This is a genomic window from Nostoc sp. C057 (assembly GCF_013393925.1).
Lineage (GTDB): Bacteria > Cyanobacteriota > Cyanobacteriia > Cyanobacteriales > Nostocaceae > Nostoc > Nostoc muscorum_A.
On sequence record NZ_CP040281.1, the window covers coordinates 5,752,501 to 5,810,171 of the forward strand.

The following is a 57,671-nucleotide window of genomic DNA, read 5'->3' on the forward strand; positions in this document are numbered from 1 at the left end:
TATTTAGCCTTACGAGGTGGTCCTCGCTGATTCACATGGGATTCCTCGTGCCCCATGCTACTCGGGATTCAGCTACTATCCTTGAGTTTTCAACTACAGGACTTTCACCTTCTTTGGTGCAGTATTTAGCTGCTTCGTTTAACCGCTAGATTCGATATTGCTGTCCCACTACCCCAATCGGTAAACCAATTGGTTTAGGCTCTTCCCCTTTCGCTCACCACTACTTAGGGAATCTCTGTTTTGATTTCTCTTCCTCCAGCTACTAAGATGTTTCAATTCGCTGGGTTGGCTCTCTCCTGCCTATATATTCAGCAGGTAGTATATAGGGTTGCCCCATTCGGAAATCTCCGGCTCAATGTTTGCTTCCAACTCCCCGGAGCATATCGTCGGTAACCACGTCCTTCATCGCCTCTGTGTGCCTAGGTATCCACCGTTAGCCCTTATTAGCTTGACCACTCAATTCATTTGGTGTTTCACAATTTGCATTCACAAAAACAAATAGTTAGTTCTGCTTACCTCGTCACTTCGCACTGATTTTACTCAGCACTCACAACTCAGCAATCAGTACTAAGAATGTCTGTGTCTGCCTGCTATTTTCGCGTTTCTATGCAGTTTTCAAGGTTCTGGCTGAGATACAACTCAGCAGTCTGACACGTGTGTCATGTTGCTGAACTCTCACTCTTTTTTTTCAATGGCAATCGCCACAGGTGGAGGTTAGCGGACTCGAACCGCTGACATCCTGCTTGCAAAGCAGGCGCTCTACCAACTGAGCTAAACCCCCAGATACAATTAAAAATTGATAATTAAAAATTAAAAATTGAATCTTCTTCATTTTTAATTTTGCATTTTACATTTTTAATTGATTCAGGTGGGCCATCCTGGACTCGAACCAGGGACCTCACCCTTATCAGGGGTGCGCTCTAACCACCTGAGCTAATAGCCCATTTCGAACCAAATCATAGTTTGAAAGCTTTTTACATTCTGCTCATGTCTGCGACCGACCTAGGTTAGACCAACTTACTATCTATTTAACTGTGTGTTTTTCGATATGTAAGGGGTGTAGGTCTCCCTAAAAAGGAGGTGATCCAGCCACACCTTCCGGTACGGCTACCTTGTTACGACTTCACCCCAGTCACCAGTCCTGCTCTTAGGCATCCTCCTCCACGAATGGTTGGAGTAATGACTTCGGGCACTACCAGCTTCCATGGTGTGACGGGCGGTGTGTACAAGCCGGGAACGAATTCACTGCAGTATGCTGACCTGCAATTACTAGCGATTCCTCCTTCACGCAGGCGAGTTGCAGCCTGCGATCTGAACTGAGCTCCGGTTTACGGGATTTGCTTGCATTCGCATGCTTGCTGCCCTCTGTCCGGAGCATTGTAGTACGTGTGTAGCCCAAGGCGTAAGGGGCATGCTGACTTGACGTCATCCCCACCTTCCTCCGGTTTGTCACTCTAGCAGTCTCTCTAGAGTGCCCAACTTAATGCTGGCAACTAAAAACGAGGGTTGCGCTCGTTGCGGGACTTAACCCAACATCTCACGACACGAGCTGACGACAGCCATGCACCACCTGTGTTCGCGCTCCCGAAGGCACTCTTCCCTTTCAAGAAGATTCGCGACATGTCAAGCCTTGGTAAGGTTCTTCGCGTTGCATCGAATTAAACCACATACTCCACCGCTTGTGCGGGCCCCCGTCAATTCCTTTGAGTTTCACCGTTGCCGGCGTACTCCCCAGGCGGGATACTTAACGCGTTAGCTACGGCACGGCTCGGGTCGATACAAGCCACGCCTAGTATCCATCGTTTACGGCTAGGACTACTGGGGTATCTAATCCCATTCGCTCCCCTAGCTTTCGTCCCTCAGTGTCAGTTACGCCTAGCAGAGCGCCTTCGCCACCTAGGTGTTCTTCCTGATCTCTACGCATTTCACCGCTACACCAGGAATTCCCTCTGCCCCGAACGTACTCTAGCTATGTAGTTTCCACTGCTTTTATCTAGTTGAGCTAGACTCTTTAACAGCAGACTTACATTGCCACCTGCGGACGCTTTACGCCCAATCATTCCGGATAACGCTTGCATCCTCCGTATTACCGCGGCTGCTGGCACGGAGTTAGCCGATGCTTATTCCTCAGGTACCGTCATTGTGTTCTTCCCTGAGAAAAGAGGTTTACGACCCAAGAGCCTTCCTCCCTCACGCGGTATTGCTCCGTCAGGCTTTCGCCCATTGCGGAAAATTCCCCACTGCTGCCTCCCGTAGGAGTCTGGGCCGTGTCTCAGTCCCAGTGTGGCTGATCGTCCTCTCAGACCAGCTACTGATCGTCGCCTTGGGAGTCCATTACACTTCCAACTAGCTAATCAGACGCGAGCTCATCTCTAGGCAGTTAACCTTTCACCTCTCGGCACATCCGGTATTAGCCACCGTTTCCAGTGGTTGTCCCAGACCTAGAGCCAGATTCTCACGCGTTACTCACCCGTCCGCCACTGTGTCCGAAGACACCGTTCGACTTGCATGTGTTAAGCATACCGCCAGCGTTCATCCTGAGCCAGGATCAAACTCTCCGTTTTAATTGGAAAGCTCTATAGCTCTTTTAGCTGCTCTTTTTTAACTTCAGCTTAGTTATCTTTTTATTTTCTTGACGCAATACACTTGCTGTATAATTGCTTTCAAACTATAATATTTTCAAGGTTCGGTATCCCTTTTCGCGAGTCGCTTTAAGCTCTCCGCTTCAGGCACTTATTCAATATAGCGAACACACTCCCTTGTGTCAACTATTTTCTCCAAAATAATTTTGGACTGCTTCTTTGTCCCCTGAAACTCCCCACAGTGACGGGTTCTAGGCAACAATGGTTTATGCATTGTCTTCAGTCACAAAGGGGGAAGCTTGAATTTTCAGTCGGTAATAACTTTATTGCATCATTTCTGGGGCGATCGCGGTTGTCTCATTGCCCAGCCCTACGATATAGATATACCTAATGTTGTAGTAATGTCGGTGGTGCATCTGGTAGGTGGTGCATCTAATTTATATATAGATAGTTGCTGGGGTATTAGGATTACTGTTTGATTTTTGAAAAAACTCTTTACACAGCGATCGCATCCATCTGTACTTACCTTGCTGCACGAGTTTTAGGGAAAATATTTATACACTTACTACATACTTTGCTTGGGTATTGATAACTCATATCTCTTGCCAAGAGCCGATCGCTCAATTTCACTCATTTCAGAATTTGGGCAGCTTGCAGCTATGATCTGATAAAAAACTAATATTGACTTAATACTAAAAATACTGTCTGCAATAAGCCGATAACAAAACCTAAAACACCACCTAAAGTCACAATGGCTTGCAATTCATTTTTGACAATTCCCTCGATAGCAGCTTCTAGATCAGCCGGTGAAGTTGATTTCACCCGGTCAACTATCACCTGATCTATGGATAAAATCGGAATCGCCTGTGCCACAATTACTTCTAAATCTTTTTCCAAATACTTGTCTAAAATTAGAGCCAACTCTTGACTCATCACCTCTAAAGAAGTACTGACAACTGGTGAAGTGCTAAGACGATTCAGTAGCACTACAGCAATATTTTCCCAATCAACAGAATCAGTTAATCCTTGTAGAAAATCGCTGCCACTGTTTTGCAGGTAATGGCGGACACTTTCACGGGTGGTCTTTCGCAGTTGACGCACTGTACCCATCGGCAAGTTTTGTAATGATAAATTTTGCAGGAATTTCCTGATGCGATCGCGTATTTGCAAATCTTGAGTCAATTCCTGCAAACGATTATTGGTAGCTTCTTTCTCATCTAAGCAAAAAGTTCGTAGCCGTGTAAGAGTATTACGTAAGCCAAACAAATTTGCTACCACCCAATAAGTACCACTGGTTTTTTCGCGGAACCCTTCATCAATAATTTGAATCGTGCGATCGGTCAAAAAATCAACTATCGCTTGGCGCAGCATATCCGGTGGTAAAACTACTTCTAACAACCAATCAGCAAGCCTTGTCGCTTGTTCTTCACTCAGTTGAAATTCCAGCAATATCTGGTCAAAAATCTGATTGATTTGCGCTTCCAAAAAGTCTTCACGTCGCGCTAAAACCTTGAGTAACCGAGGTAAAGATTCCCCTAGCAAATCCCGCAAAATTCCCGCGACAATTTTGGCACTTTTCTCGTTTTTTTCTGTGTTGATTTGTTCAATCGCCAACCGCAACAACCAGAGAATTGCTGCTTGCACGCGTTCTGTTTGCAACAAACGCCGCGCCAAATTTTGCAATTCTTGTGGTGTCAACAGTGACCCCATAATGGTCTTGGAAATGTTCAGAGCTAGACGTTCCTGGTTGCGGGGAATCAAGCCAGGCGTGAAGGGTACTCTTCGTCCAGCAATGTAAATTGCTTTGTAAGGACGGAACAACATTTTGATGGCTATATCATTTGTGAAATAGCCAATAATTCCACCCAGTACCGGGGGAGACACATAAAGCCAAAGATGAGACCAGTCCACAGGATTTTGGATTTTGGATTTTGGATTTTGAATTCTAGATTAGAAATTAGGGATTGGGGATTGGTAATTGGCGGTTATTAGTTATGAGTTGTTTTTCCACTAACTACTAACGATTTTCCATTAGCCATTACCTATTCCGCAGTCCCCAATCTAAAAGACGTTCGCAGAGTCGCTCTAAGCGAAGCTATGCCATTGGCTTTACGCCACGCTATCCCAAATCTAAAATCTAAAATTTGCTGATTACCAGCACTCCCATCATACCGTTCGCAATGGGGTAGTGTGTGGCAACAGCAAAACCAACTTGACGCGCTAACTCTATTTGCTCTTTGCCTATGGGAAAGCGGTCTAAGCTGGGACTGATGTAAGCATATTCTTCTTTTAACCCTAAATAATTGGCAACTGGCACCACGAAACTATCCAGATACAACTGCTGAAAGGCACGTAACTGAGGATTACTCGGTCGATGAAAGTCCAAAATTGCAGCTTTAGCACCCGGTTTCAAAACACGGTATAACTCTTGAAGACTGCGAGGAATATCTTTAACATTCCTTAAACCATAGCCCATTGTTGCGGCATCAAATTGGTTGTCGTCAAAGGGTAAATTTAGTACATCTGCTTCTACCCAGGCGATGCCTACGGCGGGCAAAGCCAACGCAGGTTGAGGGTATTGCTTTTGGGAACGTTCTTTAGCAGTTTCTAGCAGGTTGTAGGAAAAGTCCACTCCATATACATATCCTGTAGCTCCCACGCGCCTTGCCAAACGTAAAGCTAGATCGCCACTACCGCAGCACAAATCTAATGCAGTATCACCCGATTTAGCCGCACTCCATTTAACTGCCATTTCCTTCCAAATTCGATGCTGTCCCAAACTCAGCCAATCGTTCAATTGGTCATAAACTGGAGCAATACGGTTAAAAATGGATTGAACTTCGTTAGTCATTGGTCAATAATTCATTGGTCATTGGTCATTAGTCATTCGTCATTTGCCAAGGGTAAAAGACAAATGACATAGACGCACTAGCGGCTTCCCGCAGGGTAGGACAAATGACAACTACACAATGGGTTGATGGTATCCACTGCTAGTCAGAGCGATCGCTACCAGTTGTGCTGATAAATTAATTAGCATTAATTCATCTTCCCGCAAAGTGCAAGGTTGTTTCCACTGTAGCGATAATACGCCCAAAAGTTCATTATGGTAGCTAATTGGGATAACTAAATGTGCTTGCACACCAGTATTTTGGTAGTGAGTAGCATCAATTAGTTTAGTGTCTTTAGGTATATTTAAAGAAACTTGCATTTGCCCAGTGGCGATCGCTTGCGTTGTTAGTGGGTCAAGAGATAGCCAATTCTCTATTTCACCTGTATCGCTGTAAGTTCCTTGAGTTGCAATCAGAGTATTTCCATGTGTAAGTTGTAAAATACAGCCTTCTGTCCCAAAAGTCTCACTCACAGCCTTGGCGATTGGAGCGAGAGTTTCCTCTAAACTAGAAGCTGCTTGAGTTACCTGTACTAAAACACTCAGTAATGCCATTTGAGCATGAGCGCGGCGTAATTCTTCTGTACGTTGCTTGAGCAAGTCATAGGTTTCTGCTGCTCTTTGCACTACTGCCTTGAGTTCTCCTGGGTCCCAAGGCTTGGTGATATATTTGTAGACTTGTCCAGCATTAATCGCCTCTACCAAGTCTTCAATATCAGTAAATCCGGTGAGAATTATCCTCACCGTATCGGGAAACTGAGGTACAGTTTTGCTCAGAAATTCAGTTCCTTTCATTTCTGGCATCCGTTGATCGGAGATAATCACAGCTACCTCCCCTTCTGCGGCCAAAACTTGTAGAGCGTTCACTCCACTATCAGCTTTCAGAACATTAAAGTCGCGTCGAAAGGTGCGATAAAGGAGATCGAGATTATCTGGCTCATCGTCAACTACCAAGATTTTCAGCTTTTTTGGTCGTTCGAGAGTCATTACTTGATATTGGACTTTATCAATTTCGACACTGGGATTATCCATAAGATATTTCCTTTAAATATTCACTATCTTGTTATATTCCATACCAAGCTTAGTTGAGAATAGCTAAAAATTGTCAAGGGTTTATACGGAGCTATTTTGCATATTTTAAAACTACAAGAGTGAGCTATACAGAGGAAATTTACCTGCCCAAATATCTGAATTAGGAAATATTGCACCAAAAAAACCTACTAAATCAGCATAGCGATGGCGATTTTAATCATAGTAGGGTTTATGTAAAAGTACACGCGGTAGGGGCAATAGCCTGTAGGAAGCACTACAGATGAAGCTTTACTTCTCTACCAGACCCTGCACGTAGCTTTCTTTGCCGCAGGGGTATGCTACTGCTTGCTACACTACCGCTAGTTCCTTGATGCCGGGAAACCCTTCCACCGTAATGGCTTACGCTTTCCGTCTAGATGAATTGCCCTAAGAAGAAAATTAGGGTTCAGCTAAAGTTTTGCAGTTAAGATAGCACAGTAAAGGCACATAAATGTGCGTAGTGTTACTAGTAGAATGGCTTGGAATTAGAGTGGTTGAAATTCCAATCTCCTGCCTCTTTCTGAACTCAAGACAGTAGGTCTGGGTAATTCTATAGATTAGAATAAGACTTGCTCATGAGGTGTTAATCATCCTCTCAAGTTGAAGCTCGCATCCCGATTATGACTGATCTACCACCCAACGCTCAGAATCCCGAAGAAAATGCTACCAACGATGTAGCACAAGAGTTACTACGAAGACTGAGGCAAAAACAAGGCAACTGGGTGGAATGGGGAACGGCGATCGCCTCGTTGCTAAAAACCGGTTACAACCCCCAAGAAATTTTTGAGGCGACTGGATTTGAGCCAATTCAACAAAATCAGGTAGTTGTTGGTTCTCAAGTTTACAATTCTTTGGAAAACTCTGGAGTATCGGAAGAAACGCGATCGCACTATGCCATACGCGGCAGTGATGTTTTATATGAACTCCGTTTGCTCACCCAAGAAGAACGCGCCGCCGCTGCCGAACTGATCTTCTTCCACAATGTTGATGCTGATGAGGCACGGGATATAGCAAAAGCAATTAAAGAATTCTCCTATTACCGCACTTTACCAGAAGGGTTTTCTGCTCATCCTGGAGATGCTGTTGCTCATCAAGTTTGGAAACTGGCACGCCAAAATGCAGATTTACAACAGCGATCGCGCCTAATCGCCAAAGGTTTACGTTTTGCTCACACGCCAGCAGCAAGGCAAAAAATTGAACAACTACTGACTGATTTTACTACCGTTCCCCAGCGTCCAGCGCCAATTCTACCCTTTTACCGCCTGGAATTTGAAGAACAATTACCCCGAATTTTACCTGTAGTGGGTGAGTTGCCATTATCACGGCAAGATTTGCAAGCTGTGCCGATATTGACAGAAATTGAACCATTTCGTCTGGTTAAGTTTTCTGGAGAGCAAGCTTGGGTTCCATTACCAGGATGGCAAGTGCTATTGGCGGCAGAAGATCCAGTAGTGATTTTAGCGAATAGCGATCGCTTTCCCATCCAAACCCAAAGCCAAGTTGGGCCCGTTGTAGTTGTGATAGATCGTGCCAAACGAGAATGGGATGCCTCTAGCTATTTTGTTGTTGAAAAGGGTGGTGAATTAGATTTTCAGTGGTTTGAAACTGAGCCAGAAATTCCTTTACTAGGACAAATTATTATCATTGTGCGTCCTAAGAAAATTCTGGATGAAGAATTAACTAAGGATTCCTGGCAGATTGATGAATAATTGAAGAAGAATTCAGAATTCAGGAGTCAGAATTCTGAATTCTGTTTCGATAAAATTTCGTGTTAATTTTCTAAATCTTTGTTGCTAACAGTTGTGCTGATCATTTGTTCTCGCAAAATTGCAACTTGAGAAATCATGATCTTCTCTAATCCCCCAGTTTCCATCGCTCCTATCCAACGAATCATTGATGAGAGAAATAATTCTTTGAGGTAGGCAAAAGAAAAGCCTTCTGTCAATGCAGCCATCTGATTTACAGCCTGCTCAGATAATCCCATTTCACTGTTTAATTTATCATTCCACAATGTGATGTAGGTTTCTCGTTCTGGAAACGCTGGCAGATCAAAATGATATTTCCGATCAAAGCGGCTGGGGCGATCGCTAATTGCTGAATCTAAACGTTCTGGATGATTAGTGGTTGCAATAGTCACAATTCCTTGATTAGAAGCAAAGCCATCAAGTTCATTTAAAAAGAAAGAGCGGTTTTCATCATTTAAGAGAGAGTCAATATCTTCTAATACCAAAACACAAGGGGCAGATTGCCGTGCTTGGTTGAATACTTTACGGATATTGTCGCTATCAGTAGCATACTCAGCCTTAAAGCTTTTAACATATAAGCAAGGCTGTTGCATTTGATTAATTAATGCTTTAACTGTATGCGTTTTACCATTCCCTGGTGAGCCAATAAACAAAATTCCGCGTTTCCAAGGAACGCTATAATTTGCGTAAGTTTCGCGGGAGGCAAAGAAGTTTATTAGGTCATCTTGAATATCTTGTTTAAGAGTTTTATGCAAAACTAGATTTTCAAAAGTTGAGCTTTGAATAGATTGAAAGAGTTCGGGATTTTTATCCCAGCAACCATCTTCAAAAACTAACAGTTCATCACGAATTTCTGAGTTCCACTCACAAACTGCGGCAAAAAACTTTTCAGCTACTTCTGAAGTATCTGCCAAAATCCAAGAATAACGAGTTTTACAATAACCTTCATTCCAACTCATTAAGACAACATCAAGTTTATTTCCTTGCCATGAAACTTGAAATCTGGCATTTTCATTATATTTATAAATCTCGTTATCCATGCCATTCCAACCAGTAAGTATCTGGTTATGGATATGATTATCATGTTTAATTTTGCAGAAATTTGCCTCAGCGTACTTTTCTAAATTGAAAGAACTATCATTACTTTCTAGCAATGCTTTTTTAGGATAAATAGCTGCTAGCTCCTGACTAACATGATAGGAAATAGCATTATTAGATAAGCTAAGACCTTGTGTAATTATTTTTTGAATTTTCATGTTTATTTATTTTTCTGGTTAGTTAGAGCTTAGAAATATATCAAATTAAGCTAATCTAACATTAAGATGGCTGAATTGTGAATTCTTGCTTAAAGAATTATTCTTCTAAATATAAAATTTGATATGTCAGACTCTAAATTTACTACTCCTGTGGCTCAAGAATCCCTCCACTCAGAATTGTCTGAGCGATCGCCTGTTCCTAACCTGAGGGAGAAGATTCTCGCAATTCGCAACAGTCTACGCCCTGGACAACAACAAATGGCTGACTGGGGATCTGGCCCTTTGGCTATTTCTGCCGTTCCTGGCGCAGGCAAATCTACTGGGATGGCGGCGGCGGCAGCGATCGCGATCGCGCGTCAATATGAACGTTATGCCCAATCGCGCCCATCCTCGCGTCGTCATTTGGTAGTCGTCACCTTTACTCGCTCTGCTGCTGCCAATATTAAAGCGAAGATCCGCAAATTCTTACGAGATGATTTATCTTTACCCCAGACGGGATTTTTTGTCTATACCCTACATGGTTTAGCGTTAAATATTGCTAGCCGCCATTCGGATTTATCCGGTTTGCAGTTAGAAAATGTCACATTAATTACACCAACTCAAAGTCATCGCTTTATCCGAAGCGCTGTAGAACAATGGATTGTAAATAATCCCGGAATATATTTGCGGTTATTAGAAGGTCATCAATTTGACGGAGAAGAGACAGAAAGGTTGCGTCGTCAATCGGTGCTGCGAACAGAAGTATTACCGGAATTGGCAAATACGGTAATTCATGAAGCAAAAAGTTCGGGGATATCGCCAGAAAAACTGCGGGAGTGGAGTAAACAAACCACAGATGAATATACAATTTTGAGCGTAGCGGCGGGATTGTATGAGCAATATCAAAACTTAATGCGATCGCGTGACTTTATCGATTACGACGATATGATTTTAGCCGCACTGCGCGTTTTAGAAAATGATAGCGCCCGTCGCATTGAGCAAAACCAAGTTTTCGCCGTCTTTGAAGACGAAGCTCAAGATTCTAGTCCCCTACAGACAAAACTGTTAGAAATTTTGGCGAGTGATGGGTACAAAGGTGATAAATCCTCAATCCTGACTCCTCACACCTCACTAAATTTAGTCCGAGTTGGCGATCCCAACCAGGCGATTAATTCTACCTTCACCCCAGCCGATCCGATTTATTTTCGGCAATTTTGCGAAGAGTGCGATCGCATTGAACGATTGGCAACGATGGATCAAGCAGGTCGCAGTACGAGAATTATCATTGAAGCTGCTAACTTTGCCCTCAAATGGATCAATAATCAGTCCTTAGCAAAAACGAATAACGGACAACAGACTCCTGACAACCGACAAGTACCATTTCGCTTGCAGACAATTCGCCCTGTTGAAACAGGCGATCCACAAAAGAACGCCAACCCAGCACCCATAGGACAGGGATTAGAACTTTATACCCCGCGTGACATTCATCACACCGTTGAATTGTTATCTCAAAGAGTAATCGAATTATTTGGCGAAGACCCAACACAAAATAGTGCAGCGATTTTAGTACGGGAAAATCGCCAAGGAAGATGGTTATCAGAGGCTCTAGCATCTGTATGCAAAGAGCATAATATTACACTTTACGATGTGGGAGAACGCGATCGCCGTTCCCATGTTCCCCAAGAGATTTTAGCATTGCTGCAATTTTGCGATCGCCCCCACTCCCCGGATTACCTGAAAGCCGCTTTAGAAGCATTAGTACAGCGCCAGTTAATTCCTACTCAAGACCTCAACGCCCTTGCTAGTCTACCAGAAGAATTTTTGTATCCAGGCCCTCTAGCAGCACCCCAGACAGAAACAGTCCAAAAGGCTGCACGCTTATGCCGCAATTTACTTCGCGCCCGCTTGGAATTGCCCCTGTACCAGCTAATTTCCTTTCTCGCCTTAACCTTAAATTACGACCAGGCAGAATTAGCAACTGCTGACAAACTTGCAGAACGGGTAAACCAGCAGATAGCTGGCAATAGTTCAATGGGGGGAATGCTGTCAGCTTTAAGTGAAATCGTCAGTTCCGAACGGTTTGAACCAGTAGAAACCGAAGATTCGGAAGAACGTTACACTCGGCGCGGTCAACTGACCATTATTACCATGCACAAAGCTAAAGGGCTAGATTGGGACTATGTATTTCTTCCTTTTCTCCACGAAAACTTGATTCCTGGTAGATTTTGGGTTCCTCCGCAAAGCCAGTTTTTAGGTGATTTTACCTTATCAGAAGTAGCCCGCGCCCAAATTCGTGCTGCTCTCCACGGTGAATCTACCATACCAGATGTTACGCAAGCATGGGAACAAGCAAAGCATTTGAAAATATCTGAGGAGTACCGTTTACTCTACGTTGCGATGACACGAGCCAAGCGTCTGGTATGGATGTCAGCAGCGCAGAAAGCCCCCTTTACTTGGAGTAAACCAGAGAATTTACAAGAACAAGCGCCTTGCCCAGTATTCCCAGCATTAAAGCGCCAATTTCCTGAATGTGTCGCGAATTTAGCGGTAATGGCTAAATAAGGGCGATCAAAAGTTTTCAGAAATTGCAGGAATTTAAAGGGATTTGCGATCGCAGCATCCCAGAATATCTGTATAAAATAAATTATCTCTTGTGGAATTTGCCATTTGGAAATTGGTGTTATACATTGGTGTTCAGCTTTTAATCGGAAATTTATTTATCAATGAAAACCCAACAAATCAGTTCCACCACAATAGAAAATAAACCCACCAAAACGAAAAAACAGTCTTTTCCTGGCATGAATATTGGTAGCCCTAAAGTACCATTCCGCCAATGCAAGAAAACAGCACAACAGCATGAATTACTCAGTGATTGGGAACACGCGAGTTAATTTATTGACATATTATAGAAAATTACGGCTATTATATTGGCTTCTGTGCAACTCTCGGTATCCGATCGGGCATTAACTGAGAAACCATTGTAAATTAGGGGTGCAACGGATTTTTTCGGTCTATTGCCATAAGCCAACAATCTGAGTATTTACCTTCATGTAGTTCATGAGCTGGCAATAACTTTAATTTCACAAAACCGCATTTTTCATAGCAGCGAACGGCGCGAGGATTGTCAACGTGCGGGTCTATGACAATTTTATGAGCTTGCAGATGTTCAAAAAGATAGGTGATAATTGCTGACAGTATTTTTGTACCAATTCCCTTGTTCCAATAGTCTGTTTCGCCTACGAACAAATCAATTCCGTAGACATAATCAGTTTGTTTGAGATGATACAATTGCCTGTCAGTTTGGGATAAGTCATTGAGCGCACAATACTGCAAATAACCAATTGGAATATTTTGATAGTAGAACACACACGGAACAACCGGATCATCTCTCTCGATCATAGGTTTGTACGTTTCTATAATTCTTTCTAAAGGAAAAGGATTATCTCTTCCTTCATAAAATTTCAAAACTTGTGCATCAGTTAACCATTTTGCGAGCAACTCATAATCATAAATTTCATCTTGCATTAGACGAATAGCTATTTCGTCTTGTTGAATTAGCATATCTATATATATTTTCTAACGAGTATTTAAATAATTATAGTTTGTTCAAAATATCTATTATCTTGCAAAAAAATATGAAAAAAAAGGGGAATTCCATGTCCACTTTGTAAGAATGAAATTCTCCTTAAATTTTTGTCTTAGCTCTAACAAAAGATAAAGATGCCAAACTTAAATTTGCTTAATTGCCACCAGACGTAACAGCTTTATTATGTATAGCAGTGTCTTCAGGTTTTCTCTGCCATTTACCATCGTTGCCCGGTTCGTATTCATTCTTTACACTATTCCAAGCAACATCACGCGCACCTTCTTCACTAAAACCATTACTTTGAGCAGCATTTAATGCTGCTACAAAAATCTGTTGTGCGTGTTCAGGTAACTGTTCTCTAATTTCATTGGGCAATTCATTTATTGTTTTATCAGCCATAAACTTATCTCCAATTATTTCAACTTAAGTTCATACTAAAAAACTGGCAGTATAATTTCCTCTTTCTAGAAGAATAGAAGTAAATAATCATACTTTTGGCTGAGTCAGGCAATTTTAAATCAGCGATGCAATGATATTGATACTCATGGCTAAAATTGTGGTATTGAAAAAGAACGATAATATGCTATGCAACAAAGTCAAGCGTCTCATCTCGCGCGATCTCGTCTCCACATCTGAAACTTGGCTTGTCATGCCAATTACAAATGAATAATATAAAAATTCCCAATAGTCTGGAGAGTTGTTATTAGGAAAATCTAAACCTGCGGTAATTTCTTCACTATGATTACGATTAATATATTTGTAATAGCTGTGTGCATATTGCACTGCAAACATTGTATGTACTAATAGCCATGAACCGACAATGGTCATAATTGCAAGTATGACATGTAGAATAAGCAGAATTGTTGACAACTCTTTTTTATCAGTTAGTAAAAACCCAATGGCTAAAACACTAGCACAAGCCGCAGCTATCACCAGCATGAATATAGCTAAATGTCCTTCATATTGATTCTCAGCATAACGGCGAATTTTTTCTGGTGTAGCCTCAATCATTTTCCACCAGGTTACAGCTAAGAAAAAGTCAGCACCAAAGTTCCAAGCGCAGAGAATGCGAGTCGGTAAGTGCAGCCAACGTGGAAGTATTACTGAAATTAATACAGCGAGTGCGACAGCAATTATAAGTCTGGGTCGAGGGTCAAAGTTTTTAAATAAGTTAAGTTTCACAAATATTGCGATCGCAGATGTTATCCAATTAGATTTAATTACTTTGTAATCTCTCTTAAAAGGCTACGGTGTAAACACAAGTAAGATCCAGAAAGCCCTCATGTAGAGACGCGATTTATCGCTTCTGAAAGACTGACATGTTAGAAAGACGCGATAAATCGCCGTCTCTACAAAGAATATACTCCTCAATTATTCCTTGACAAACTACTATTTCCAACTTGTGTATACACCGTATAATACTCAACTAATTACGAATTACGAATTATTTCAACTTGGCTCTAATCGTTTCTATTCGTTGACGATTAACACCCAAATCGCTTTGACCTAAGCGTGAAGCGGAACGAACTTGGATCGTATTGGCATTTCGGTCTAGATAAAACTCTACATCATCTACAAATCCGAGTAAAGCACTTTTAAATTCTGCATATAAATAATCTTGGCTTTCGGTAATGATTTTGGTTCTTGGTAAGGACTGAATAATCTCTTTAAGATTAGCGATTGCTTCTTGTGGGCTAGACGTAAAAGTCAATGGTGCAATTTTGTGGGCTGCATCTGCACTCTGACTGGAAACACAGTTAGGAGAGTTAGGACAGGATGCTAATTTACCGTTGCTAACACCTAAATTATTCGGTCGTTTGCCAGCAAAAACCATAATTACGTCTCCAGGTAAGTAAATAACTATACTCTCACACATTTACTTGAACCACTGTAATGCTTTGCGGCGATCGCATCTTCTGGCAAATGACAGATTCCTTAAAACATCAGTGATGCGTTCGCTCTATGATCCGGTAAGTATCGTCTAGGCGAAGACAGATTATGACGCAAACAATTTCAATCAACGACTCCGGGCGTTTGCAACTCACACCGCTAGAAATCCCATCCCGCCTACTGTTAGGTCCTGGGCCATCCAATGCCCATCCCACAGTTCTCCAAGCGATGAATACCTCACCAGTTGGGCATCTTGACCCAGCTTTTCTCGCCCTCATGGATGAAATTCAGTCGTTGCTACGCTACGTATGGCAAACAGAAAACCCACTCACCATTGCAGTCAGTGGTACGGGAACAGCCGCAATGGAAGCAACGATCGCTAATGCTGTTGAACCTGGTGATATAGTTTTGATTGGTGTGGCTGGTTACTTTGGTAATCGCCTCGTAGATATGGCTGGACGTTATGGTGCTGATGTCCGAAGCATTACCAAGCCTTGGGGACAAGTCTTCAATCTAGATGAACTCAAAACAGCCCTAGAAACTCATCGTCCGGCTATTTTGGCTCTAGTTCATGCCGAAACTTCCACCGGTGCAAGGCAACCATTAGAAGGAGTTGCTGATTTATGCAATGAATTTGGCACTTTGCTGCTGGTGGATACTGTGACAAGTTTGGGTGGCGTTCCGTTATTTTTGGATGCCTGGGGAGTTGACTTAGCTTATAGTTGTAGCCAAAAAGGGTTGGGTTGTCCGCCTGGTGCTTCGCCTTTTACCATGAGTGCGCGTGCAGTTGAGAAATTGCAACAGCGCCAAACTAAGGTTGCAAACTGGTATTTGGATATGTTGTTACTGGGTAAGTATTGGGGCGCTGAACGCACCTATCACCATACAGCACCCATTAATTTATATTATGCCTTGCGGGAAGCACTACGTTTGCTTGCAGAAGAGGGATTAGCAAACTCTTGGCAGAGGCATCAAAAAAACGTAGAGTATCTCTGGGAAGGGTTAGAGAATTTAGGACTGAGTATGCACGTTGAGCAGGAGTATAGACTACCAACGCTTACCACCGTCCGCATTCCAGCAGGAGTAGATGGGAAAGCGATCGCACGGCAGTTACTCAATGAACATAATATTGAAATTGGCGGTGGTCTTGGCGAACTAGCAGGTCTTGTCTGGCGCGTGGGATTGATGGGCTTTAATAGTCGAAAGGAAAGTGTTGACCAACTTTTAGCAGCACTGCGGCAGGTTTTACCTAAGTAGTTTTTGCTTGAAAATAGTGCGTTAACAGTAGCTTAACGCACTTGATCGGGCACTACAATGATTACCAATTACAAGAAGCAACCAAGTTAGCTACTATCTCAACTAGTTCGTCTGGATCAATTGGTTTAGATACATGAGTGTCAAAGCCACCTTCCAAGGCACGGATACGAGCTTCAGCATCAGCATAAGCTGTTAAAGCAATAGCTGGGACTCGTCCACAATTGTTTGATTTGAGCGCACGAAATTTGCGGATGAAAGTGTAGCCATCCTCCCCAGGCAACCCAATATCAGAAATTAAAACATCGGGCTGTAATTCGGACAATACCTTGTGCGCCGCATCCGCTGATATTACTGGTATAACTCTTGCTCCATCCATTTCCAACACAGTAGTGATGAAAAAGCGAGTATCATTATCATCCTCAATTACCAGAATATCTAAACCAGCAAGAGTTCCAGAAGGTTCCATAAATGAAATTTTATCGTAAATTAAGGGTTTAAATCCCCATTTTGAAAATGTCTTTATGGTCTTTCCTACATGCTTGAAAAGTCAGATACCTATCCCTAAAATAATTAATCATTCGTAATTACAAATTACGAATTGTTAACTAACTCCTCACTTGTCTAAAGTCCTTACACTCAGTACTTGGGGTGGTGTCGAATCTGGTGGATAAATCACATCTACCAGTACTATCCGCTTGGTGGAAGGTGGAAGTACAAGCTGTACCAATGGTTCTAACACCTGACCAGTTCTGTGCCATAGATGTACGTAGCGCGTCTTTTGTTGACCTTGGTCATCGAAGTAACGCAGCCGCACCGTACCACGGAAGAAGGGAAAATCTAAGGATGGTTTGCGGAAACGTACACCACCTTGGGATAATTTATCTTCCTTCAAAGGTGTTTCTAAAGTAACGGTAACGGTCTGATTTTGGTTGGTATTGTTGCTTAAAGGTAAGGTGAGTTTATATTCCACCCCATAATTACCATGTGCTTCATAAGCCGTATCTGGATAACGTACTAGCATTTTGGCCGTTTGGATTTGTTGAGTACCCAATCGACCGCTCCGCAATGTGTCTAAAACATAAGAAATAGCTTTGCCACGCTGGGGAATAGTCAGATTTGTGCTTTGAGGATTATCCAGCAACTTTGCTTGCCACTGAGAACCTTGTGATACACCAGCTACACGCCCATAAATTAGTGCGCCACTGGTAGCATTTGGAGGAGTCGGAGTTTTATCTCGCGGCCCGGCAAAGTTCCCGTTATCTAGTAAAGCTTGCCATTCTGCAAGAGTCGGTGAGCGTTCTGTATTATCAGAATTTTTCTTGGCAAACATTGCTAAACTTGCCGCATAAACTTGATCACTACTACGCAACCGCATAAAGCTAGAGCGACCATTCACAGGCTTTTCTAGATTTTGTACAGGAATCGGATGATTTAGCAACATCCGGCTTTGTCCTGGTGGAATTATCAGCTTTGCGGGAAAATCAGCTTGTCGAACACCTCGGAGTACATCACCAACAGCGCGATCGCCTGGTCCAGAGTAAGCTTTACCATCGTTATTTTCTACATAGGGTGGTAAGGTAACAAATGGCGCATCTTTCATCAAGTAACTCGCCGCTTGCAACACATCCACTGTTACAGGTTTTTTGCCAGGGTTATGCAGAATTACACCCAGGTATAGCGTTTGTAAATCCTTGGGAGTGTGGGTGTAGTGGTGAGCAAATAAGTCAAAGCGTCCCTTGAAGGGGAAATTCAGGTGCGCTGCTGCAACTTTTTTACCCTTTGTAGGAAAAGTAGAAAGTAAAATACCCTCAGTTTTGATCCATTCTGGGCTATTGCTGTTAAAAACGGGCGTTGTATCCAACTTACCTGGTAAAGCCAGAACTACTCGTGGTTGCAGGATTTCTTGGGGTGCTTGAGGTGTTTGAGCGATCGCTGAATTCTTTTTATCTACCGTGCATCCAAAGGTTTGAGTTATAGCAAGTCCTAATAAAAGTGTAAATATAGGTAGTGGTAATTTAGCCAGCATAAATTTGCGCGTCAATCACGCTGTAGTGTCAGATATAACAAGTTATTATTACAAGTTCATAGAACCGAATTTCTGAAAATGCGTAAGTATAGCCCGCACTTCTCTACGAGACGCTGCACAGCAATTCTCATAATGAGAATTGCTGGTTCAGTTAAGCATTTCTTTATTCTCTCAGTGCCCTCTGCGTCTCTGTGGTAGCCTGCGGCAAGCCGCTCCGCGTCTACGTAAAAAAATTGACTAAAATAAAACTGCTGTATCTGGTATTACTCACTAGCTCACTGCGAGAAAAAACCAACAAACAGTAAAGGCAAAAGTATTAGAAGGGACACAATTAATACGAGGGTTGCCGGCTCGATTTTAATCTGGTTCTTTTGTGGATCGCGCATTTGGCTTGCTCTCGAAAAATAAGTATATTAACTCAGCCTAAAGGATGTGTATTCCTTTTTCCAAGCCCAATCAGGTTGAAAAATGTAACTTTTTAGTAACTTTATCACCCTATCAGCTTATTTCTTCCAAGGTAGTTTAGTTCCCATTTCAGTCAATGCAGAAAAAATGAGATAGAGGACGAGCAACCCAGCACCCGCAAAGAAAGCCAGTAAATCGTTATCCATAAATGCTATGTGCTAAAACTTTGCTAATCATAGCGAAATCTACTAATCTTTAGCATTTTTCTGAGCCTGCAATCTTTGGTCTTGTGGATGCAAACTGTACCAGCCATACCAGTGACGAACTGCTAGCCAAACGGCTGAAAGCAAACCCGCTAGGCTGAGGGTGAGGCCGCTAAATGGTACTAATAATCCAAAAATTGGTAATACTGCTCCAGCAATAGTGCAGATAATAGCAGCCAAAGAAGCACTGCGACTAGCTCCCAATCCCCATGTCAAAAACAGTAAGATGATGGAAATTAAAGTCCAAGCCAACTGAGCATTGATGACACGAGCCAGATAGGTCAAAACCAATAGACAAGCAAAGAAAATACTACCAGCGATCGCAACATTTTTGAAACTCATTGGTAGTGATAAATATAACAACAAAATCCACCACAAAAATATTGCTGGTGCTAGCAATAAAAGACGCGGAATTAACCCCGTATGACGAATCGGCTCGGTGTTGGTAAATACTCCAAAGGGATTTTTGACTGAAACATTCTCGTCAAATTTCCAAGTAAATTGCGTACTGCGTCCGTCAGATTTAATATCGTCAGGTTCAATACCACTGGCAAAATTAGCGGGAGCAAAGTTAGCAATTGCTATGAGGCGGAAGTTAGATAAAATCTGTCCCCCTGCACTATAAACCCAGCGAGGCCCCCCTCTAGCCTGATAGGTGACTCGAAAGGTAGTTTCTTCCCCCGGTTGCAGCCGAAAGGGAAAACCATAATCTTCTGGATTGATTTGTTGCAATCTTGTCCCGTCACGCTCGATTTTATAGCTAGAAAGAAGTGTGTAGCCGTTGGGTGGCGGTGCTTCAAAGAAAAAATTATTAATATCCTTGAGTTTGTTAACCACTTTATAATCGGCAGTATAATCTGCCCGATAAATTGAGCTACGCCCTGGAACATCTACGCTTTGGTCAAGCTTTACTTGAATTTGCGAACCAGCCAAGCTCAAGAAGCGGTTAATTTGTCTTGTCTCATTTACCTTGACTATTTTGTTGCCAACTTGAGTGTTATATGAGTATGGCTCTTGAATAGAGTAGCGGACTTGGGGGGCAAGTTGTTCGAGCTTTTCACCTGCAACACTTTCAGCAACTTGAGCCACCTTTGCCTGTTCCCAATAGTGGTAGCGATTGCTTAAAGTTGAACAGAGAAAAAATCCTGGTATTAGCAGAACTAATACTAGAGTTAAATGCTGTAATCCGCGCAACAGTTGAGAATAGCCAACAGCCCATTCACCGATGAATATAAGCTGTTCCGGCTGGCTGCGACGGAGGGAAAAACTTATCAGTGCGATCGCAACTCCTAAAGCTACGATCAAAAATACTAATAACAGTGAAGCTTTGAGCGCCTGGGTTCCAAATTGAACAAGCTCAATCGGATGCGTCAAATCGGGTAATCCGGGAATACCTTGAGCAGAAGATGACATTGGCTAAATTTTTGCAGAATTTGGAGAACCAGACCGATAAATTTGCTTAAAAGTTTCTGAATAATAGTTTTATTTAATACGCAGATATTTTCAAGAAGTGCTGCTGAATTGCTCAACGGCAACTGAGAACTTACACAAAAAATCTCTCAAATTCTTATTTATCTGCGTTCTCTGTAGCTCTGCATTATTCTGTTGCAAGTCTTATTGAGTCTACATCTTTCTATTAATCATCCCTAAGTTTGATTAATCTCAACATCAAAAATCCGGCCATCATGGCCGGGTTTTTGAGTTGAAACATGGGGCTATATTGCCCAAAGGTTAGTTATATAAGTTCAGTATAAAATCGATGCTCTGATTAGGGATACCGCTTGACTGTTATCGATTTCGGAAAATTAGCTAAAAATTTTTGAGTAGTCTTCCTTTCTCTTCCAAGCAGCAACCGACTGGTAGCGCTAGAGTGTAGGATTGAAAAATATTGATTTTCCGGCTTTTGCTGATGAATAATGGATTTGGTAGCTGGCAAGAATGGTTAACAGTATTCACCTATCTAGGTTTTACAGTCTTTATTATCTGGCGCGTGTTTACCGCCGAGAAGAATTAAAAAAGCTACATATCATTTCACCAGGGTCTTTTTGCTCAAAGGGTAAAACACCTCCACCTTGTTGAACCTTGACTCGTTTCCGGCAATTGTAAACCTCGGTGGGCCTTTTTACTCCATCTACACTAACGGTTGCCCTGTATTCCCAATAGTTTTTAGCACTTCGGTTGATGCTGAGAATGCAAATCTGGTGGTGTTGGCGTAGCCCGTTGTAGAAATCGTAATTGCGACACACTGATGCAAAAGCTGGTTGTGCTACGGACAAACTTAGTATCAATAGCAACATAAATATTCCTGCTTTTATCCTGTTCATAAAAAATCATTTAACATTAGGAACTCCGTAAAAATAAAATACCAGCTATAGGAGAGTCCTATAGACAATTTGTATTGAGCAGAAAAGTCTCAAACTTGATGGTGTTCATGTACCATACCCTAAGACCAATTCGTAATATCCTGCAAAAAGCCGGACTTCGTGCGTCTACGACGTAATTGAGAAAGTCAGATTACATCTAGCTGGGTTTCCAGCATTTGTGTCTGTAGTTTTATTTTGAAGAATTGATATAACAATAATTTGCAAAAAAAAGCCAGTCTTAAGGACGATAAAATTGCGATTAAAAACAAATTTTGAGCAATCTCATATTGCACGCTGTTGTGCGGCAGTGCTGCTTTTCGGTCAAGTGTGGCTACATTTTATTCAGGGAAAAACTTACTACCGCAAAATTATGCAACATCTGGTGACTGCTGGGCCCTGTTCTATCTCTCCAGTTCTCCTAGTTAGCGGTTTTGCAGGAATGATTTTTACTATTCAGACGGCAAGAGAATTAGTCCGATTTGGGGCTGAAAATGCTGTGGGAGGTGCTTTTGCCTTAGCTTTTTGTAGAGAATTAGCTCCAATTTTAACCGCTAGTATTATGGCAGGACAAGTGGGTTCTGCTTTTGCAGCAGAAATAGGTGCAATGCGGGTAACTGAGCAAATTGATGCACTTTATATGCTCAAAACTGATCCCATTGATTATCTAGTACTTCCTAGAGTAATTGCTTGTTGTTTGATGGTGCCTTTGATGACGATTTTGGCTTTAGTTACTGGGATTATCGGTGGAGTTTTTGCCGGCTCATACTTTTACAAAATTATTCCCGAAACATTTTTAGAATCAGTCAGAAATTTTTTAGACCCATCAGATTTGTTTATTATTTTGTTAAAAGGGTTTATTTTTGGTTTACTGGTTGCTGTCATCGGCTGTAGTTGGGGTTTAACTACTAAGGGGGGAGCTAAGGAAGTAGGAGAATCGGCAACAAAGGCAGTTGTTACTAGTTGGGTATCCATTTTTATCATGGATTTTTTCCTTTCTCTACTCCTATTTGACCAGCCTGCGTTTTGAAGGGAGCAGGGCAGGAAAATTAGTGGTAACAGAGCTTGTCTATTCGCATAGCGTCTCATAGAGAAGTACAGTTTTCCTCCTGCCTTCATTTATAAATTTTTAGGTAATAAACATGAGTTTTGAAGCTTTGATGCAACCCACCACAGACATCCCTAGTTTTTTGAATATACTTCATAACTTTACGAGAACGTGGGAATATATTAGCTCGTAAATTAGCGCACCCAAAGCTAAACCTGCAAATGAAAAGATAGATGCAGTAAAAAAAGCTAGCCCTTCTCTAAGACCTGCTCTTTGGAAATCTATCCTGACTAATATAGTTGCCGAAATGATGAGTAAAGTATCAAGAAATACCCGAAACCAGGCAATCATCAGAAAAAATAAGAAAGCTGCTAAGACAGCAACGCCAAAAGACCTGATGTTTGATCTAAGCAAAATACTGAGGTAATAGGTCATTTTCGGCCAAGGAGTGGTCAACGTCACTATTAAAAGCAAGATTGCAACCACAGTCAGCACCCACACAAACACAGGAGCTTGTGTTTCAGATATTACCCAGCCCAAGGTACTGTAACTAAGCAGTACTAACGCCAGGGACACCCAAGGAACTCTTTTAAAAATTGACATGGGTTAATATTCCTAGTACAGGGTCAAGGTATTATTCCATTATTAAATTTTATATAGGAATGCGCTTTTATTTTTGTTCGCCCAGCGTGGTGTAGCCATAATTAGTTGGCTTAAGAGCCAACAGGAAAAAAGGCTCTTTGAGTTGCACCTAGCTTTGCAAAAATAAAAAATAAGCTTTATAGAAGATAGACTATTATAACTATTGATTAATAGCTAAACAATCATTTTCTGCCCACCAAGCGTAGATTGGGGTGTCGCTATCCGGTAAAGCACCAAAAGTATTAGGTTGCAATACATTTATGCTAATACCATTTGTTAATTCCACAACATAATTAACGTGTGTGCCCAAATACATAACATTAATAAGCCGCCCTTCAAAGCAGTTAGCTGGCAAATTGGGTGGATAAAGCGAAAGCTGTATTTTTTCTGGGCGCACACTCACTACTACCGCTTGTGATAATTGAGATGGTGTATCTTCAGCGCGGTTAATGATAATTGAGAGTCCTGTTTTTGTGGAAATTTTAATACTAGAGGAGTCTACCGCTACGATTTCACCACTAAATAAATTAGTATCGCCAATAAAATCAGCAACAAAAGATGTCTGGGGACGTTCGTAAATTTGGCTGGGAGTGCCAACTTGTTCGATTTTGCCTTGGTTCATGACGGCAATACGATCGCTCAAAGATAATGCTTCTTCTTGGTCGTGTGTCACCATCACAAAGGTTACTCCTAAGTCTTTGTGTAAATTTGATAACTCAACCTGCATTTCTTTACGTAGTTTTAAATCTAGCGCCCCTAAAGGTTCATCTAGTAATACGACGGTGGGACGGTTGACTAAAGCCCTCGCTAAGGCGACTCGTTGCTGTTGACCACCAGAAAGTTGACTAGGAAAGCGCGATCGCAAACTTTCCATTTTCACTAACTTTAAAGCGTCTTGAACTCTAATTTCAATTTCCGATTTGTGGATTTTTTTTAACCGTAGTCCAAAGGCGATGTTATCCCAGACATTCAAGTGATTGAATAGAGCGTAACTTTGAAATACAGTATTGACGGGTCGGCGGTAAGGCGGCACATTAGTCATAGACTGACCCTGAATCAACACTTTGCCAGCATCAGCGATTTCAAAGCCAGCAATTAAGCGTAGTGTTGTTGTTTTGCCACAACCGGAGGGGCCTAAAATACTAAAAAATTCTCCTTGTCTGACATCCAAGTCTATTCCGTGTACTGCTGGTTCTTGGTTAAAAAACTTGAACACGTTACGCAGTTCAACATCAAGTGGCTGAAAAGTTGTTATCCCCCTCTGATTCTGCATGACAATTTGAGCCATAATCCTTAGTAGAATGCCGTGATCTTACGTAACTTTGTCAGTAGTCTATTGGGCAGACTATATTTGACACTTTGGTTTATTGTATCCGCCAAAAACAATTGTTCAAGAATATACTTGCCCGATTTTTTCATACCCAGTCTTGGGCATAAGTTTAGGGTAATTGTATACAGATAATACCGCTCTTAGAATCATTCTTTGTCTTATGTCTTTATTCCCATCAATTGGCAGCAAAAAAGATACACGTACAGTAGGACGTGGTTTCCAATCAATATTTTTAATCGTATTTACCCTCTTAATGACGACTGGGATTGAGGCTCGTTTGGCCTATTTGCAAATTGTTGAAGGCCCAAAACTCCGAGAACGAGCCGAAGCGAACCGTATTCGCATGATTTCTAAACAACCGGAACGGGGTAATATTTTTGACCGCAACGGTAAACTTTTAGCCAGTACTCGCTATCCTAGTTCTGTATATTTGTGGCCGATGGCACATACTAAGCCTTCTTGGTCTGTAGTCGGCCCGCGTCTAGCGCAAATTCTCAACATCCCGCAAGATGAGATGGAAAAAAAATTAGAACAAGCAGGTGCTAATTCTTCTTCGCTCATCCGAATTGCTCGCGATCTCAATGAAGCAGAAATCACGGCACTTAAGGAGTATAAAAATGAACTTCCAGAAGTGGAAATTAATACAGATTCTGTACGTTATTATCCTCATGGGAAGCAATTGGCTCATGTATTAGGCTATACGCGAGAGTTAACCGCCGACCAGTTAAAGGATAAGAAGCAGGAAGGCTATCGGCTGGGGGATGTAATCGGTCAGATGGGGGTGGAAAGAGCCTATGAGAAAGTGCTACGAGGCGAATGGGGTGGTCAGCAGGTGGAAGTAGATGGTGCGGGTAGACCAATCCGAGTTGTGGGCGAAAAACAGGCAAAAGCTGGTAACGATTTGCATCTGACCATAGATTTGGATGTGCAACAGGCAGCAGAAAAAGCTTTAGGAAATCAACGAGGTGCGATCGCAGCACTCGATCCAAATAACGGTGCTGTTTTAGCGCTAGTATCTTACCCCACCTTTGACCCGAATATCTTCTCAAAACAAAAGCTCTCCCAGAAAGATTGGGAAAGCTTGCAAGGTAAAGATCATCCCTTGGTCAATCGGGCTTTGAGTGCCTTTCCACCTGCCAGTACTTTCAAAATTGTCACCACGACAGCCGGATTGGAATCAGGTGAATTTTCTCCTGACTCAATATTACAGACCTTTGGTTCTCTTACCGTTGGTGGCGTGACTTTTGGTGAGTGGAACCACGCCGGGTTCGGGCCATTAGGATTTCCCAGAGCGCTGGCTATGAGTAGTGATACTTTCTTCTATCAAGTTGGTAGAAAAGTTGGTGGCCCAACTTTAATCCAATGGAGCCGCAAATATGGATTTGGTCAAAAAACTGGCATTGAATTTCCCAACGAAGAATCAAAAGGCTTGGTTCCAGATGAAATATGGAAGCAGAAAGTTTTGAAGACACCTTGGACTGTAGGCGACACCATTAATATGTCAATTGGTCAAGGCGCTTTACAAGTAACACCGCTACAATCGGCGATTATGTTTTCTGTCCCTGCTAATGGCGGGTATCGAGTTCAGCCGCATTTGCTCAAAGACAATGAAGAAGCAAAAAGTTGGCGAGAATCGTTAAATATGAAGCCGACAACGATCAAAGTTCTCCGCGATGGGCTACGGAAGGTAGTGAGTGAGGGTACTGGTAAGCGCTTGGACGTGCCGACAATTGCCCCAGCTTCTGGAAAGAGTGGCACTGCTGAAGCTGGTGTTGGTCGCCCAAATCATACTTGGTTTGGTGCTTATGCCCCTAGTAATAAGCCGGAAATTGTGGTTGTGGCTTTTGGTGAAAACTCTGGCGAACACGGCGGTACTATTTGTGGACCTATGGTTTTACAAGTGCTAGAAGCTTATTTTCAGCACAAGTATCCAGGTAAGTATAAAAAATCTCAGCCTGATCCATCAGAAGCAACAACTCAGAATTCAGGACATGGCACTGGAGACTAGTGCCGCAGGGCGGAATTAAAAATTAAAAGTGACGCGACGCTCCTGCGTCGCTAACGCAGACTCGCTAACGCTGCGCTAAAAAAATTAAAAATGAATACAGCCTAAGTATTTTATTCATTTGGAATGGGTGGTTTATTTCCGTCGACCTGTACTAGTGTGCAAAATTCAGAATTCAAAAAGCCTTTAGGCGATGAGATGGAAGAGAGTAGCTTATGGTATTAATTGAAAACAATTAATCACTGCCTATTAGTTTGCTATTAAATACCTGCTAAGAAATGAGCAGAATTGTTTACAGATAATCTTAATTTTGAAATCTTCTTTGTCTTATGACTATATTTAAACCATCTCCACTTGGCGGACAAAAAAATACACGTACAGTTGGACAGAGTTTCCAGCCGATATTTTTGATTATATTTACTCTATTAATGCTGACGGGAATCAGTGTTCGTTTGGCATATTTGCAAATTACTGAAGGAGCAAGCCACCGAAAACGAGCTGAGTCAAATCGAATTCGGATGATTGCCAAACAACCAGAACGGGGTAATATTTTTGACCGTAATGGCAAACTTTTAGCCAGTACTAGCTATCCTCGCTCTGTATATTTGTGGCCGATGGCACATACCAAGCCTGCATGGTCAGTTGTGGGGGCACGTCTATCTCAAATTCTTGAGATTCCCCAAGAAGAGATGGAGAAGAAATTAGAAGAGGCAGGTGCTAACTCTTCTTCACTTATACGGATTGCTCGTAACTTGAATGAAGCACAAATTACGGCATTGAAGGAGTATCAAACAGAACTTAAAGATGTAGAAATTCATACAGAAGCCGTTCGCTACTACCCCCACGGCAAGGAATTAGCTCATGTATTAGGCTATACGCGAGAACTAACCGCCGACCAGTTAAAAGAAAAGAAGCAAGAGGGCTACAGATTAGGTGATGTGATTGGTCAAATGGGAGTTGAAAAAGCTTATGAAATAAGTCTGCGAGGCGAATGGGGGGGTCAGCAGGTAGAAGTCGATGGTGCAGGTCGACCACTCCGGGTTTTGGGGGAGAAGCAAGCGAAGCCTGGTAAAGATTTGCACTTGACCCTAGATTTAAATATGCAAAAGACGGCAGAAAAAGCTTTAGGCGATCGCGACGGTGCGATCGTGGCACTTGACCCCAAGAACGGTGCCGTTTTAGCAATGGTATCTCATCCCACCTTTGACCCCAATATTTTCTCAAAGCAGAAACTCAGCCAAAAAGATTGGGAAACTGTACAAGGTGCAGATCATCCCTTGGTAAATCGCGCCCTCAGCGCCTTTCCACCTGCTAGCACCTTCAAAATTGTCACTACCACAGCTGGTCTAGAATCAGGTAAATTTTCTCCTAGTACAGTCTTGCAAACCTACGGTTCCTTAACTTTTGGTGGTACCCGATTTGGTGAATGGAATCACGCCGGATTCGGACCGTTGGGCTTTGTCGGTGCATTACAGTGGAGTAGTGATACCTTCTTCTATCAAATTGGTCGCGGAGTCGGTGGCCCAACTTTAATAGAATGGACTCGCAAGTATGGATTTGGTAAAAAAACCGGCTTTGAGTTTGCCAACGAAGAGGCAAAAGGTTTAGTGCCAGATGAGACATGGAAGCAGAAAGCTTGGAAGATACCTTGGACTGTAGGAGACAGCATTAATATGTCAATTGGTCAAGGTGCTTTACAAACTACACCCCTGCAAGTCGCCATCATGTTTGCCGTGCCCGCGAATGGTGGCTATAGAGTCCAGCCGCATTTGCTTAAAGACAATGAAGAAGCAAAAAGCTGGCGAGAATCTTTAAATATGAAGCCGCCAACCATAAGTGTTCTCCGGCAAGGGCTACGGAAAGTAGTAGCTGAAGGTACTGGTAAGGCTTTGAATCAGCCAACAGTTCCCCCAGTCGCGGGTAAGAGTGGTACTGCCGAAGCCTGGAAGGGACGTGTTAAGCAAAATCACGCTTGGTTTGGTGCTTATGCACCTGCTGAACAGCCAGAATTCGTGATTGTGGCATTTGCAGAACATTCCGGCGGTGGCGGTGGTAGCATTGCTGCGCCAATGATCTTACAAATTATGGAGGAATATTTTCAGCGCAAGTATCCAGGTAAGTATCAGAAACCAGCGCCGAAGAAAGTATAAAATTGTGGCTTGGGATTACCGTAATTCTACTTTCTCATCGATATAAAATTTCCCGACCAGATGCGATCGCTAAGAAAATTGCTGAATAAGCTAATCGTCATTCATTTTTCCAGAATGATTCGCTCCTAGTAAGGGCTTCAGCCCTGCTTTTCTGCAACTTAAATGCCGATTAGCTTACTACTGTCCAGCCCTTACGGAAGTAGTGCTTCAGCCTCCACTAGAGGAGAGGGAGTAGGGAGAGAAAGGGTAAAACCAAACTCCTGACTCCTGCCTGCTGTCTTTTATGGCGATATCTTAGCGGGTTTCAAATTTCTGGCTTTGTAAAACATTTCCAAGCTGTTGCGATCGCCAACAAAACGCCAGTGCCAAGGCTCATAACTCACACCTTGAACATTATCTTTAGGAAAAGACATTTCAAAGCTAAAGCGTGCTGCATTTGCTTGCAGCCATTGATAAGCCTTGGTCTTGTCAAAATTGGTTTGGAGATTAGTTGCTGGTACTGATCCATCCCCAACATCCACAGCATAACCTGTGTGATGTTCGCTATGACCAGGAGGAGCGCTGAGGGCAGCCCGTTCTGCTGGCGTTTGATTTCGTTGGGCACCGACACCAAAAAACAATTGTTCCTGGTCTTTAAGTGAGCGAAAGCCAGAAATTGGCACTAAAGTTACACCTGCACTCCGGGCTGTTGCTACCATCTCCTCAAACTTTTGGGCAGCAGATTTTCGCATTCTAATGCCCCTATTTGCGGAGATGGTTACTAGTTCTGACTGAGGGGCTTCTGGGTAAGGAAAATGCCCTAATACAGTATCGCTAGAATTACTAGAATTATTAGATGGTGCTGGAGTCGGAGGAGTAGAAGTCGCTGGTAAAGGTTGAGAATCGGCGATTTTTTTGGGTGCAGTGACGAAAAACAAAAAACCGCTAATTAAAGCCAGCAGGATAAATCCCACCACTCCGCCAATCATCATAATTTGGGGCTGCAACCACATTTTGCGTGCTGCAACAGGGGTATCACGTACAGCCACTGGAATATCATCACCAAGGTCATTCGATGAGTTTTGCGGTTTTCCAGAAAACCCTGCCTTATTCAAGGGTAAACTCCTGTTTTTGTGGGATAGCCATAACAGATTTTGCACTGGACAAAAGTAGACGTAACAGGTAGCATTTTACATCTGTGGTTCTTAGGCGCAATCTTGACAAACCTTTTAGAACTATACGTCAAGCTGGGAGGATTAGTCCTGGTAGGTTTTGTTCTGGGACGCAAACTACCTATAACAGTTCCTACACGTTTGGGACAGTTTCTTTTTTGGGTGGGAGTACCCATAAGCATAGTATCTTTTTTGCGTCAATCCAGCTTGTCAGGGCAAATTTGGATTGCACCTGCGATCGCTTACCTAGCCATTTTACTAGGAGCATTTTTAGCTTGGTTAGGAATTAAAGCGCAAGCCTATTTTAGAAATACTGTCCTCCAACCACCAACTCAGGCTAGCTTGATATTAGCCGCAATGTTGGGTAATACAGGTTATCTTGGTTTTCCCATTACCTTAGCAATGGTAGGCAAGGAATACTTTGCTTGGGCGTTATTTTACGATTTGTTAGGTTCATTCCCAGGAACTTACGGTTTGGGTGTATTACTAGCAGCGCGTTTTGGCGGCGGTGTCCAGAATCATTGGCAGATTGCCAAGTCTATCTTAATTAATCCTGCCCTGTGGGGGTTCGGATTTGGCTTGCTGTTTCGGCAGGTGACAATTCCCACAGTTACGGAATTCTGGTTAGAAAAATTTGCTTGGAGTAGTGTAGCTTTATCCCTAGTGTTAATTGGAATGCGACTGGCGCTACTCAAATCTTGGCGTAGCCTACCACAAGTAGGGATGAGCTTGGGAATCAAAATGCTGCTAGTTCCCTTGATATTGGGCAGTATTCTACCAGTGTTTGGAATAACTGGAGCGATCGCAAAGGTAATTGTCTTACAAATGGCCATGCCTCCAGCTTTCGCCACACTTGTAATTGCTGAGGCATTCAATCTTGATCGCGATCTGGCAGTTACTGCCTTAGCTGCTGGGGCTATACTATTGCTGCTTACTCTCCCAGTTTGGCTGGGGCTGTTTTGATTTTGGATTTATGCACTATGACACATATCAGTTAAATGTCTACTGGATGTTGCCCATAATATGGCAAAGCCTCTGACCAATTAGGACACTTGCCCTCTTGCCAATCAAGATTAGCTAGTTCCAAAATACTTGTTACCGTCGCTGCTAACCCAGATTTTGCTTGAATTAGCTGATAATTAGTGTTCCAATTCCCTAAAGTTTCCTGCCATGCTTCTGGTGTGAATACTCTATCTGCTAAACACACTTTTAGTTTAGAAACATCTGAGTCAAACTGATAAATAGCAGCAAAAATTTGACCTCGTTGGGCTGGCATTTCCACAGCAATAGTTTTTGGATTTGGACTTTTGCCTGCTTCTGCCCAAGCCACCGCAGCTAAAGTTGAAATTGCAAATACAGGGATATCTAATTGTTGCCCTAAAGTTCGAGCAGTTACAACGCCAATGCGAGTTCCTGTAAAGCCACCAGGTCCTTTGGCAACTGCGATGAATGACAAATCCTCCCAAGTTTGCGGTTTGATAAAGTCAATTAAATATTGATGGATTAAGCTAGATAAATCACGCCCCAAATTCCAAATTTGTGAGCGATTTTCACCAGCAAAATTACTAATTGCCAATCCTAATTCAGGAGTAGTGGTGTGTAGTGATAAAGCGTATTTTGTTGTGAAGTGTTTTATTTCTGTGGTCAAAGTTAATTAAAATATTGATTTTTCTATAGTTAACTTGATATAAACCTCATCTATGTTGAAACCTAGGTTTTGTAAAAGATATATTGATGTAGGTTGGGTGGAGTGAAACGCAACCCAACATTACCACCTTATTTATGTTGGGTTACGCGATCGCTGCACCCAACCTACAAAACTATGGTTTTTAAGGTAGACGATGTTTATCTATTCAAGCACATCATAGTTATGAATTTTCACTTTGTTTTTATCCCCATGAGGGGAAGTAATTGAAAAACTCTACCCTTTTATAATCCTTACTATGACAATTTTTGAAGGGTTCATTTTAGCAGGTATCTAATTTACCTGTCATTCAGCTTAAATTATTGACAATAGGATAAGGGTCTACCGTCCTCAAATTGCTTACAACGCAGGCATCTCGTGGGGTTGAACGAAAGAAAAAGGGTTTTAGCGATCGCTCTACCCCACGAATAACCTACGTGTGTAAAGTCAAACTAAATACTTTTACTCTCACTAGGAAACTTGGGATGGAATTGTCAAGATTTTGTTATTAATGGACTGAGGCATAATATACTACTTTTGACTTCTCAAGTCGGCACTAATTCACCAGGACGCAATTTCGACCACTTACCCGTTTCCCGTTTAAAGCTGAGACAACCAACAACATCCCATTCCATCTCAATCACATCATCGTTTGTCCGAATATTGACATTGATAGAAGGTTCATTCGGATCAAAACTGGGTGTTTCAGTCAAGTGAGGCTGTTGGTGCTGCCCTTCTACGGCATGATAGGTAACACAGCTGTCTACATAGTGGCAGTTCACACAAATACACATAATAGAACCAACTCCAGGGGCCTTTATTGTTAATCTAACTTAAGCCCAACCGTTATTCATGAGTTGCTGGGTTGATTTTTATTACAATGCTTGAATCAATTCCTTCTACCCTAGCTCCCGAAAATTGGCCTTTTAGTTTAGAATTCTTGCCACAACCCGCTTACATGGTAGGTGGTGCTGTGCGAGATGCGCTACTTGGCAGAACTCGTGAATATCTGGATCTAGATTTTGTCATACCATCTAAAGCGGTAAAGGTAGCAAGAGCGATCGCTCATCACTACAAAGCTGGTTTTGTCTTACTCGATGCAGAACGACAAATTGCTCGTGTGGTTTTTCCCCACGCCACAGCCGACTTTGCCCAACAGGAAGGAGATAGTTTAGAGGTTGATTTGCACAGACGGGATTTTACAGTAAATGCGATCGCCTATAATCCCCATACACAAGAAATTATCGATCCTCTACAAGGCTATGTAGACTTACAACAGGGCATTTTGCGAATGATATCACCCGCAAACTTAGAAGATGATCCTTTGCGCTTAATGCGAGGTTATCGTCAAGCCGCCCAATTAGGTTTTACTATTGAGCCAGCTACCCGAACCGCAATTTGTTCTTTAGCATCACATCTGAGCAAAGTTGCAGCCGAACGAGTTCGGGTAGAAATTGGCTATCTACTGGCAAATTCTCAAGGTACTCCTTGGATTGCAAGTGCTTGGGAAGATGGTTTACTTGCTCCTTTCTTCAAAAATGCTACTCGTGAAAGCTTGAGCAAACTAGCCGCAGTTGACGATGCAGCCGCCTTAATCACAGAAAATTGGCAACAATTAGGCGTAAAACTCCAAGAATATGTCCGCGATAGTATCAAAACGACTTGGTTAGGTATTGCCAAACTTGCTTGTCTTGTCAATCCCAATCCAGAATTAGCAGAAATAGAGCTACAACAACTAACTTATAGTCGTGCCGAAATCCGGGGTGTAACCACTGCTTTAAAATTGTTACCGCAGTTTAAAGTAGTTGATATGTCTTTGCGAGAACAATATTTATTATTCCGTGACGCAGATATTGTGTTTCCCACTGCGGCAGTATTGGCTGTGGCACTTGATAATTTGGTAGAGGCGATGTCTGGTGACAAGCCACAAGTCGCTACAAGTTTGGAAACCAAAGCAAGGGACTGCCTTGTCTTGACACTTTTAATCAACCGCTACCTTAACCCTGACGATCTGGTTGCTCATCCCTCTCTACTAGTGAGCGGGAAGGAGTTGATCATAGCATTAGATATTCCAGCTTCACCAATCATTGGACAACTTTTGACAGAAATTGCCGTAGCACAAGCTGAGGGGAAAGTCTCAACGCCAACAGAAGCGATCGCTTTTGCACGTCAATTACAAGAAAAGGCAGAAGGGAAATAAAAAGAAGTGTATCTACCCGAATTTCTCACGTATTGTGTGGTTCGGGTGGGGAGTGTGGGAGGCAATGCAGCGTTCATTGATGTGCAGTTATTCAATTCCTCCTCTTTCTCCCCACACTCCCCACACTCCCTACACTCCCTACACTCCCTACACTCCCCCACCCGAACCACACCCCCCACACTCACGCTCATTTCTCAGTTGTGAGAAATCCAGGATCTAGCGTCTTGAAGGGTGCGTTCCTTCTCCCTGCTAAATTGAGGGAGTTAGCTGTAGTACTAGCCAGAAAATAGTGATTATTTAATCAATATTGTCAGTACATGCATCATATATGCTACTATTTGCTTGATATTGTTATGTTGTGTTTTTCTTACAATTTAGCATAGATGGATAACCTAATGGATTATACACCAGTCTATTTATTTCATGGCCTAGTTAGTTGGCAGAATGCACCCTCGTATATTTACTTAAGCATATACCAGAAAAAAGTACCTCTTGGTTTTCCTAATAAGCGGAGTCTTTATGCGTAGCCTTTTTTGGATAGGACTAACTGCTAATGAATGGAATGCCTTTAATTTTGGTTGTAGAACATAATCTACATGATTTAGAGCTACTTAATTCTCATCTAAGAATATTAAATTTTTCATGCATTTGTACCAAGCAAGGGGTGAGGGCTGTGATGTTAGCACAAACTCATCAACCAGATTTAATCCTGCTAGATACGATGCTATCTAATTTGAGTGCTAACCGAGTAATTGATGACCTCAAACACAATTCAAAAACTGCTACTATCCCAATTATTGCAGTAACCCCTCTAACAGAGGTACAAGATGATGAATCCACTATGCTTGCAGGATTTGATGATTGTATTACTAAACCCTATGATTTTAATCAATTAGAAGTGGTAATCAGTCGGCATATTCCAGTCTCAAAACTTAAGTATTCAATATTACAAATAAGTGAGCGTAAATAATTGTCGTTGGGATAAGGCAATAGGGTTTTAGCCTAGTTCATTTTTATTTACATAGTTTGGTTTTATTATGCTAACTTACTTATAGCGATTCCCAGTTATGTGAGGTACAGATAATATTTTGAAATGCAAAGGGACGCAAAGTAAAGCGCAGAGGTACGCAGAGATTTGCACCTCAGCAGACTAGGAAACGCTATAGTAGATGTTTAAGAAATAGACGGAGAGACTTTTCTGTAGTTGTGCAATATATTTATTACGGATTTGTTTAAAATAATTATCTAATTTGAGGAATGTAAAAGTTATTAATCAATGTTAATGAAGTCTCCCATTAATTACTGCATTGATGGTAATTTGTTGATGGGTAATCAGCTTATTTTGTGTCCAATAAGTGTAGACATCGCCTGCATTTCCCAAACCAGGAATAATACAGCTATATTATTCCAAATTATCATCTATTAAATATGTATAGAATATCACATCATAATATTGCCCAGCTCGATACCTTATGGTGCAGCCAATAAGCAGACAGTTACGTATATCTGCACCAAACACAAAGACTTCATCAACGGCTTGTTAGGATAACCGATCGCAGCCAGATCACTGCTCAAAACACCTTCAAAGGCGATCGCATCAACAACGCTATAAATATGCTCCCAGTTTGTTCAAATAAAGTACGACGCAATTGTGCTTCTGCAATCCCAAAGTGCTTGCTAATTTCTGGTAAATCCCAAATTAGGCATAGTCATTATTTCTTTAGGAATGTTTTCTCCGCTATTAGTCACTAGGAATGCGTCAACTACCTCTAGCGAGTTTTTATTTCTATGACCCTGAATATCGAGTCTAATATTAGTCATATTGCTGAATACAATAAAGCACACAGGAAATTCATAAATAGCGATTAATCAGCGTGAATTTAAAGATGACTTTAAAAATGGCTCAGTAGATATATTTTGTGAGAAAGTTAATACAAAGGTATATTCACTGATTTCAAATTCATGGATTCTTTATCTATCAATTCCTTACTTGAAGAGTTGAAAAACCCCGATGCTACAGTCCGGGACAAAGCAACCAGAAAAATCTGGCGGATCTGGTTTCAGCAAAAGGGAATCTATGGGCTGGAAATAATTGACCGTAGTCAAAAGTTGCTAGATGCGGGTGAAATTGCTGAAGCTGAAACAGCGCTAACGGCACTAATTAAAGACCAGCCAGATTTTGCCGAAGCCTGGAATCGTCGTGCTTTCCTCTATTACAGTATTGGTGATTATCAAAAATCTCTGGCAGATTGTCAGATGGTTGTACAAATAAATCCGATACATTTTGGGGCACTTCACGGTATGGGATTGTGTTATGCAGCACTAGGAGAATATGGTGAAGCGATCCGAGCTTTTAAACGTGCTTTAGAAATTCAGCCCTATTCACTAGTGAATCAAAAGTTGATTCTAGAATGTACATTTAGATTCAGCTACAACGGCAGATAGGAGAGAGCATCATACTGTTTTATGAATCTGTCATCACCCTCATCAACAGCAATTCATCGCCTTAGTCGCCACAATTTTATTCAATACGCTTTTATCTGGATTGGTAGCAGCGTTATTGCTGCTTGTACTAACAGCAACCATCCATCAACTAGCAATTCTCAGTTGGATAAAGTTACGTTTGGTAAAAACTGGATAGCACAAGCAGAACACGGCGAATTTTACCAGGTGATAGCCACTGGTATCTACAAAGACTACGGTTTAGATGTCAATATCAAAATGAGTAACTTTCAGCTTTCCAGTGCTACTCAATTATTGATGGGGGGTACGGTAGATTTCTTTATGGCATTGATGCCGTGAACGCCATAGCACAAAGTATTCCCAAAATTACAGTCGCAGCAATTTTCCAGAAAGACCCTTGGTGTCTTGTTACACATCCCAACTCAGCAATTAAAATCCTTGCCTACTTCAAAGGCAAACCAATTTATATTAAATAAGTGGCATGAAAGTGCTGTAAAAAATGAGAATTAAAATTTAAAAACACAGAGGAGTTAATTCTCTGCGAACCCATGCGTCCCTATGCGTCAAAAAAAGGATATCAACTATGACGATAAAATTGGATGCCCTGATTAATTCTCTAGAAGGTATAGAAACCATTACCGATTCTGCCCAAGTAGCAAAATTATCCCAGGATTATCACAACTTTAGCCCGGTATTGGTACCGAAACTAGAGGGAAAAGTTGGGGATATTGTAGTGCGTCCCGCCAATGAAGCAGAGGTTTTAAAAGTTGCAGCCGCCTGTGCGAAATACCGTATACCCGTGACAGTGAGGGGTGCGGGAACAGGAAATTATGGGCAATGCGTACCCTTACATGGCGGCGTAATTTTAGATATGACCCGGATGCAAGGGATTCCTTGGATAAAACCGGGGGTGGCGCGGGTAGAAGCTGGCGTGAAGTTGGCGGCTTTGGATAAAAAAGCCAGAGAGATTGGCTGGGAAATTCGGATGGCACCCTCGACTTACCGCACAGCGACAATTGGCGGATTTATTGCTGGGGGAAGTGGGGGTGTTGGCTCGATCCAATATGGGTTACTAAGCGATCGCGGTAATATCTTAGCACTGCGAGTAATAACTGTAGAAGATGAACCTCGTGCGATCGAATTACGCGGTGATGATGTATACAAGGTGAATCATGCTTGGGGAATTAACGGCATTATTACCGAAGTAGAAATCCCATTGGGGCCAGCTTATCCTTGGGCAGAAGTTATTGTCACATTTGACGACTTTATGACAGCAGCAAAATTTGGTCAGGCTCTTGGTAATGCTGATGGCATGATTAAAAAGTTGATTTCTGTCTTTGCATCCCCAATACCCCAATATTTTCACGCCCTACAGCAGTACATTCCTGAAGGGACTCACGCAGTATCTTTGATAATTTCTGAATCGAGTTTGGAATTCTTACCGGGTTTGGTGCAGCAATATGGCGGTCAAATTACTTATGAAAAAACAGCCGAGGAAGCAGCCAAAGGAACACATTTAATAGAATTTAGCTGGAACCACACTACCTTACACGCCCGGAGTGTAGATACTACAATTACCTACTTACAAAGTATGTTCCCTAGCGATCGCAGTTTGCAAGTGGTAGAGCAGTTGTATCATCACTTTGGCGATGAAGTGATGATGCATTTAGAATTTTTTCGCCTGAACGGTTCTGTAGTTATTGCTGGTTTGCAACTTGTTCGCTACACCACAGAAGAACGCCTCAATGAAATTATTCGCTATCACGAAGAACAAGGTGTAAGTATTGGCAATCCCCACACGTATATTATGGAAGACGGAGGCAGAAAAGTTATTGCTCCTGAACAGTTAAAATTTAAAGAAATAGTTGACCCATATCGGTTGATGAATCCTGGTAAAAGCAAGGTTATTCAATTACCAATTCAAAATTAAACCTCATCTATGTTGAAACCTAGAGTTTTTTAAAGGATATATTTATGTAATGTTGGGTTGCGTTTCACTCCACCCAACCTTGTATCTTAGAAAGAGTAGTAGACCGTCCCAACCTTGGTCAAGAAAGACCGCTTTGTAGCATGGGTCACTACAATAATCTCTTTGACAGAACTCGAACAGTCGCCAGGGGCAAAAATTTAAATACTGATGTTTAGATTATACAGTCCGTATCGTGCAAGGATGAGTGTAATCAAGGGGATAAGAATCAACTATAACAAACACAATCCGTGAGAGTGAAATATGGAAAATATTGCTCAATGGGTAGGTATTGATGTGAGTAAAGCCACATTAGATGTTTATATCCGTCCTCTGGGTAAAGCTATGATTGTGGCAAATACAGAATCAGAAATATCAAATCTAGTGGAGCTACTCTTATCCTATAGTTTAAATCTGATTGTACTAGAAGCAACCGGAGGATTAGAAACTGAACTAGTAATCCAATTGCAAGCTGCACTTTTACCAGTAGCATTAATTAATCCCCGTCAAGGACGAGATTTTGCGAAAGCTACGGGTAAGCTGGCCCAAAACTGATGCCATTGATGCACAAATATTGGCACATTTTGGCGAAGCGATGAAACCCCAAGTTTTAGCCATTCAATCCGAAATGGCGCGTCAATTATCGGAATTAATTAGTCGCAGACGACAATTAGTGGAGATGCAGACAGCCGAAAAGAATCGCCGCTCACGCACTCGTGGTCAAGCCTTGGCAGATATTGAGGCTCATATTGAATACCTGGAAGAACACCTCAAACAACTCAATCAAAAAATTGCCGAATTGACGCAAAACAATCTTCAATGGATTGATAAAGTTAATTTACTTAAAAGTACTCCTGGTATTGGTCAAGTAATTTCGACAACTCTGGTTTCGGATTTACCAGAACTGGGTCAACTCACTGCCAAACAAATTTCTCGCTTAGTTGGTGTTGCACCAATTAATCATGATAGTGGTCAACACAAAGGTAAGCGCATGATTAATGGCGGTCGCGCTCATGTTCGTGCCATTCTTTATATGGGTGCTGTTGTTGCTATGCGTCATAATCCGGTTATAAAGGCGCCTTTTATGAGCGCCTCGTCGAACGTGGTAAATCGAAAAAATTAGCTCTCACTGCTTGCGTTCATAAAATGTTAGTCATTCTAAATGCAATGGTTCGAGATAATTTGCCTTGGCGTGTAACTGACAACTTACAACCCATTGCCAACGCTTAATCACAACTCAACGTTTTTATACTTTGGAATAGTCCCCCCGATGATCCCATTGCGGCATTTGGGTCAACTTTTTATGCTCTTTTTTATCTCCACGGGAAATCCAGCAACTGGGGAAGATTCTGCGGCGAAGCGGAGTGGCTGGTGCGGGCTGCTACCATCTTAACCAAGAGCCACAAGTCTTTTTGCCCGTACCAGCCACCGCAGAATCTAGCGCTGCGTTCCCCAGTTGCGTCAATGTTAAGAGTCCCGGTTTTTTGTTAACGTTCGCTTGACTTTTAAGACAGTCGCTACAAAACTACGGTTCTCAAGGTAGACGAGGTTTAGCAACCTACAGAAACACATACAGCAGACTTCAAGTTGGGTGTTATATACAAGCTAAGTCAATAAAGCGTGTTTTATTTCTGTTAGGGGCGCGTAGCCCTTTCTGGCTCCTTAATTCTGCTGTATCAAAATTTTCTCTTTAATAATGAATACTGAAATAAACTCCAGAATACCTGTTGCTTTAACCATTGCTGGTTCAGATAGTGGTGGTGGTGCAGGAATTCAAGCTGATTTACGCACTTTTGCTTTTCACTGTGTCCACGGTACTAGCGCTATAACCTGCGTCACGGCACAAAACACTCTAGGAGTGAAAAGGGTCGATGCTATAGCAACAGAGGCTGTTGTGGCGCAAATTCAGGCAGTAGTTGAGGACATTGGCGTGCAATCTGCCAAAACTGGTATGTTGCTCAATCAGGAAATTATTTTTGCTGTTGCCCAGCAGGTGGAAGCTTTAGAAATCGAGAATCTAGTAGTTGATCCAGTAATGGTGTCACGTACAGGGGCACAATTGATTGACGATGATGCTGTGAAGACTCTATCCCATGCCCTGATTCCCAAGGCAGTTATCATCACGCCGAATCGCTACGAGGCCCAGATTTTGAGCGGGTTGCAAATTAATTCCGTGGAGGATATGCAAGCTGCTGCTGAAATTATTCACAAGACTTTACGGACGAAGGCTGTTTTAGTCAAGGGCGGCGGTATGCAGGGAGATTTGCGTGGCGTTGATATTTGGTTTGATGGGGACAAGTTGGAAGTTTTGACTTGCCAGCAAGTAGAGACAAAAAATACTCACGGTACTGGTTGTACACTATCAGCTGCGATCGCTGCTAATCTGGCTAAGGGAAATGACTTGTGGTCGTCAGTGCAACAGGCTAAGGAGTATGTGACTACTGCACTCACTTACGCCTTAGATATTGGCAAAGGGCAAGGCCCTGTAGGACACTTCTTCCCATTGTTACGAAATTAACCTCGTAGTCAGTTATCAAGAAGACTGAAAACTTGGGCACAGAGCAGAGGAGAAGAGTTTTCCCCTCTGCCCCCCGCACCCCGCCCCTCTGCCTCTTTCCAATGCCCCAATAACAAATCTTTGCCCTTTCGGAATTTTTCTATTATTCTTGGGCATAGTTTCAGGGCTGACTATCTCTGTTAGCATCTCTGTACGATCTACTTACCTTGATTTTTAATACCAAGCCACCGATGCGAACAACCATAGGTTCTGTTCACAGAAATTCGCCAACACCGACTACTCAAGCCTACCCTCCCTCTGTACCACTATCTGTATACAGAGAATTGTCAGCAGAGTTGCAAGCAGCACAGGCGAGGCTAAATGCACTCACTACCCAAAATCAGCAACTAACACAAGAAAATCAACTATTACGCCAAGAAATTATCAAAGTTGTTAATTCTTTTTCTCATTTGCAAAATTTTGTGGATTCCCATGTTACGCCTAGCTATCAGCAAGCCACCCAAGCTTCTAGCGATGTGAAAAGCGCCGCGAAAGTGCCAGTAACTCAAGCGCCTCCACGCCAGCAGGTTGCTCATCCGCATCCACCTGTTGTCTCCAAAGCCCCACCCGAAAAAAGCCGCCGCCAAAACTTTGCAACACCTGTAATGGAAATGAATTTCCCCATACAAGAACCAATTTTTATAGAAGAGCAACAAGTAAGTTATTATTCCACTACTGCGTCAGATCCCAAGGGACTCAATGGCTGGTGGTTAATTATCACCATCTTGCTAATTATGCTTACTGCCTTTAGCGCTGGATATTTCGTTGTACGTCCTTTGTTTGAACATCAGAAACGTTAGTTGACACTCCCACAGTCAGCAGCAGGCTAACGAGCAATTTCTCTGCAATCACTCTCTAAATATCTGAAGATATCTGCTAAACAGCGGAATTTATCTATTTTTAGGTTATAAAAGCTACATAATATGCTAGCTTGACAGCAAATTCTTTATATTAGAACCTCAAAGATTATTTAATTAATAAATCCTTGCTGGTTCTCATGTCTCAAACATCAAGCAAAGAATCTACACTTTAAAAAAGTGGTAATTATTACATATCTTTTAGGAAAAGCACTGGTAGTTACAGCTTCAGACAAAGGATCTGGTTAGATATATAAACGAAGCTAGTAGAAGTCAGGAGTCAAGAAGATGAAAAAAGTAGAAGCTATTATCCGCCCATTTAAGCTAGATGAGGTAAAAATTGCCTTGGTTAACGCAGGTATTGTTGGTATGACTGTTTCTGAGGTTCGAGGGTTCGGACGGCAAAAAGGCCAAACTGAACGGTATCGCGGTTCTGAGTACACCGTTGAGTTTTTGCAAAAACTCAAAGTGGAAATCGTCGTTGACGACAATCAGGTTGATATGGTGGTAGACAAAATTATTGCTGCTGCCCGCACTGGTGAAATCGGCGATGGTAAAATTTTCATCTCGCCTGTTGAGCAAGTGATTCGGATTCGGACTGGCGAAAAGAACACAGAAGCAGTTTAAAAAAGTTATGAGTTAAGAGTTATGGGTTGTGAGTCAGGACTAAATGAATGAAGATTTAACAGAATTCATAAATCCTAACTTTTGTAGAGACGCGATTAACCGCGTCTCTACTCCTAACTCCTAACTCTCTCCAGTTGCGGAAGTAAAGCTGTAAAAGCCTTGCCTCGATGACTTATTGAACCCTTCAACTCTCGTGTCATCTCAGCAAAAGTCAATTGCAACTCTTGGACATAAAAAATTGGATCGTACCCGAAACCACCCTCACCACGAGGTGCGTGAAGAATTTCACCACGACAAATACCTTCAGATTCTAATACGATCGCACCATCAGGACTAGCGATCGCTACTGCACAAACAAATTGTGCTTGTCGATTTACCTCGTTGCCTAATTCTTTCAATAACCTAGCAATCCGTTCTGAGTCGGTTTTGGCATAACGTGCAGAATAAACGCCTGGTGCGCCATTTAGGGCATCTACTTGCAAGCCAGAATCATCAGCAATCGCCCAGTTTCCCGTAGCTTTAGCAATTTGCGATGCTTTCAAACAAGCGTTGGCGGCAAAAGTTTCGCCCGTCTCTTCAATATCCAATTCTTCAGGTTTGAGGGTTAATTCCCAACCAGAATTTTTCAGGTAAGCTTGCATTTCCTTCAACTTACCTGGATTTCCTGTGGCTACTACAAGTAATTTGGTCATTGGTAATTAGTCATTGGTATATTAGTCATTGGTCATTTACCAAGGACAAAGGACAAATGACTAATGACTAATAATGAATTTTACCCCGCCCACTGTTTCGCCCAAGCAAGAGTTTGATGCACTTGCTCAATTGTCGAGGCTTCGCAGTAGAGGCGTAAAACTGGCTCAGTCCCGCTAAATCGAATCATTAACCAGCTTTTATCGGCGAGGCGATATTTGTAGCCGTCAATTGTTTGGCAATCAATTACTGCTTTACCTGCAATTTCTGTTAAGGGTTGAGTTTGTAGCTGTTGCAAAAGACGCGATCGCACTTCCATACTTGCTAAGGGTAAATCAATGCGATCGTAAGCTGATGTAAACCCTGTCTGTTTTTGCAAGTAGCGATTATACTCGCCTAAATCCAAACCAGATTCTACAATCGCCTCTAGAACGTATAAAGCTGACAACAGGGCATCGCGTTCGGGAATATGGCTGCCATAGCCAATTCCTCCCGATTCTTCGCCACCTAGTAACACTTTTGCTACTAACATTCTGTCAGCGATGTATTTATAACCAACTGCCGTCTCAAACACTGACAGGTTATGCAGTGCTGCTACAAGGGGCATCAAGTCGGAACCACTGACAGTTTTGACTATTTCACCACTAAAGCTGCGCCGCAGAGTTAGGTGGTCGATTAATATCGGTATTAATACTTGGGAACTTAGGAAGTTTGCTTCTCCATCCACTGCTGCAATGCGATCGCAGTCTCCATCAAATACCAACCCCACTGTTAAACCTGATTTATCGGTTTCTCGGTGAGTCTTGATGACTTCAAATAGCTTTGAAAGGTATTTAGGTAAGGGTTCCGGCGCACCGCCACCAAAGAGGGGGTCGCGTTCTGAGTTGATTTCTTTGACTTGATTGCCTAGTAGTCTCGCCAATCCACCAGCCGCAGCACCATGCATGACATCAGCAAATAACGTTAATTTACCAGATGCGATCGCTTCTCGAAGTTTGGCGATATCAACTTTACGTTCTAACGCTTGGGTATAACTAGGCCAAGGATCGAATTTCTCTTGCTTACCTGGGGTAGCTGCTAGAGGTACTCCCACCGCCAACTGCTCTTCTATCTCTTTTGTGACTTCTGGCGGTACTGATCCACCAAAATAACCCTTGACTTTTAAACCCAAATATTTACCAGGATTATGGCTGGCTGTAATTACCAATGCCCCTAAAGCATTGAGTTTTTTTGCTGCCCAACTATAAGCTGGGGTTGGGGCATAGCTCTCGCTCAGTAGCACATCAAATCCGACCGCACTGACAGTATCGGCAACAGCACGAGCAAAGTCTTCAGCCATGAATCGGCGATCGTAACCGACAATTATTGTCCGGCTACCTACCTTAGAAAAATATGTATCATATAATACTTTTGCGGCAACTGGCGCGACCAGGGCTAGGCGTTCAAAGGTGAACTCGTCACCAATAATGCCCCGCCAGCCGTCTGTACCAAACTTGATTGAGTTAGCTACAACTGGCATCTAGGTATCCTAACTGTCTACTTGAGGATTCTAGCATTTATACAGTGTGCAGAGTAAAAAAAGAATCTAGTAAAAATATGTACTAATAATATTCAATACAAAAGTTAGCAATTTCGTGAATTGTAGAAGTGCAATTGTTTTGAATCTTGGACAATAAATCAAAGGATAAATCTGATTCTCCCTTCATCCATTAGCTAATGTTTTTGTCAAGACTATTTTTAGATTCACTTACTTTAAATTTCCAATTAATACCATACTTAATACTGTAATAATTTGAGCAACTTAATGTAGTTGATTTGTCGTACATAGTGTACTAACATCTGATCCATTGCAAATAGTATCAAACATTAATTATGTCGGCTCATCGCTATGTAATAATTACGAGTATAAATTGTACAATTGCTGTGACTAGTATCGGATCTGGAGCCGCACAAGTAACCGATTACCTTAATCCTAGTCCCAACCTCCTACAGTTTCCCTCTCGACTAGAAGAAGTCAAGCTTCAAACCAATCAGAGGATTACTCTACAGCAAGCTTTAGAATTAGCACGACGTAACAATCTTGAATTACAAGGGGTGTTATTCCAGGTAGAACGTAGTCGCGCTGCTTTCCGAGAGGTTCAAGCTGGTATGTATCCAACTATTAATCTGAGTACAGATTTGAATCGCGCTCAGTCTGCTTTTGGCCAGCTTTATACAGAACAACTCGGTGAACAAGCTCAATTTTTATCTAATCAGAGGTTGAATCCAGATGAACCTACTACGACTTTTAGTAGTAGCTTAGAACTCACTTATGGTCTTTATAATTTTGGGCCGGGTGCTTCCAGTAGAGGAGCCGCCCAGGAGCAAGTGCGTCTAGATGAATTGGAAGTAGAGCGTCTATCAGAAGAAATCCGTCTGAATGTCACGCTGGATTACTACAATTTGCAACAAGCAGATGAACAAGTACGAATTAATCGGTCTGCTGTGGAGAACTCTGAAGCTAGCTTGCGGGATACTCAAGCAAGAGAACAGGCTGGAGTTGGTACCCAGTTTGATGTGCTGCAAGCTCAGGTAAACTTAGCAAACACCCAACAACAATTGACTAATGCTATTTCGCAACAGCAAATTTCCTGTCGTCAGTTAGCAACTCGGTTAAATTTGGCGCAGTCGGTGAACATCATTGCGGCTGACCCTGTACAATTAGCTGGTTTGTGGCAGTTAACAGTTGAAGAGACTATTTTGCTAGCCTTTCAAAACCGACCAGAACTAAAACAACGGTTGGTAGAGCGGCGCATTGCTCAATTCCGGCAAAAAGTAGCGCTTTCTCGACTGAAACCACAAGTGAGCTTCCTTTCCAGCTACAACCTGCAAAATGTATTTGATGATGGCGCTAGTGTTCTCGATGGTTATTCTTTAGGAGTCCAAGGAAGCTTGAGAGTGTTCGATGGAGGAACAGCAAAAGCTCAGGCGGCTCAACGGAATGTAGAAATTAGGATTGCCGAAACGCAATTTGCAAAGATATCAATATAGTCAGATATCCAATCAGCATTCAAGATAGATTTAAAAAAACTCGATATCCTTATGAGGATTCTCTTCATCTTGCTGGCGAATGTGGTTCGGATTCAATTAGAAAAGACGAACAAGGAATTACATTCTCCCATGTTTTCTTTGCTACTAAAACATTACTTTTGATTCGTAAAACGGAAGAATCAAAATTTTCATTCCTAAAAACCAATTTACTACCTAGCTTTTCTAGTAATTCAAAACCTAAAATTGGAGTTATTAATAGTAGTATAACCTCTTCTAGACTTCAAAGCTACTTCAATTCCCTTCTTTCAGAAATGGAAATAGTAAATATTGCAGGTGGTAGGGCACAGTTGATTAATGCTCTTGTCAGTAAAAGAGTTGATGCAGTCGCTAGTGATGAAATAATTTTGAGAAGAATTTTAAAATAATTAGAGTTAGAAACACAAAATGAATTTTATCTTGACTCAGAATTAGTAATAAGCTACGAAAGTTAGGGATTAATACTTCCAAGTGATGATAGTAAATGGGTACAAATAATCAATAATTTTTTTATTGATAAAAAAGACGATATAGAGTTACTAACTAAACAACACATTATTCCTCCCCCTCTACCACCTCCATTTACTGAAGAATGGATATTTGTTTTATTGATGATAATAGCAACGCTATCTGGCTTAACTTGGGTAGGTTATATGTATTGGGTTAGACGACAAAATCTTTTATCACCAACAAAGCCTAATGTTGACCCAAAAACTCCTATGTTTGCTAATGGTTATGCGTTACTTATAGGCGTTGGTGAATCTGCCTATCAAGGTTTGTCGCTACCGGTGACTGTCAAAGATGTTCAAGCACTTCATCAAGTTTTAGTTGACCCAAATTTCTGTGCTTATCCTAATAACACGCAGCATATTCGACTGTTACATGATAAGGAAGCCACACGCAGTAAAATTTTGGAACAATTGAACTGGCTCAAAGAAGAGGCACAAGCTAACCCAGAAGCTACGGTGGTTGTTTATTATTCAGGGCATGGGTGGTTTAGTAAAAGTCAAAATCGTTACTATTTATTGCCACATGATATTAACCCTTTCGACCTTGAAAGCTCATCTTTGAGTGCAGAAGATTTCACTGATGCCTTGCGCCAGATTAAGTCAAAACGTCTCTTGGTGATCATTGATAGTTGTCATGCAGCAGGAATGGCGACAGCTAGAAAAGCTAAGGCTTACTCTGACTTTGAGGAAATTCCTATTCCAAAAAGTGTCATTGATGATTTAAGTAAAGGTAAGGGTCGGGTAGTTTTTACTTCATCCCAAGGAGAGGAAAGTTCCTGGATTAGACCTGATAATGAAATGAGCATTTACACTTACCATCTCATTGAAGCTTTGCAGGGAAAAGGCAATCAGTCTCGTGAAGATGTTGTAAAGATTTCTCATTTGATGAACTATCTGAGTGATAAAGTACCCAAAAGTGCATCAACTCTGTGCAAAAAAACACAGACTCCTTATTTCAACTTCGAGTCTGAAGACTTTCCTGTTGCTCGCCTAAACGATCGCAGTTCTGATCGGGCGACAGGGGGTCTAAAGTGATTAACTCATAAAGAGTTAGCCAAAATTTGTTTGTAAATTACGAGAACAACTCAACTGAGATTGTACTGATGATTTGCTATTAAGAGCGATCGCCCCACCGAGACAAATCTTTTTCCATATATAAACATTAATAATCCTTAATAGTATTCACTATTAAGGATTGTTAACATGAGCAAAAACTGCTCACAAACGTGATTTTTCCTTAAAAATCATCGAGAAACTGACTAAGGCGACTGATTACGGGGTCAACCTCTTGAGGAGGGGTAGCAACAGTATAAGAAGTATTATTTACTACTTCTAATTGACTTGGAGACGGAATGAACGATCGATCGTTGACTATGAGCGCCAGTTGTGCAACTTGTTGAGAAAGTTGCAGTAGATGATGTTCCATCGCCTCCAAACGATTAGATCCCTTGGCAAAGAAACGTTCCTCAAGTCCAGCCACTTGACGTTGCAGTTCACCGATTTGTTGATCAATCGGTGTTGTTACTGCTGTTTGTGGAGCAGGTTGTACAGGTTCCGGTACACATAAAGATTGCCATAAGGCTTCTTTACAGAGGTCGCTGAAAGTCTTGTCTGGTTGTTTTTCCAAATAACTTTCTACTTGCGCTAACAAGCTTTCATCAGCAAGCTCTGGGTTGAACGTGACGGATTTAACTACCTTTTTTGACCATTGGAACATCAGCTTTATGCCCTAGCAGCGCGATTGGAGGATAATTGTGCCTCTCCATAAATATACTGCCCCAAAGCATTCGCCTGACGGGAAGGTGCTGCTAAATGAGCATTAATCTTTGCTTCCTTGAGTAGACGTTGAACGTCGTCCCAGAAGAACTCACCACCGCCACCAGTGAGAATCACATCGGTGACGCGTTCTGGCAACCAGGCTAGCACACGGCTACAGATTTCGCGCGAAAACATCTCTGTAAGGTTGGGAAGAAAATCGTCTAGGTTGGTGGGCTTGCTAGCGCCTTTAGGACGGTAATAGCGTTCACCTCTGGGTTTGTTCACAGCAGAAATCAGCGCCAGAGATTGACTATCTGCTCCCTCGATTTCGGCAGACACCAATTCATAAAACTTATTCATACCGAAGTCTTCGCTCTTAGAAGCACCTCTAGCAAAACGGAAGTTATCTACCATCAAAAGATCGACAGTTTGATGTCCAATATCAACGATCGCTACCGATATTTTTGTAAAATCGGGACTGCTAGGACTTTTCTTCGGTTGAGCTTCAGACCACAACAGGCTACCGTAGCCTTCTGGCATTACCCAGACCTTACTCACATTCAACGATATAGATTCGCCTCGGAAGTTCAAGACATGAGGACCACCTACTTGGCTAATCAACTGTGCTTTTTCCTTTTCAAATTGCTCTAAAGAAAGAAAAGGCAGACCAAGTACAACTGAGATATCGTCTCTGAGTTTGAAGTAGCCAGCACTTGCTAACACTTTTACCAATGCAGCCTCTACCTTAGATTGGCCGACTCCTAGATTGGCCCCAAAATCTGCTGCTAGTTGACCAACAGCATATCCATTTCCTTGATACTCCAGCCACAAATCCATTAAGGGGTCAGTAGCTCTGGCTTCAAAAACACCACCGCGTACTTGTTCTATTGACATCTGCTTGACGTTGGCAGGTACGAATATCACGCTGCCAGGTTCACGACTCACACAAGTTTTTGTGGAAGTTCTACCTAAATCAACACTGAGAATGGTTTTCCCGGAACCACCGCCTGACTTGGTAGTAGTGGGAGGATTATTATTAACAGCATTTATGGGAGTCGTCGATGCTAACGGCTGCCTATTCATGGGTATAGCAGCACTATTCATAGGGTTAGCGGCGGAAGGTTGGTCTGTCATGAAAGCTCCTAGTTCAAACTTAACTGTAAAAAGTTGTCATGCTCATCTTACAAAAATGCGAGCAACCAGAAATTCTAGGTTGCGTCAAGTGTAGCTAGAAATACGCCAAAAATTAATTTTGACCATATCTCTGATAAGCTCTTGCCTTCGTACATCTAGTATTATTTGGCATAGTGTAGGCGAATTTTGGCCAGATGTAACCCCTGCTTTCACTGCTTTCAAACCAAAAGCGTCCGTATTTCATCTTCTAGTACGTCTTAACTGGCGCTTGAATATCCAGAAAACAAATGCTAGAACCAAACCGCCAAGTACGATTTTGGATACAGGAGCAAGGTACTTATCCACAAGTTCATACTGACTACCCAATATGTATCCAGAGTATGTTAGCAAACCCACCCAAGCCGCGCTACCTACTGTTGTGTAAAACAAAAATGGTAGCAAGGGCATATTGCTGATCCCTGCGGGAACAGAAATCAAGGTGCGGATTCCTGGTACAAGACGACCAATTAATACTGCTTTTTTACCTTGTCGGTCAAACCACCCTTTGGCCTTGGTAATATCTTTACTGGATATAGCCAGCCATTTACCATACTTGTCAGCCCAAGCTTTCAAACGGGTTTCGCCCAAAAACTTACCTGGATAGTACCAAATAAGTGCCCCCAATACAGAACCCAAAAGTCCTGCGAAAAACACACCAATGATATTTAGCTTTGCACCTCCTGGTTGATATGGACTTGCTGTAAATCCAGCCAGTGGCATAATCAATTCTGAAGGAATTGGGGGAAAAAGGTTCTCTAGGAACATTAGTAGGGCGATTCCCCAATAGCCAAAATAGTTGATAGTGTTAGTTATCCATTCAAGCATTGAGTCAATTCCTGAAATTGCTGCACTAGTGTTGTTACTAAGATTGAGCCTTAGTTTTTTAAAAGGTAATTATCCCCGCTTGCTAGAGCCAAGGTAACTGGGTTGCACTAAAAGAAAGTTGCATCGCAACTTAAAAATAAAGAAAGACAAGTGGAAGCTAGGGGTCTGTTTCATTAATTTCGAGGGTTAGAAAAGTTCGTAAGTAGCTCTAATCCTTGAAATTGAGCGATTTATCGCTCACTACGAACCTCACAAAATTAATGAAACGAACCACTAGGTTTTGTTTTCTAATTTTTTAGATCCCCCTTAGTCATTTTTGTAAAAAGACTAGGGAGGATCTAAAGACTTGATGGCAAATTTAAAAACATACTCTAGGGTTTTCTTCTGAGTTGGTGGCTGTGGGAGAGTAGGGAGAAAATTTTACCTTGTCCCCCTCCTCCCCCTCATCCCCTCTTCTTTTAGGCTGTCGGGGTCAGTGATTGTACCCTTGGTTCCGATTGCCAGTCTAATGGATTCCAAACTCGATCTTCCAGCGCCATCTGCTCAATCAAACTTGCCAGTCTCAGCGCTTTGAGAGCTTGTTCACCACCTACTGAGGGTTGATTGCCACCATGTACACAGTTGACAAAATGTTCTAACTCTGCACTTAGAGGTTGAATATTGCTGGTGTAGACTTTTTCAATCACACCATCTTGCCTGTAAAGTACTTGTCGGTGGTCGGTGAGAGAATTGGCAGGCGTTTGTCGGTGAATCAAAATTTCATTCTTGAGAAAATCTGCCTCAGTAAATGAATTTTTGCAATGGGCGACAATCCGGCGAATTTTTCGGTGAGTGACTTTACTGGCAGTCAGAGTAGCAACAATACCATTGGCAAACCCCAAAGTGGCAGTTACGTAATCTAAATAACCAGAGTCCAAGGAGCGAGTACCGCTAGCAGTCAATTTTGTGACTGGGGAAGCAGCTAATTCCAAAAGTAGGTCGATGTCATGGATCATTAAATCCAGCACAACCGAAACATCGTTTGCCCGATCTGAGTAAGGACTCATTCTGTGGGCTTCTAGCGCCAGCAATTCCTCGGTTTTCAGAACTTGGCTCAGTTCTTTAAAAGCTGGGTTGAAACGCTCAATATGACCTACTTGCAGGATACACTGAGACTCTGCCGCCGCATTTACTAAAGACTCTGCCTCAGAAATACTGGCTGCGATGGGTTTTTCAATCAAAACATGAATTCCCGCTAGCAGACAGCTAATGCCCACGGCATAGTGGAGACGGGTGGGAACAGCTACACAAACTGCTTCCACAAGGGGTAGCAGGTCACAGTAATCTTCAAAAAAACGCACCTTGTACTTGCTGGCAGTTTCTAATCCTCGTTCGACGTTAATATCTGCCACTCCGACCAGTTCAACATCTTTCATTGAACTCAGCACGCGAGCGTGGTGTTGTCCCATGTTACCCACTCCAATCACGCCTATGCGGATCGGTCGTGGCTGGTTGCGCTGTGTATATAGATTCGGTTCTGCCACTGACATGCTATCTTGCACTATTATTCTCTCCTCAACCACCAAATTTAGAGACGCTACGGCCGTTGGCGTTTATACTCGAAAGCCAGTTACGATCCGTCTAAAACCATCCAGATGGTAACATAGAGCCTATGTTTATGAAGAATTTCAAAGTTTGCGATCGGTTCCCGTAATCCAAACATCTTTTGTATAGATAGTTCGGGTTTGTTTTTGATTTTGCACTTTCTACAAAAAATATATGTCTTTTTATTAACTTTAAAACATTCAGTTAAGACTTAAGTGTAAATTCTCCAAAGTTTTCAGGGTCAGCTTCCTCGGTTCAGACTTCTCTCTGGGATACCGTTAAGTAATTAGTTACTGAGAGCAATATCCAATTGACAACACTAAAATTACAAAATAGTCAAAAATAATACTTAAGCTTTTTTCAAAAAAATATTCTCAGCAATTATTGTCACTGATTAACGGAAAAGATTTTTGTATGATTATTTGCAGTAGCTACGGTAGAAACATATTCTTGCAAAGAAACAAGCTACTAGCAGCGTCTCGTAGAGAAGATATCACAGCGCTTTTTGAGAGAGACTGGTGTGGCTTTGTCATCACTAAAAGAGGTTTAGGAATCTTTTTGGCATTGCTTCCTGGCATCTTGTTAAGGTGTAATTTGGCGATTTAAAATTCAAAATTTGCAATCGAGATGAAAGCTGTAATTCTGTTATCTGGGGGATTGGACTCTTCCACAATTCTGTATCAAGCTAAGGCTGATGGCTGTGAATGTCATGCTATTTCCTTTGATTATCAGCAGCGACACCGACGAGAGTTACAGTCAGCCCTTAGTGTCGCTAAAAAGGCTGCGATCGCAAAACATCAGGTAGTGAATTTTGATTTACGGCAATGGGGCGGTTCCGCACTTACCGATGACGCGATTGATCTACCCCAGGAGCGATCGCTGGATGAAATGTCTCAAAATATTCCTGTAACTTATGTTCCGGCTCGTAATACGATTTTTTTAAGCTTTGCTCTTGGCTACGCCGAAACGATCGCGGCTGAACGTGTGTATATCGGTGTCAACGCCTTAGATTACTCAGGATATCCTGACTGTCGCCCCGACTATATCCAGGCAATGCAGGAAGTTTTTCGTCTGGGAACCAAACAAGGGCGTGAGGGACAGCAAATTAATATTGTTGCACCCCTAATCAACTTGAAAAAAACCGAAATCATCCAACTAGGGAACCAATTGGGAGTTCCTTGGGAACTAACTTGGTCTTGCTATGCCGGTGATGATGTCGCCTGCGGTGTATGTGATTCTTGCCGCTTGCGGTTGGCAGCTTTTGCCGAATTGGGACTCGTTGATCCACTGGTGTATGCTTAGTGGGCATTGGGAAGAGGACAAGGGGACAAGGAGAATTGGGGACAAGGGGAAAGCACTTGTTTCAAATTCTCACCTCTTGTCTCCTTGTCCCCTGCTCCCCTGCTCCTTGTCCCCTTGTCCCCTGCTCCCTTCCCCCTTCCCGCTACTCCCCTGCTCCCCTCGCTTCCTCCAAGCGTCGCAGTTGAATTTGATGCAGGCGTGGGCCAACAATTGATACCACAGTGAATTCGAGATTTTCATAACAGAAGGTTTCGCCAATGGCCGGAATTTTCTGTAACTGATACAACAAAAAGCCTCCTAGTGTTTGATATTCTCTTGTCAGGGGCAAATTGAGATGCAAAACCTCGTTGAGGTCTTCGAGGTTGATTTGTGCCTGCACCAAAAATTTTTGCTCATCTAACATCTGAATCAGTAAGTCGTCACTGCTTTCAGGTTCGCTTGCGTCGCCGATGATTTCGGCAATGACATCTTTGATTGTCACGAGTCCTACAGTACCGCCAAATTCATTTACTACCATGACCATAGCGGGTTTCTCTTGCTGCATCATGGGCAAAAGTTCACTCAAGGGCGTATGTTCGGGAACAAACCGAGCAGGACGCATCCAAGGTTGGATCTGTGTCTCTAAACTGAGCTTTCCCACAGCTAAAGGTTGTGCCAAATCTTTAAAATAAACAATGCCGCGAACATCGTCTAAAGATTCACCAATCACGGGGTAGCGTGAGTAACCAGTAGTAGCCATTTCTCCAAGTAATGTCTGGAAAGTAGCATCTTTTGGCAGCGTGATAATACTGGTGCGCGGAATCATCACATCTTGCGCCATGACATCCCCAAACTCAAAGACATTATTGAGCAGTTCTCGTTCCGCACGCTGTAAACCAGTAGATCCCCATTCTGTAGAGATAATCAGTTGCAATTCTTCAGGAGTTACAGGCGGTCTCCAGCCTTGACCTGTGTATTGGATGCCAAAAATCCGCAATAAAAAACGAGTTGATTGGTTGAGAATCCAGATGAAGGGGCCAAAAAAACGCACGATCGCTTTTACCGAAGGCCCCAAAAACCTCGCTAGCTGTTCTGAGTACAGCATGGCTAAGGATTTGGGGCATAGTTCTCCGACCACAATTTGCAAATAGGCAATAAAGAAAAAAGCGATGGGAATTGATAAGGAATGGGCGAGGAAGTTAGTCATCCCACTAGGTAAAGGCCAGGATCTTAACCAGGCATTCACCAGCACAACAATCGTGCTTTCGCCAATCCATCCCAGCGCCAAACTAGAAAGGGTAATGCCTAACTGAGTGGTAGATAGTAGTCGGTCAATACTACGTTGTAGCATTTCCACTGCGATCGCTGGAATATCCCCAGCCTTAACTAGCTGGTGAATACGCGATCGCCGCACGCTCACCATCGAAAATTCCGCCGTCACAAAAAAAGCATTTATGGCAATCAGTAGTAGCACTGACAACAACCGCAGCGCCACATCCGTCCAAATCAAATTAGGAAAACCACTCACTGCCAAAGCTCGTGTAAAACTCACGCCCTCCATTTAGGGGGATTGGGGAGTTAGGAAGGGAATAGGGTAAAGGTTACAGGGTACAGATTATTCCCTATCACCTGTCACCTGTCACCTCTTCCCTCATCCCAATTCCCAATGCCAATCTACCTTCCCACAGGAATATTCGATGCCTCTAGCTTCAATTGTTGAGCAGGATAATCAGTAAGAGCAAGTGATATTTTCTTGACATCATCAAGTAAAGCTGTGGGAATGCTCACTGTACCTGAAAATGCTGGGCCATTGACAGGCAATTCTGTTGGCAAACCCTCTGTACTAGCGCTTAGGGTTCGTCCTTTATCATCGGTAACATCTAAAAAACTATACAGAAAGCGCACAGAATCCTTACCTTTGTTCTGCATTTTCACTTTCAGTAGCAAGTCACCACCAGAGTAGCGAGCAGATTGCACAGTCATAGTTACACCCTGACTTTGGGCAGTAACTGGAAAGCCTGGCAGGGGTTTTTCTTCAACCACTTCTGGGGGTTTTTCCTCTGGCTTCTGCTTGCTGCTATTGGTTTCTTCGTCATCTTCCTCTAGCTTTTCCGATTTAGCAGCCTTGGTCTTACCATCAATTCGCGCCTTGACAACTTTCAGAATCTCTTCCTCTTTTAATAGCACTAGCCCTCCCTGTTGAGAAGCATTTGCCTTATTGCTGGCAAATTTGGTTGTGGGACGACCATCGGGTGCGGTAACGCCTTTAAGTGCTGAACTCCCCAGTTCAAACCCCAAAAACGCACTCACAGAACCTGCTCCCATCATCAGGATTAACAAAATCAAAGTAAGAAGTACAGTAGAATTTATTTTCATTGCTGATAAGCTATCACATAAAAATGCTGGGCTATTTAAGAATATTGAAGCTTTTGACCTCAATCCTAAAGGAACTTAATCAATATTAGTCTGTACTATTTCATGATTAAATTATGTAGTATAAAAATTTGGTAAACTAGTGTCCAGTATTCACACGTGGTAAATAATTTATGCTATAATCACGGAATTGGCTAAAGTCAGTGAATGAAGTATTTTCCTCACTCTAAAATTAGCAAATAAGGCTGACTTAAAGAGTCAAAATAATTGGCTCGGAAAAATCCGAACAAAACAAGCGCCTTTGGCCGATTGGGGAGGCAACGAACTCATAATTCGTCTTCAGGCTGGTTCGATTCCAGCAGGGCGCACTGAATCATCAAAAAGCAGTAATAGAGGGTATGGGGCATTGGGTACTAGCAGTTGTACTGAGCATTGCTGAAGTGTTGGTGAGTAATTATTGTCCTTTGCTCCCCACTCCCCACCCACTCGCTAATCTTACCGAGGTGGTAAAGTTTCGAACCTGAATTCAGTTCCCACTTTGAGTTTGTCGCTATTCAAACGAGGGGACATAATCAGCGATGTGTCATAAGGATTTGGTAAATCAGGGGTACGAAGATAAGGATCGTTACCAACTTGCTGAGTTAAGACATCATGATATAAAGTGTTAACCAACTCAGCATCACGGGCAATTTCATTTTCTGGGAAGGAACCACCGAAACTAGAACCAGATCCTAGAAGTGAGTCTACCTGACGCTTGAGGCTGCCATTTTCGTAGAAATTGCGATCGTGACTAAAAAAAGCTCGTTCAAATACATCACTCGTAGTTTCAGTTCTGGGGGTTGCGGTTTGGGCAAATGCAACTGAGGGAAAAGCAATACCAGCAGCAAGCAGCACCAATAAACCACCAAAGGTTTTAAATTTTATACGCACGTTTCTGACTCCTCAATTTTCGTTTTGGGCGAATCTTAATTTATGCTTAAGTTCAGAACTCTGATGAGTTCAACCTTTGGTGTAGCACAACTTTTAATGTTTTGTAATGACGTATCCTACTGAAACTCTTACCCACTCAGATATTTGGGCAACCACTCCTGATTTGACAACCTTGCGCCACAAGCTACTAGATTTATTTTCTCAACGGGCTTATCAAGAGGGTGATTTTGTTCTCGCTTCTGGGCTACGTAGTTCTTATTATGTCAATAAGATGCAGGTAACACTCCACCCCCAAGGAGCTTTAGCTGTTGGACGATTGTTGTTTCCTTTACTACCTGTAGATACTCAGGCTGTAGCAGGTTTAACGATGGGGGCTGATCCAATGGTGACAGCAGTGAGTATAGTTTCTGTTTATGAAAACCGGCCCATACCAGCGCTGATTATTCGCAAGGAAGCCAAGGGTTATGGGACGAAAGCTTATATAGAAGGCCCCACTTTACCAGAGGGTGCAAAAGTAGTAGTTTTGGAAGATGTGGTGACAACTGGGCAATCTGCTCTGAAAGCAGTTGAGCGTCTTAAAGATGCAGGTTATACCGTTAATCAAATAATTTCCCTGGTAGACCGACAACAAGGTGGAGGTGAGTTGTATCAGTCAGCTGGGTTAAAGTTTGAAACTTTGTTTTCGATTCAAGAAGTTCAGGAACGCTACCGACAACTGACGAATTCATGAATATCTCAATATATACGATTTAGTTAGAGACTAAAACATATATAGGACTTACGCAAAATATCTCTCAAACTCTTATTTCTCCGTGTCCTCTGCGCCTCTGTGGTTAGTTATTCCGTAACTCTTGCGTAAGTCCTAATATATTCATGTAATCTAGATCCAAAAACCCCCGCATTTGGGGGATTTTGCGTTAAAGCCAGCAGCGGGATTTGAACTCGCGACCTTCCGATTACAAGTCGGATGCACTACCACTGTGCTATGCTGGCGATTTTACTGATTACTCTAAGTAGCAACCACAATTTCTTATTGTACCATAATCAATTTATTTGTCTAGCTGTAATTGCTAAAAAATATCTCCCTCTTCAGAAATAAGGCTAGAAGACTAGAGATTTGCACCTGGACAGTTTAGTTGGCGTTGCAATTGTGATGAAACAGAAACAAATCTGCGATCGCAATCACGGATAAAGTTGATAAATTAATATCCATACCAAAAGCTAACTCAAATCCTGGGCTGAACGCAAAAATATCTCGTCAGTTCCAAAACTGTATTTTCTTAGCACGCCTGAATAAAGGGACAGAAATATATAATTATTTTTTACAGATTATAAGCATGGCAGCATTGCTCGGACGAGATTTATTAAGTCTAGCGGACATCAGTTCTACGGAAGTTCAAGAACTCCTGCAATTGGCAACTCAACTTAAATCACAACAACTGAAGTTGCAATGTAATAAAGTTTTGGGGTTGTTGTTCTCCAAAGCTTCTACTCG

The 57,671-nt window shown here is 42.2% G+C and carries 49 protein-coding genes, 4 tRNA genes, 2 rRNA genes and 1 pseudogene (2 of these 56 only partly in view); 25 read left to right on the plus strand and 31 right to left on the minus strand.

What is annotated here, in order from left to right; genetic code table 11:
* The 4 genes from FD724_RS24715 to FD724_RS24730 all read right to left on the minus strand — a co-directional run.
* A 23S ribosomal RNA gene (locus FD724_RS24715) occupies positions 1–454 on the minus strand; it reaches 2,438 nt to the left of the window's first position.
* Positions 455–708: 254 nt separating this feature from the next.
* Positions 709–781 (minus strand) — tRNA-Ala (locus tag FD724_RS24720).
* Positions 782–869: 88 nt separating this feature from the next.
* Positions 870–943, minus strand: a tRNA-Ile gene (locus FD724_RS24725).
* A gap of 130 nt (positions 944–1,073) precedes the next feature.
* Positions 1,074–2,564, minus strand: a 16S ribosomal RNA gene (locus FD724_RS24730).
* Together the 16S and 23S rRNA genes with 2 tRNA genes alongside form the textbook arrangement of a ribosomal RNA operon.
* A 317-nt stretch (positions 2,565–2,881) precedes the next feature.
* Between FD724_RS24730 and FD724_RS42125 the strand changes: the two genes are divergently transcribed.
* Entirely contained in the window at positions 2,882–3,061 is a 180-nt protein-coding gene (locus tag FD724_RS42125) for a hypothetical protein (RefSeq protein WP_372726539.1), read from the plus strand.
* A gap of 196 nt (positions 3,062–3,257) precedes the next feature.
* On the opposite strand, the gene FD724_RS24740 is transcribed toward FD724_RS42125, so the two are convergent.
* The 3 genes from FD724_RS24740 to FD724_RS24750 form a co-directional block, all read right to left on the minus strand.
* Positions 3,258–4,493: a DUF445 domain-containing protein gene (locus FD724_RS24740; RefSeq protein WP_179074419.1), complete on the minus strand. Its 1,236-nt coding sequence runs from the start codon at positions 4,491–4,493 to the stop codon at positions 3,258–3,260.
* A 226-nt stretch (positions 4,494–4,719) separates the two neighbouring features.
* Complete coding sequence (gene ubiE / locus FD724_RS24745; RefSeq protein WP_179074420.1) at positions 4,720–5,433, minus strand: bifunctional demethylmenaquinone methyltransferase/2-methoxy-6-polyprenyl-1,4-benzoquinol methylase UbiE; 714 nt, start codon at positions 5,431–5,433, stop codon at positions 4,720–4,722.
* Positions 5,434–5,544: 111 nt separating this feature from the next.
* Positions 5,545–6,501 carry a response regulator gene (locus FD724_RS24750; protein ID WP_179074421.1) on the minus strand — a complete coding sequence of 319 codons (957 nt, stop codon included), beginning with the start codon at positions 6,499–6,501 and terminating at the stop codon, positions 5,545–5,547.
* A 659-nt stretch (positions 6,502–7,160) separates the two neighbouring features.
* Between FD724_RS24750 and FD724_RS24755 the strand changes: the two genes are divergently transcribed.
* A complete protein-coding gene (locus FD724_RS24755; RefSeq protein WP_179074422.1) occupies positions 7,161–8,249 on the plus strand; it encodes a RuBisCO accumulation factor 1 in 1,089 nt (362 codons plus the stop codon).
* A gap of 62 nt (positions 8,250–8,311) precedes the next feature.
* Here the strand turns inward: FD724_RS24755 and FD724_RS24760 are convergent, their stop codons facing one another.
* Positions 8,312–9,541 carry an ATP-binding protein gene (locus tag FD724_RS24760; RefSeq protein ID WP_179074423.1) on the minus strand — a complete coding sequence of 410 codons (1,230 nt, stop codon included), beginning with the start codon at positions 9,539–9,541 and terminating at the stop codon, positions 8,312–8,314.
* A gap of 123 nt (positions 9,542–9,664) precedes the next feature.
* On the opposite strand from FD724_RS24760, the gene FD724_RS24765 reads away from it, so the two are divergent.
* A complete protein-coding gene (locus FD724_RS24765) occupies positions 9,665–12,082 on the plus strand; it encodes an ATP-dependent helicase (protein WP_179074424.1) in 2,418 nt (805 codons plus the stop codon).
* 161 nt (positions 12,083–12,243) lie between these two features.
* Complete coding sequence (locus tag FD724_RS24770) at positions 12,244–12,411, plus strand: hypothetical protein (protein ID WP_179074425.1); 168 nt, start codon at positions 12,244–12,246, stop codon at positions 12,409–12,411.
* A gap of 94 nt (positions 12,412–12,505) precedes the next feature.
* Here FD724_RS24770 and FD724_RS24775 read toward each other — a convergent pair whose 3' ends face one another.
* From FD724_RS24775 to FD724_RS24790, 4 genes are all read right to left on the minus strand, one after another.
* Positions 12,506–13,081: a GNAT family N-acetyltransferase gene (locus FD724_RS24775; protein ID WP_179074426.1), complete on the minus strand. Its 576-nt coding sequence runs from the start codon at positions 13,079–13,081 to the stop codon at positions 12,506–12,508.
* Positions 13,082–13,259: 178 nt separating this feature from the next.
* Positions 13,260–13,505: a ChaB family protein gene (locus tag FD724_RS24780; RefSeq protein ID WP_114080519.1), complete on the minus strand. Its 246-nt coding sequence runs from the start codon at positions 13,503–13,505 to the stop codon at positions 13,260–13,262.
* A gap of 114 nt (positions 13,506–13,619) precedes the next feature.
* Positions 13,620–14,288: a DUF1345 domain-containing protein gene (locus FD724_RS24785; protein ID WP_179074427.1), complete on the minus strand. Its 669-nt coding sequence runs from the start codon at positions 14,286–14,288 to the stop codon at positions 13,620–13,622.
* Positions 14,289–14,550: 262 nt separating this feature from the next.
* Positions 14,551–14,940, minus strand: a complete 390-nt coding sequence (locus tag FD724_RS24790) for a DUF1499 domain-containing protein (RefSeq protein ID WP_114080518.1) — start codon at positions 14,938–14,940, stop codon at positions 14,551–14,553.
* A gap of 164 nt (positions 14,941–15,104) precedes the next feature.
* Here FD724_RS24790 and FD724_RS24795 point away from each other — a divergent pair, with 164 nt between their 5' ends.
* Complete coding sequence (locus FD724_RS24795; RefSeq protein ID WP_179074428.1) at positions 15,105–16,253, plus strand: alanine--glyoxylate aminotransferase family protein; 1,149 nt, start codon at positions 15,105–15,107, stop codon at positions 16,251–16,253.
* 61 nt (positions 16,254–16,314) lie between these two features.
* On the opposite strand, the gene FD724_RS24800 is transcribed toward FD724_RS24795, so the two are convergent.
* The 4 genes from FD724_RS24800 to FD724_RS24815 all read right to left on the minus strand — a co-directional run bounded on the left by FD724_RS24800 (position 16,315) and on the right by FD724_RS24815 (position 21,244).
* Positions 16,315–16,719: a response regulator gene (locus FD724_RS24800; protein WP_114080516.1), complete on the minus strand. Its 405-nt coding sequence runs from the start codon at positions 16,717–16,719 to the stop codon at positions 16,315–16,317.
* Positions 16,720–16,866: 147 nt separating this feature from the next.
* Complete coding sequence (locus FD724_RS24805; protein WP_179074429.1) at positions 16,867–18,279, minus strand: DUF3370 domain-containing protein; 1,413 nt, start codon at positions 18,277–18,279, stop codon at positions 16,867–16,869.
* Positions 18,280–18,932: 653 nt separating this feature from the next.
* Positions 18,933–20,360 (minus strand): hypothetical protein, encoded by a 1,428-nt coding sequence (locus tag FD724_RS24810; protein WP_179074430.1) that lies wholly within the window; start codon positions 20,358–20,360, stop codon positions 18,933–18,935.
* 581 nt (positions 20,361–20,941) lie between these two features.
* Positions 20,942–21,244: a hypothetical protein gene (locus tag FD724_RS24815; RefSeq protein WP_256874348.1), complete on the minus strand. Its 303-nt coding sequence runs from the start codon at positions 21,242–21,244 to the stop codon at positions 20,942–20,944.
* A gap of 319 nt (positions 21,245–21,563) precedes the next feature.
* On the opposite strand from FD724_RS24815, the gene FD724_RS24820 reads away from it, so the two are divergent.
* Positions 21,564–22,337: an ABC transporter permease gene (locus FD724_RS24820; RefSeq protein ID WP_114084941.1), complete on the plus strand. Its 774-nt coding sequence runs from the start codon at positions 21,564–21,566 to the stop codon at positions 22,335–22,337.
* 171 nt (positions 22,338–22,508) lie between these two features.
* Here the strand turns inward: FD724_RS24820 and FD724_RS24825 are convergent, their stop codons facing one another.
* Entirely contained in the window at positions 22,509–22,958 is a 450-nt protein-coding gene (locus FD724_RS24825) for a hypothetical protein (protein ID WP_179074432.1), read from the minus strand.
* A 199-nt stretch (positions 22,959–23,157) separates the two neighbouring features.
* Complete coding sequence (locus tag FD724_RS24830) at positions 23,158–24,285, minus strand: ABC transporter ATP-binding protein (protein ID WP_179074433.1); 1,128 nt, start codon at positions 24,283–24,285, stop codon at positions 23,158–23,160.
* A gap of 202 nt (positions 24,286–24,487) precedes the next feature.
* Between FD724_RS24830 and mrdA (FD724_RS24835) the strand changes: the two genes are divergently transcribed.
* A complete protein-coding gene (gene mrdA, locus FD724_RS24835; protein WP_179074434.1) occupies positions 24,488–26,335 on the plus strand; it encodes a penicillin-binding protein 2 in 1,848 nt (615 codons plus the stop codon).
* 326 nt (positions 26,336–26,661) lie between these two features.
* The gene (gene mrdA, locus FD724_RS24840; RefSeq protein WP_179074435.1) at positions 26,662–28,482 is read left to right on the plus strand and encodes a penicillin-binding protein 2; all 1,821 of its coding nucleotides are present in this window, start codon (positions 26,662–26,664) and stop codon (positions 28,480–28,482) included.
* A gap of 281 nt (positions 28,483–28,763) precedes the next feature.
* On the opposite strand, the gene FD724_RS24845 is transcribed toward mrdA (FD724_RS24840), so the two are convergent.
* Positions 28,764–29,576 carry a D-alanyl-D-alanine carboxypeptidase family protein gene (locus tag FD724_RS24845; RefSeq protein WP_179074436.1) on the minus strand — a complete coding sequence of 271 codons (813 nt, stop codon included), beginning with the start codon at positions 29,574–29,576 and terminating at the stop codon, positions 28,764–28,766.
* A 102-nt stretch (positions 29,577–29,678) separates the two neighbouring features.
* Here FD724_RS24845 and FD724_RS24850 point away from each other — a divergent pair, with 102 nt between their 5' ends.
* Entirely contained in the window at positions 29,679–30,596 is a 918-nt protein-coding gene (locus tag FD724_RS24850; protein ID WP_179075615.1) for an AEC family transporter, read from the plus strand.
* Positions 30,597–30,627: 31 nt separating this feature from the next.
* On the opposite strand, the gene tsaB is transcribed toward FD724_RS24850, so the two are convergent.
* Complete coding sequence (gene tsaB / locus FD724_RS24855) at positions 30,628–31,281, minus strand: tRNA (adenosine(37)-N6)-threonylcarbamoyltransferase complex dimerization subunit type 1 TsaB (protein ID WP_179074437.1); 654 nt, start codon at positions 31,279–31,281, stop codon at positions 30,628–30,630.
* 581 nt (positions 31,282–31,862) lie between these two features.
* Positions 31,863–32,111: a Ycf34 family protein gene (locus FD724_RS24860; protein WP_114084947.1), complete on the minus strand. Its 249-nt coding sequence runs from the start codon at positions 32,109–32,111 to the stop codon at positions 31,863–31,865.
* A gap of 86 nt (positions 32,112–32,197) precedes the next feature.
* On the opposite strand from FD724_RS24860, the gene FD724_RS24865 reads away from it, so the two are divergent.
* From FD724_RS24865 to FD724_RS24900, 9 genes and pseudogenes are all read left to right on the plus strand, one after another.
* Complete coding sequence (locus FD724_RS24865) at positions 32,198–33,517, plus strand: CCA tRNA nucleotidyltransferase (protein ID WP_179074438.1); 1,320 nt, start codon at positions 32,198–32,200, stop codon at positions 33,515–33,517.
* Between the two features lie 553 nt (positions 33,518–34,070).
* Positions 34,071–34,487, plus strand: coding sequence for a PleD family two-component system response regulator (locus FD724_RS24870; RefSeq protein WP_179074439.1), 417 nt, complete (start codon positions 34,071–34,073; stop codon positions 34,485–34,487).
* 992 nt (positions 34,488–35,479) lie between these two features.
* Positions 35,480–35,962: a tetratricopeptide repeat protein gene (locus FD724_RS24875; protein ID WP_114084950.1), complete on the plus strand. Its 483-nt coding sequence runs from the start codon at positions 35,480–35,482 to the stop codon at positions 35,960–35,962.
* Between the two features lie 21 nt (positions 35,963–35,983).
* A complete protein-coding gene (locus FD724_RS24880) occupies positions 35,984–36,319 on the plus strand; it encodes a hypothetical protein (protein ID WP_179074440.1) in 336 nt (111 codons plus the stop codon).
* 244 nt (positions 36,320–36,563) lie between these two features.
* On the plus strand, positions 36,564–37,910 hold the full coding sequence (locus FD724_RS24885; RefSeq protein ID WP_179074441.1) for an FAD-binding oxidoreductase: 1,347 nt from the start codon (positions 36,564–36,566) through the stop codon (positions 37,908–37,910).
* A 300-nt stretch (positions 37,911–38,210) separates the two neighbouring features.
* A pseudogene (locus tag FD724_RS40385) lies at positions 38,211–39,176 on the plus strand (IS110 family transposase).
* Between the two features lie 466 nt (positions 39,177–39,642).
* Positions 39,643–40,464, plus strand: coding sequence for a bifunctional hydroxymethylpyrimidine kinase/phosphomethylpyrimidine kinase (thiD, locus tag FD724_RS24890; protein ID WP_179074442.1), 822 nt, complete (start codon positions 39,643–39,645; stop codon positions 40,462–40,464).
* A gap of 230 nt (positions 40,465–40,694) precedes the next feature.
* Positions 40,695–41,303 (plus strand): cell division protein ZapB, encoded by a 609-nt coding sequence (locus tag FD724_RS24895; RefSeq protein ID WP_179074443.1) that lies wholly within the window; start codon positions 40,695–40,697, stop codon positions 41,301–41,303.
* 345 nt (positions 41,304–41,648) lie between these two features.
* Positions 41,649–41,987 carry a P-II family nitrogen regulator gene (locus FD724_RS24900; RefSeq protein WP_012410794.1) on the plus strand — a complete coding sequence of 113 codons (339 nt, stop codon included), beginning with the start codon at positions 41,649–41,651 and terminating at the stop codon, positions 41,985–41,987.
* A 113-nt stretch (positions 41,988–42,100) separates the two neighbouring features.
* On the opposite strand, the gene rdgB is transcribed toward FD724_RS24900, so the two are convergent.
* A complete protein-coding gene (rdgB, locus tag FD724_RS24905; protein ID WP_179074444.1) occupies positions 42,101–42,679 on the minus strand; it encodes an RdgB/HAM1 family non-canonical purine NTP pyrophosphatase in 579 nt (192 codons plus the stop codon).
* 80 nt (positions 42,680–42,759) lie between these two features.
* The gene (locus FD724_RS24910; protein ID WP_179074445.1) at positions 42,760–44,196 is read right to left on the minus strand and encodes a phosphoglucomutase/phosphomannomutase family protein; all 1,437 of its coding nucleotides are present in this window, start codon (positions 44,194–44,196) and stop codon (positions 42,760–42,762) included.
* Between the two features lie 404 nt (positions 44,197–44,600).
* On the opposite strand from FD724_RS24910, the gene FD724_RS24915 reads away from it, so the two are divergent.
* The 3 genes from FD724_RS24915 (at position 44,601) to FD724_RS24925 (ending at position 47,287) form a co-directional block, all read left to right on the plus strand.
* Positions 44,601–45,707, plus strand: coding sequence for a TolC family protein (locus FD724_RS24915; RefSeq protein ID WP_256874349.1), 1,107 nt, complete (start codon positions 44,601–44,603; stop codon positions 45,705–45,707).
* A gap of 158 nt (positions 45,708–45,865) precedes the next feature.
* Positions 45,866–46,132, plus strand: coding sequence for a transporter substrate-binding domain-containing protein (locus FD724_RS41065; RefSeq protein ID WP_256874350.1), 267 nt, complete (start codon positions 45,866–45,868; stop codon positions 46,130–46,132).
* 222 nt (positions 46,133–46,354) lie between these two features.
* A complete protein-coding gene (locus tag FD724_RS24925) occupies positions 46,355–47,287 on the plus strand; it encodes a caspase family protein (RefSeq protein WP_256874351.1) in 933 nt (310 codons plus the stop codon).
* Between the two features lie 202 nt (positions 47,288–47,489).
* Here the strand turns inward: FD724_RS24925 and FD724_RS24930 are convergent, their stop codons facing one another.
* From FD724_RS24930 to FD724_RS24945, 4 genes are all read right to left on the minus strand, one after another.
* Positions 47,490–47,969, minus strand: a complete 480-nt coding sequence (locus FD724_RS24930) for a plasmid segregation centromere-binding protein ParR (protein ID WP_179065455.1) — start codon at positions 47,967–47,969, stop codon at positions 47,490–47,492.
* Positions 47,970–47,974: 5 nt separating this feature from the next.
* Positions 47,975–49,144: a ParM/StbA family protein gene (locus FD724_RS24935; RefSeq protein ID WP_179074447.1), complete on the minus strand. Its 1,170-nt coding sequence runs from the start codon at positions 49,142–49,144 to the stop codon at positions 47,975–47,977.
* 240 nt (positions 49,145–49,384) lie between these two features.
* Positions 49,385–50,008: a DedA family protein gene (locus FD724_RS24940; protein WP_179074448.1), complete on the minus strand. Its 624-nt coding sequence runs from the start codon at positions 50,006–50,008 to the stop codon at positions 49,385–49,387.
* A 458-nt stretch (positions 50,009–50,466) separates the two neighbouring features.
* Positions 50,467–51,549, minus strand: a complete 1,083-nt coding sequence (locus tag FD724_RS24945; RefSeq protein WP_114084961.1) for a Gfo/Idh/MocA family protein — start codon at positions 51,547–51,549, stop codon at positions 50,467–50,469.
* Between the two features lie 670 nt (positions 51,550–52,219).
* On the opposite strand from FD724_RS24945, the gene queC reads away from it, so the two are divergent.
* Positions 52,220–52,894 (plus strand): 7-cyano-7-deazaguanine synthase QueC, encoded by a 675-nt coding sequence (gene queC, locus FD724_RS24950; protein WP_179074449.1) that lies wholly within the window; start codon positions 52,220–52,222, stop codon positions 52,892–52,894.
* Between the two features lie 142 nt (positions 52,895–53,036).
* Here queC and FD724_RS24955 read toward each other — a convergent pair whose 3' ends face one another.
* Together FD724_RS24955 and FD724_RS24960 are read right to left on the minus strand one after the other, a co-directional pair.
* The gene (locus FD724_RS24955) at positions 53,037–54,434 is read right to left on the minus strand and encodes a hemolysin family protein (protein WP_179074450.1); all 1,398 of its coding nucleotides are present in this window, start codon (positions 54,432–54,434) and stop codon (positions 53,037–53,039) included.
* A 113-nt stretch (positions 54,435–54,547) separates the two neighbouring features.
* Entirely contained in the window at positions 54,548–55,249 is a 702-nt protein-coding gene (locus FD724_RS24960) for a hypothetical protein (protein WP_179074451.1), read from the minus strand.
* Between the two features lie 292 nt (positions 55,250–55,541).
* Here FD724_RS24960 and FD724_RS24965 point away from each other — a divergent pair.
* Positions 55,542–55,614, plus strand: a tRNA-Ile gene (locus FD724_RS24965).
* A 127-nt stretch (positions 55,615–55,741) separates the two neighbouring features.
* On the opposite strand, the gene FD724_RS24970 is transcribed toward FD724_RS24965, so the two are convergent.
* Positions 55,742–56,176 (minus strand): hypothetical protein, encoded by a 435-nt coding sequence (locus tag FD724_RS24970; RefSeq protein ID WP_114084964.1) that lies wholly within the window; start codon positions 56,174–56,176, stop codon positions 55,742–55,744.
* 106 nt (positions 56,177–56,282) lie between these two features.
* Here FD724_RS24970 and pyrE point away from each other — a divergent pair, with 106 nt between their 5' ends.
* Positions 56,283–56,906 (plus strand): orotate phosphoribosyltransferase, encoded by a 624-nt coding sequence (pyrE, locus tag FD724_RS24975; RefSeq protein WP_179074452.1) that lies wholly within the window; start codon positions 56,283–56,285, stop codon positions 56,904–56,906.
* 191 nt (positions 56,907–57,097) lie between these two features.
* Here the strand turns inward: pyrE and FD724_RS24980 are convergent.
* A tRNA-Thr gene (locus FD724_RS24980) sits at positions 57,098–57,169 on the minus strand.
* A gap of 344 nt (positions 57,170–57,513) precedes the next feature.
* Here FD724_RS24980 and argF point away from each other — a divergent pair.
* Positions 57,514–57,671 carry the 5' end (the start) of an ornithine carbamoyltransferase gene (gene argF, locus FD724_RS24985; protein ID WP_179074453.1) on the plus strand. The gene runs 763 nt beyond the window's last position, so 158 of the gene's 921 nt are visible here — the first part of the coding sequence; its start codon is at positions 57,514–57,516; the stop codon falls past the right edge of the window.

Bases quoted from the DNA above. Each gene is read 5' to 3' on its own strand.
- FD724_RS24800 (WP_114080516.1), bottom strand. From the start codon at position 16,719: ATGGAACCTTCTGGAACTCTTGCTGGTTTAGATATTCTGGTAATTGAG.
- FD724_RS24830 (WP_179074433.1), bottom strand. From the start codon at position 24,285: ATGGCTCAAATTGTCATGCAGAATCAGAGGGGGATAACAACTTTTCAG.
- FD724_RS24795 (WP_179074428.1), top strand. From the start codon at position 15,105: ATGACGCAAACAATTTCAATCAACGACTCCGGGCGTTTGCAACTCACA.
- FD724_RS24895 (WP_179074443.1), top strand. From the start codon at position 40,695: ATGCGAACAACCATAGGTTCTGTTCACAGAAATTCGCCAACACCGACT.
- FD724_RS24825 (WP_179074432.1), bottom strand. From the start codon at position 22,958: ATGTCAATTTTTAAAAGAGTTCCTTGGGTGTCCCTGGCGTTAGTACTG.
- FD724_RS24815 (WP_256874348.1), bottom strand. From the start codon at position 21,244: ATGTTGCTATTGATACTAAGTTTGTCCGTAGCACAACCAGCTTTTGCA.
- FD724_RS24910 (WP_179074445.1), bottom strand. From the start codon at position 44,196: ATGCCAGTTGTAGCTAACTCAATCAAGTTTGGTACAGACGGCTGGCGG.
- thiD (WP_179074442.1), top strand. From the start codon at position 39,643: ATGAATACTGAAATAAACTCCAGAATACCTGTTGCTTTAACCATTGCT.
- FD724_RS24805 (WP_179074429.1), bottom strand. From the start codon at position 18,279: ATGCTGGCTAAATTACCACTACCTATATTTACACTTTTATTAGGACTT.
- FD724_RS24940 (WP_179074448.1), bottom strand. From the start codon at position 50,008: ATGCTTGAATGGATAACTAACACTATCAACTATTTTGGCTATTGGGGA.
- queC (WP_179074449.1), top strand. From the start codon at position 52,220: ATGAAAGCTGTAATTCTGTTATCTGGGGGATTGGACTCTTCCACAATT.
- mrdA (WP_179074434.1), top strand. From the start codon at position 24,488: ATGTCTTTATTCCCATCAATTGGCAGCAAAAAAGATACACGTACAGTA.
- FD724_RS24935 (WP_179074447.1), bottom strand. From the start codon at position 49,144: ATGACAGACCAACCTTCCGCCGCTAACCCTATGAATAGTGCTGCTATA.
- FD724_RS24765 (WP_179074424.1), top strand. From the start codon at position 9,665: ATGTCAGACTCTAAATTTACTACTCCTGTGGCTCAAGAATCCCTCCAC.
- FD724_RS24925 (WP_256874351.1), top strand. From the start codon at position 46,355: ATGATAATAGCAACGCTATCTGGCTTAACTTGGGTAGGTTATATGTAT.
- FD724_RS24875 (WP_114084950.1), top strand. From the start codon at position 35,480: ATGGATTCTTTATCTATCAATTCCTTACTTGAAGAGTTGAAAAACCCC.
- FD724_RS24880 (WP_179074440.1), top strand. From the start codon at position 35,984: ATGAATCTGTCATCACCCTCATCAACAGCAATTCATCGCCTTAGTCGC.
- FD724_RS24870 (WP_179074439.1), top strand. From the start codon at position 34,071: ATGAATGGAATGCCTTTAATTTTGGTTGTAGAACATAATCTACATGAT.
- FD724_RS24790 (WP_114080518.1), bottom strand. From the start codon at position 14,940: ATGGTTTTTGCTGGCAAACGACCGAATAATTTAGGTGTTAGCAACGGT.
- FD724_RS24770 (WP_179074425.1), top strand. From the start codon at position 12,244: ATGAAAACCCAACAAATCAGTTCCACCACAATAGAAAATAAACCCACC.
- FD724_RS24760 (WP_179074423.1), bottom strand. From the start codon at position 9,541: ATGAAAATTCAAAAAATAATTACACAAGGTCTTAGCTTATCTAATAAT.
- ubiE (WP_179074420.1), bottom strand. From the start codon at position 5,433: ATGACTAACGAAGTTCAATCCATTTTTAACCGTATTGCTCCAGTTTAT.
- pyrE (WP_179074452.1), top strand. From the start codon at position 56,283: ATGACGTATCCTACTGAAACTCTTACCCACTCAGATATTTGGGCAACC.
- FD724_RS24755 (WP_179074422.1), top strand. From the start codon at position 7,161: ATGACTGATCTACCACCCAACGCTCAGAATCCCGAAGAAAATGCTACC.
- mrdA (WP_179074435.1), top strand. From the start codon at position 26,662: ATGACTATATTTAAACCATCTCCACTTGGCGGACAAAAAAATACACGT.
- FD724_RS24900 (WP_012410794.1), top strand. From the start codon at position 41,649: ATGAAAAAAGTAGAAGCTATTATCCGCCCATTTAAGCTAGATGAGGTA.
- FD724_RS24750 (WP_179074421.1), bottom strand. From the start codon at position 6,501: ATGGATAATCCCAGTGTCGAAATTGATAAAGTCCAATATCAAGTAATG.
- rdgB (WP_179074444.1), bottom strand. From the start codon at position 42,679: ATGACCAAATTACTTGTAGTAGCCACAGGAAATCCAGGTAAGTTGAAG.
- FD724_RS24775 (WP_179074426.1), bottom strand. From the start codon at position 13,081: ATGCTAATTCAACAAGACGAAATAGCTATTCGTCTAATGCAAGATGAA.
- FD724_RS24960 (WP_179074451.1), bottom strand. From the start codon at position 55,249: ATGAAAATAAATTCTACTGTACTTCTTACTTTGATTTTGTTAATCCTG.
- FD724_RS24955 (WP_179074450.1), bottom strand. From the start codon at position 54,434: ATGGAGGGCGTGAGTTTTACACGAGCTTTGGCAGTGAGTGGTTTTCCT.
- FD724_RS24860 (WP_114084947.1), bottom strand. From the start codon at position 32,111: ATGTGTATTTGTGTGAACTGCCACTATGTAGACAGCTGTGTTACCTAT.
- FD724_RS24810 (WP_179074430.1), bottom strand. From the start codon at position 20,360: ATGTCATCTTCTGCTCAAGGTATTCCCGGATTACCCGATTTGACGCAT.
- FD724_RS24930 (WP_179065455.1), bottom strand. From the start codon at position 47,969: ATGTTCCAATGGTCAAAAAAGGTAGTTAAATCCGTCACGTTCAACCCA.
- FD724_RS24780 (WP_114080519.1), bottom strand. From the start codon at position 13,505: ATGGCTGATAAAACAATAAATGAATTGCCCAATGAAATTAGAGAACAG.
- FD724_RS24865 (WP_179074438.1), top strand. From the start codon at position 32,198: ATGCTTGAATCAATTCCTTCTACCCTAGCTCCCGAAAATTGGCCTTTT.
- FD724_RS24885 (WP_179074441.1), top strand. From the start codon at position 36,564: ATGACGATAAAATTGGATGCCCTGATTAATTCTCTAGAAGGTATAGAA.